Source organism: Akkermansia sp. GGCC_0220, assembly GCF_017566105.1.
GTDB lineage: Bacteria > Verrucomicrobiota > Verrucomicrobiia > Verrucomicrobiales > Akkermansiaceae > Akkermansia > Akkermansia massiliensis.
This window is the reverse complement of the sequence record NZ_JABFCI010000018.1, coordinates 1-57,066: the sequence shown is the minus strand read 5'-3', so window position 1 is coordinate 57,066 and position 57,066 is coordinate 1. Positions and strand designations below refer to the sequence as shown.

Genomic DNA, 57,066 nt, shown 5'->3' with positions numbered 1-57,066 from the left:
CGCCTCCCGGAGCCGGCGGTCTATTTTTTCCGCAATGGGTTCAAAGAGTTCCTGGCAGGTGAGCGTATCCCGCGTGCGGCGGATGGCGTTCCGCTGGAGCCGGGAGTAGGAGAGCACGTTTTCAATCAGGTGTTCCAGGCGGCGGCATTCCCGCTGCATGTTGGCGTAGTATTCCGGCTTTTTCTGCTCCGGCACCATGCCGTCCTCCAGCATTTCCGTATACAGGGAGAAGGAGGTGAGCGGCGTCCTGAGTTCATGGGTGACGGCGGAGACGAAGTCCCCGCGGCGCTGCTCCAGGCGGAAGGTGCCCAGCATGAGCCAGATGACGCCTGCCGCGCCCAGCAGCACCATGCTCCAGATGAGCGTGAGCGTCCAGGTCAGCATTTTCTTGTAGTCCTGGAGGGGGACGGCTCCTGTGTCTCCCGGCAGAAAGACCAGGGGGGCGTTGGCAAAGGGGAGCGTGCCCGTCTGCCGCGCTTCTGCGGGAGGCGGGGCGGAGGGATCGAAGGTAGCCAGGCAGCTGTGGGGAAGCAACAGCTTTACCTGGCCGGGCAGCCGCCGGTTCAGGTTGTCCATGTTCATCAGGGCCCCCTGCAAATAGACGCCGCGGCTGGTGTGCACCTGGCGCAGGATATAGAGGTTCCCCCCGTCTTCCACTGGGACGAAGGAGGTGACGGTTTCCACCTGGGCCGGCGTGCCGGATGCCGTCGGCTCAGGTTCCGGGGCTTCATGCAGGATTTCATTCCGGATGTCCGTCCAGAGGTTGCCGCTGGACGGCACGGAGGTGAGGGCGGAGACCTTGCCGTTCAGCCGCTGGTAGAGGTCCTTCTGCTCATTCAGATGTTCGGCAAGCTGCGGGTCCAGCGCGGGTCCGGTTACATGGCCGGAGGGGGAAATCTGGATATAGGCCGTGACGTAGTCCGGCAGGTAGGAGGAGAGGTTGGAGCCGCGGGCGGCCTCTCCGGGTTCCGGGGAGCCCATGCGCTGGTCATAAGGGCGCTTGTAGGCGTAAAAGGGCTGATATTCAAAGTAGCCGCGGGCCTGTTCAAAGGTGATGAAGGAGGTCAGGAGGCGGTCCATTTCCAGCTTGGCTTCATGAGCCAGGGCCTCCACCCTGATGCGCTGTTCGGAGCGGCCCGTTTCCTCCGCCTGCACCAGCAGAACGTGGGTGAGCCATCCGAGCGTGCCGATGACCAGCAGCAGGCTGATTGCCAGCAGAGTGATGCGTATGCGCCGGTTCACGGGTCAGGAGACGAAGGATGAGTTCCAGCGGTAGCCCTGGCTTCTGAGCGTTTCCAGCGGGGCGGCCGCGACGGTCCCCAGCTTGTCCCGGAGGCGCATGACGGTCATTTCCACGGAGCGCGTATCCGTCAGGCGCGGGTCCACGTCCCACACGCGCCGGAGCAGTTCGTCCCGCGTGATGACGCGGTTGGGGTGGGTGGCCATGTACGTGAGGAATTCGAATTCCCGTGCGGTCAGGGAGGTTTCCTTTCCGTCCTCAAAGGTGAGCAGGCGGTTGGCGCTGTCCAGGGATGCGCCGGGGATCCGGATTTCCCGGAGCTGGCGCGGCCGTTCCGGGGATCTGCGCAGCACGGCCTCGATGCGGGCGAGCAGCTCCCGGATGCTGAACGGCTTGACGATGTAGTCGTCCGCCCCCAGCTTGAGCCCTTGCACGCGGTCCTCCTCCTCCCCGCGCGCCGTGAGCATGATGACGGGCGTGCCGGGGCGCTCCGCAGACATGACCTGGAGCACCTGGAAGCCGTCAGCTCCCGGCATGGCTACGTCCAGCAGGGCCAGGTCAAAGTTGCGTTCACGCACGGCGCGGATGGCGGCCAGGCCCTCTTCCAGCGCCAGCACCTCGTAGCCGGATGCGGTCAGCACGTCCGTCAGGGCGTGCCTGATGCTGTCGTCATCCTCCGCAATCAGAATGGTATAGGCTGAATCACTCATCGTTTGATTCTATAAAACCACAATGTTTCCCCGTTTGTATAGAGAAACCTGCGCCCTTTCAGTAACAATGCCATAACAGGGCGGTTCCCGGTCCGGAGGTTTTCTTTTCCGGAGCAGCCCAGGTCAGTTCTGCTGGAGCGCCTGGAACTGGGGCGGAAGGTTCCCGGAGGGAATTTCTATGGCCTCCATGGGGCCGGGGACGATGCCTTCAAAGAACGGCGTGCCCTTGTAGGAAAGGATGATTTTGGAATGGACCATGTTCCCCGTGGTCTGGCGCAGGAAGTCCGTATCCCGGAAGACCAGGAGCGTCTTCCCGTTTTCCGCGGCCACCGGGCGGCACTGGAAGTTGCCCAGCGGGGCGCCGTCCGCCGTCGTCATCTGTACGGGCAGTACGTAGGCTTCCGAGAAGGTGGGGGCATAGACGCCCCAGAGGGAGGTGAGCGCCATGACGACGACGATCACGATGCCGACAAATATTTTTGTGGAGGTAGACATGCGGAGAGCGGTATTCTGGACCGTACGTCCACCTCCTGTGCGGAGGCCGTGCGGCGTCAGCGTTGTTTAAGCCATTCGGCAGCCTGGGGGGCGTAATACGTGAGGATCATGTCCGCCCCGGCGCGCCGGATGGAGGTTAGAGTCTCCAGAACGGTTTCCCGTTCATCCAGCCAGCCGGAAGCCACGGCGGATTTGATCATCAGGTATTCCCCGCTGACGTGGTAGGCGGCTATCGGCAGCGTCACGTGCTTCCGCATGGCGGCCATCACGTCCAGATACAGCGTGGCGGGTTTCACCATCAGGATGTCCGCGCCTTCCGCTTCATCCAGCTGCGCTTCCCTCAGGGCTTCACGGATGTTGCCGGGGTCCATCTGGTATGTTTTCTTGTCCCCCTCCTTCGGCGCGCTTTCCAGCGCGCCGCGGAACGGCCCGTACAGGGCGCTGGCGTACTTGGCGGTATAGGCCATGATGGAGACGTCGTCCAGGGCCTCGGAATCCAGGGTGGCGCGGATGGCGGCCACGCGGCCGTCCATCATGTCGCTGGGGGAGACGATGTCCGCCCCGGCGTCCGCGTGGCACAGAGCCTGGCGGCAGAGAACCTCCACGGAGTCGTCATTGAGGATTTCCATCGTGCCGTCGGAGCGGAATTCCACCAGGCCGTCGTGACCGTCTGAATTGTAGGGGTCCAGTGCCACGTCCGTCATGACGGTGATGCCGGGCACCTCGCTCTTGAGCGCGTAAATGGTGCGCGGAATGAGGCCGTCAGGGTTGCAGGCCTCACAGGCGTCCGGGGTTTTCTTTCCGTCCGGGATGGCCGGGAAAAGGTCCAGCGTGCGGATGCCCAGGTCCATCAGGCGCTTGGCTTCCTCCACCAGGCCCTTGACGCTCCAGCGCGTGCAGCCGGGCAGGGAGGAAATGGGCTGGTTCCCGGTTCCTTCATGGACGAAGACCGGATAAATGAGGTGTTCCGGGGAGAGGGAGGTTTCCCGGATGAGGCCCCGGATGTTGGCGGATTTTCTGTTGCGGCGCGGCCGTATCGGTAGATTCATCATGGTGTGATAATGGAAAAGGTTGTGTGATAGAGGGGCGGGCGTTCCCCGGGCGGTTTTCAGGGTTTTTTTTGTTCGTCCAGCGCCAGCGGGTTCTCCACATCAGCTCCGGTGATCATCCAGCCGCTGTCTGTTTTGGTAAGGTACAGGTTGTTGACGGAGAATCCGTTTCTGGAAGCGGGCCGCACGCCGATGGTGGCCTTGATGCCGGGGGCGCCGTCCCTGGTGACGGGAACGTAGGCAGCCTTGACGACGGGAGCGCCTTTTTCCTTCACCTCGGTCCGGGGGGCGGGGATCCTGCCCATGACCGTTTTCAACTGGGAGAGCGCGTCTTCAAATTCCTTCACGGAGGCGAATTTGGCCGGAGCCAGCATGCGTATCATGGCCAGGCTGTCCCGGTTCGCCAGGGCGCGCCCGGCGGCGGTCACGGCCTCTTCCGGCGTGGGAAAGGCCAGGGGGGGGTAGGTCCGGTGGAAATCCGCCATGATGCGGGCGGTGGTGGATTCGTCCGCTTTCAGGTTCCATGAAGTGAAGGCGTCCGTCAGATACATTTTGAAGACGGGGAAGCCATCCGTGGGGTCCTTGATTTTCTCCAGCGCATAGCGGTAAATGAGAGCGGGCTTGTCCGTGTCCGGCATGCTCATGCGCGGGGGCAGGATGGTCATGGCCGCAATGCTGTGAATGTCCTTGCCGCTCTTCTTCGCATTGTTCTTATTGGCGGCTTCCTGCTGGTCCTCATCCGTTTTGTTCGGGTCTGTCTGGTCATCCGGATGGGGGCGCAGGGGAACCAGGATGGTGTTCGGAAAGGTCATGAAGCTGAGGTTGGTGGGCTGGATGTAGCGGCTTTCCTCCCTCCTGTCCTGAAGGCGCATGGCCTTGACCACGGGGGTGAGCCGGGCGCTCTGGGTGATGGCGGATTCCATGTAGTACGGGGAAACGAGCAGGGCGGCAATGCGTGCCGGGTCATCCCCTTTCACGGTGCGGATGAGCAGGGTCTTGAGTTCGTCGTCCGATTTCCCCTTTACGGCTTCCACACGGAACCGCTTGATGTGCTCCAGGGCGGCTTTGACGGCGGCCACGGAGTACTGGTGGGCGAGGCCGAAGATTTTCTTCTTGGCTTCCGCTGATATTTTTTTCGCTTCCTCCCGGATTTGGTCGTCAAAGGGAAGGAACGTATTGTCAAAGCTCCCTGGGGTCAGGGAGGCCTTCCACTGGCCGCCCTTTTTCACCAGGGCCACCGCAGTGGCTGCATAGACGTACGGGTTTGTCTTGTCCGGCAACAGGATGTAGGCCATCGCCAGGTCTCCCTGGGTGATGATGGAGGCTTCATCCACAAAAGGGGGACGTTCCGGGGCCGCTCCGGTTACATACGCCTGGACCGCCTCCATGCGGGAAAGGATGCTTTTCAGCTTGAGCTGGCCTACAAAGGGGGAGGTGGCGGGCAGGGATTTGTACGGTTCGTTTTTCCAGTCAGTTTTTTCCTGAAGGGCGCGGAGCAGCAGCCTGGCCGCATTGAACGGCGTGCTCTGGTCCGGAACAGGGTCCGGTTCCGGAGCCTTGTGTTCCGCGGCCTGGTCCATGCTGATCTGGAAGCGGACGGGGGAGCCGTCCGGCGGCTGGTCGCCCCGGGAGAGGCCGCAGGGCAGGCAGAGGCAGAGAAGGGAGAGGGGGAGGATTTTCATAACCGCTGGCCGCCACTATGGCATAAACGGCCGCAGGTGTAAATCACTCGTTGAGGGAGGGATAGCGGATGGAAGGTAAATGGTTGCATTCCGTTTTTTCCAGTTCTCCCCGCGATGGTGCAAAATGAGAAAATGCTTATGGGGAACGACGAAAAAGAAACTTGAAGAATTGTTTAACCAGATGGACGCTGTACAGGATGACACCGGAATCCGGAAGGATGGGAAGCCATCGGATGCCCATTTCTCGGGTAGGAGGAAGAAGCCGGAGAGCGGCGCAACTGAGGATTCCTCCTGCGAATGGTGTGAAGGAAAAGCTGTTCCATCGTTCAGACTTGGTGAAATGAAGGGAGATGAAAACGTACCAGTCCTGCAGAATGATCCATATGCCAAGCAGAAGAAGAGCGGCTCCCAAGGTATGGCAGATGACATTCAGCATGAATTTCTTGTTATACCGGATTTTCCAGTGCGGCAACCGTAAAGAAGAAAAAGGGGAGAGTGTTCGTTCTCTTCCGGAAAGTCTCCGCGGCGTTCATGCCTTGAATTTTTGGAGAGGAGGGTTTTTTGCATTTGCCAACAGTGCCTGGGGGAGGTTAACTAATGCGCGTATGTCCGAACACAAGGAAAGAAAGACTCTTGAAGAACGCCATCAGATGTCTGATCTGGAACGGCTGCGCCACTCCTGCGCACACGTTCTGGCTACGGCCATTTGCCGCCTCTGGCCGGACGCCCAGCTGGCCGGCGGCCCCGCCGTGGATAACGGTTTTTATTACGACGTGGAGCTGGACCACCGCATCAGCACAGAGGATTTTGAGCGCATTGAGGAGGAGATGAAGAAGGTGGTGAAGGAAAACCAGCCTTTCCAGAAGGAAGTTATTTCCCGCGCGGAGGCCATGAAGATGGCGGAATCCGGGGAATTGGGCGCCCTGGGGCCCCGCAGCGAGCCTTCCCGCTTCAAGATCGACCTGCTGAACGACATTCCGGAAGACGAGGAGATTTCCCTGTTCCGCAACGGTGATTTTACGGACCTGTGCGCCGGCCCGCACGTGGGCCGCACGGGGAACTGCAAGGCGTTCAAGGTCATGAGCGTGGCGAGCGCCTTTTACAAGGGGGACAAGAACCGCCCCATGCTCCAGCGCATTTACGGCACCTGCTTCCCGAACCGCACCCAGCTTGACGAGCACCTGGAACGGCTGGAGGAAGCGCGCCGCCGCGACCACCGCAAGCTGGGCCGTGAACTGGGGCTCTTCTGCATTGACGAGGCCGTGGGCCAGGGCCTGATCCTCTGGAAGCCCAAAGGGGCTCTCATCCGCCGCTCCCTTCAGGATTTCATCACGCAGGAGCTGGACAAGCTGGGCTATTCCCAGGTGTACACCCCCAACATCGGCAAGCTGGACCTGTACCGCACGTCCGGCCACTTCCCGTATTACCAGGAAAGCCAGTACGCGCCCATCCCGGAACGGGACGCCATGGAAAAGCTGAGCCAGGAAGGGGCTTCCTGCGCGGAACTGTTCAACGGGCTGGCTGACGGCACCATTGAGGGCTACATGCTCAAGCCGATGAACTGCCCGCACCACATCAAGATTTACGCGAATGACGCCCATTCCTACCGGGACCTTCCCGTTCGGCTGGCGGAGTTCGGAACCGTGTACCGCTGGGAACAGAGCGGTGAGCTGGGCGGCATGACCCGCGTGCGCGGCTTTACGCAGGACGACGCCCACATTTTCTGCACGCCTGACCAGCTTGCCGGGGAAATCCGCCAGTGCCTGGGTATTGTGAAAACCATCTTCGGCACCCTGGGCATGACGGACTACCGCGTGCGCCTTTCCATGCGCGACCCGGAAAGCGACAAATACGTGGGCTCTCCGGAAAACTGGGACAAGGCGGAACAGGCCCTGCGGGAAGCCGCGGAATGGCTGGGCGCGGATTACAGCGAGGAAGCCGGGGAAGCCGCCTTTTACGGCCCCAAGATCGACTTCATCGTGCGCGACGCCATCGGGCGCGAATGGCAGCTAGGCACCGTGCAGGTGGACTACAACCTGCCGGAACGCTTTGACTTACATTACACCGGAGCGGACAACAAGCCGCACCGCCCCGTGATGGTGCACCGCGCGCCCTTCGGCTCCATGGAGCGCTTCACGGGCCTGCTGATTGAGCACTTTGAAGGGAAATTCCCCACCTGGCTTTCACCGGAACAGGTGCGCGTGCTCCCCATCTCCGACAAGGTGATGGACGTGGCCGCCGCGCACCGCGCCGCCCTGGCCGCCAGGGGAGTGCGCGTGACGGTGGATGAAACTCCGGACAAGATCGGCGCGAAGATCCGCAACGCCCGCCTGGACCGCGTTCCCTACATGCTGGTGCTCGGCCAGCGTGAGGCGGAGGAAGGCACCGTTTCCGTCCGCCACCGGGACAAGGGAGACCTGGGGGCGATGCCCTTTGAACAGTTTGCGGACGTTGTGGTCAGGGAAATTGCGGAGCGTCATATTTCCCCCATGATTTGAGTTGCCAAGTTATTTTATTTAGTTTAGTAGTATCCGGACGTGCCAATCAAGCCAACGAAGAATAATGATGGTAATCGCCGCCGTGAGCGCGGTGATCAAACCCGTGTGAATGAACGCATCCGTGCCCCCCGCGTGCGCGTGGTGACCGCCAACGGCGACCAGCTCGGCGTCATGAATACGCGCGACGCGCTGGAAAAGGCGAAGGCCCTGGGCCTGGACCTGGTGGAAGTGGCGGGCAATGCCGATCCGCCCGTGTGCCGCGTGGTGGACTATGGACGGTACAAGTACCAGCAGTCCAAGCTCCAGAAAAACAACAAGAGCCGCACGATCAAGCTTAAGGAAGTCAAACTCCGCATCGGGACGGACACGAACGACTACAACGTGAAGCTGGCCCGTGCGGAAAGCTTCCTGGACCATGGCCACAAGGTCCGTTTCCAGCTCCGCTTCCGCGGCCGTGAGAACGCCCACCAGGAACTTGGCTATGACATGTTCAACAAGGTCATTGCGGACTTGAAGACCATGGCGCAGGTGGACCAGGCTCCGCGCCTGGCCGGCAACACCATGCACATGGTGCTCTCCCCGCTTCCCGTCCAGCAGCGCGTGAAGAAATTCACCGCCCACCTGGATGAGGACTTTGATTCGGAAGATTCCGCCTTTGACGCGGAAGACGACGAGTGAAGCGCTTTTCCCTCTTTTTTCAGGCTTTCCGCCCTGCAGGGCGGAAAGCCTTTTTTACGGACAAATGCTTTTTCCATGGTTCTTTCCTATAGTGACACCAAAGAATTCTCTCCGGCGGCGCTGGAGGAATTGTTCCTTTCCGTCCAATGGGAATCCGGACGGCATCCGGAACGCCTGGCGAGGGCATTGCTCCATTACGGGGCCGTGTTTTCCGCCTGGGACGGCGGCAGGCTGGCGGGACTGATCGCCGCCATGGATGACGGAACCATGACGGCGTATGTCCATTACCTGCTGGTGCATCCGCTGTACCAGGGGTGCGGCGTCGGCTCCCGCCTGCTGGAGCTGTGCAAAAGGCGCTATGCCGGGTATTTGAACGTGGTGCTCACCTCCTACCGCGAAGGAGTGCCTTTTTACGAAAGGAACGGCTTTATCGCGGACCGGACGCAGGAGGCCATGCGCTTTATTCCCCCTTCTTCCGGGGAAACCGGGCTTTAACAGACGCAGGGAGGAAGAAGGGGCGCCCTTCCTATGGCATGCGCTTGCGGAACGGCTGCATGCGGCACATGGTGGCGGTGCGCCAGAGCCATTCCAGGGGGCCGTACAGGAAGCGCGTTAGCCAGAGGCGGCACGCCCAGGCTTGAAGCAGGAAGACGGCAACGGCGGCGCACAGGCAAGCCCACGGTCCCATGCCCTGCGCCAGTCCCAGCCCCCACCCGAAGAACAGGAACGTGAATACCAGCGTTTGGGAGACGTAGCACGTCAGCGTGCATTTTCCGGCGCTGCTGAGCAGCCTGGATGGCAGGGGCAGGCCGGGATGGGTGAACAGCAGGACGGCGGCGGAGACGAAGGCCGCGGTATAGGCGAGGTTTTCCCATTGGTGCAGAAGGTGTCCAGCGTCCGCTCCCAGCGCGGAGTCCAGCCGGGAGGTGAGGAGCAGGCGCGCCGCCAGCAGAGCCAGAAACAGGGCTCCGGAGATTCCAAGCATCCGCAGAAACAGGCGGCGCTTGTTCGGAGCGTCCACAAAGACCTGCCATCTCCCCGCCAGCATGCCCAGGATGAAGAGGCCCAGCGTCTGCCAGATGCGGCCGCTGAGCAGGAAGAACTGCCATTTGCCCGCCTGGCCCTGCGTCAGGTTCCACAGGGCCGCTTCCCCCCAGCTGCCGTGGGCGTACAGGAATTCACGCGAAGGGCCTGCCGCCGGGGAGGCCGGGTGGAACCAGCCGGAGGAATGCGGCCACAGGTCCGCCAGTCCGGCGCGGGACAGCGTGTCCATGAAGGCGACGGGCTGCATCAGGCACAGCAGGCAGAGGATGACGAGAAGAGGCGTGCCGCGTTTGTACAGGGCCACCAGGGCAAAGCCCAGCACGCCGAAGATGGTGAGGATGTCCCCGTCATAAAAAAGGGTGTGCGCCAGCCCAAGCAGGAACAGGAGCGCCAGCCGCCACATGAAGCGCTTCCGGAAGTCGACGCCTTTCTGTTCCTGCCTGTCCAGCTGGATGAAGAAGCTGAGGCCAAACAGGAAGGAGAAGAGAAGGAAGGATTTGCTGACGAAAAGGTGTTCGTAGGCCCAGTCCGCCGCGCTGTTGGCCGCGGCCTGCCATCCCTCCGCCGGGGGCATGGGGAGGTACAGGTTGAAGTGGTCGTGCGCGTGGACGATGACGATGCCCAGCAGGGCCAGCGCCCGGAGGATGTCCAGGATGGTGATGCGCGCCGCCCGGGGGGGCGCTCCGGCGGGAATCCGGGCGGTCATGGCGTCAGGAAGGGCGGGAAAGGGAAGGAATCAGTTCCGCCGCGCGCCGCCTGGCCCACTGGTCCGCTTCCAGGATGGGGGCCAGCTCTCCGCGGGGATCTGCCGGGGAATGGTCGTTCATGACGGCTTCCACCAGTCTCCAGATGCCGGGGAAGGTGAGTTTTCCCTGAATGAAGGCGTCCACCGCCACTTCATTGGCGGCGTTGTAGACGGCGGCCAGGGTGCTGCTGCTGGCGCCGGCCCTGCGCGCCAGGTCCAGGGCGGGGAAGGCGTCCGGACGGGGCGCCTCGAACACCAGCTGGCCTATCTCCGCAAAGTTGAGCTGCCTGAGGGAGTTGGGAACGCGGTCCGGCCACGTGACGGCGTACTGGATGGGGAAGCACATGTCCGAGCTGCTCATCTGGGCCAGCACCGTGCCGTCCCGGTATTCCACCATGGAATGCACGATGCTCTGCGGGTGAACGATGACGTCCACCTTTTCCATGGGAACATCAAACAGCCAGCGGGCCTCAATCATTTCCAGCCCCTTGTTGAACAGGGTGGCGGAGTCTATGGTGATTTTCCGGCCCATGCTCCAGGTGGGGTGCTTGAGGGCCTGTTCCAGCGTGACGTGCTCCAGGTCTTCCTTCTTCCAGGTGCGGAAGGGGCCGCCGGACGCCGTCAGAATCAGGCGGGAAACGGCATCCGGTCCGCCGTGGCTGCCGTTCAGGCACTGGAAGATGGCGTTATGTTCGCTGTCCACCGGAAGCACCTGCACACCTGCTTGGCGCGCCTTTTCCATGACAATCTGGCCGGCCATGACCAGAATTTCCTTGCTGGCGATGGCGAGGTCCTTGCCTGCTTCAATGGCGGCCAGTGCGGGCTTGAGGCCGGCAGTCCCCACGATGGAGATCAGCACCATGTCCGCCTCCGGAAGCTGCGCCAGGCGGCACAGGCCTTCCTCTCCCGTTTCCACCTGGGCGCCGGGAAGGGCGCGCGCCAGCTTGTCCGCCCCGGACGGGTCAAAAATGCATACGTTGCGGACATTGAATTCCCGTGCCTGGCGGGCCAGCGCCTCCACGCTGGTTCCGGCGGCCAGCCCCACGATTTCCATTCTGTCCGGAATGTCCCGGGCGACTTTCAGGGCGCTGGTTCCGATGGAACCGGTGGAACCCAGGATGACGACGCGTCGTTTCTGCATAACGGAGAAGCATGATGCAAAAAATACGGCTCCTTGACAAGCCGGGGAGATGAAAATCTTCCCCGCGCCGCAGGAACCGGCCCCTCCGTCAGTTCGGCCTCATTCCGGTGGGCCGGGAGGAAGGACGCCACGCATCCGTGCCGTAGGTGGCTTGTGCCGTGGGTTCGGGAAGCTGCCGGAACTGCATCCTCTGCCGGTCCCGTCTCCATTTCCGCAGGTTGCGGGAACGCCAGTTCCAAATGCGGCTTTCGGCATGGAGGGCTTCCCGGGTCATGGCGTAAACGTTGGCTCCGGCTTCCGTATCCCCTCCCAGCCGGCGGTAGACGGCCATGGCGAAGGGGATGTTGTCCCGGAGTTCAAAGCGCGGCAGGTCTCCATCGCTGAAATACCAGTCCGGCTGTCTGTCCATCGTCATCAGGTTCAGGTCGCCGCTCAGTTGGGACGGACTGCGGAGCCCGGTCAGGGCCAGGAAAACAAGGGCTGTGGCGCCGCAGAGTTTTCCATAACGCAGCCAGTTTCCATGACCGGCCATGTAGCGGAAGAGAAGGTACAGGAAGCAGGCTCCCATCAGCAAATAGATGCCGGCCGTGACGCGGTTGGGAGAGAAGCCGAAATCTTTTATCTGGAAATACAGCCTCATGCCCACGCTGGCGGCGAGCAGCCCCGTCTGCGCCGCCAGGATGAAGCCCAGGACGATTCCCGTTTTTGACGCCCGCACGGAGCCTTCCGGACGGAACAGGACCAGCAGCACCAGGGCGGAAAGAAAGGCCGCCAGCATGATGGAGTCCGCCCCGTCGTGCAGATAGGCGGTCTGGGAGATGCCGTCAGGAACGCTTCCCCGCCATAAAAACGCCACGTCCGTGCCGTTGTTGACCAGAAAAGCCAGGTTGATGAACAGCAGGGAAACGGCGGGGAGGTGCGGGAGCCAGGGGCTGCCCGGACGCACGGGGTGTTGTTCCGGGAAGGAAGAGCGGGAGCGCGGCATGGCTGCAATGCCGAATGCCAGGGCTCCCAGGCACCACAGGAGGATGTCCGCTACCGTTCCCATATCCGGAACCAGCCAGGAGCAATAGCTCCAGAACCATTTGTTCATGGCTGTTCTGACGGCGGCGACCACAGGGTTCCCGTCCGCAAAGATGGACAGGAAGACCAGGAACAGAATGACTCCGATGGCGACGCTGCCTGCAAGCGGAATTTTCCCCAGGACGTTTGCGGCCGCCTCTTTTGCCTGGGTCACCCGGAAAAATTTATAGCCCCACCAGGTGACGTACCGTTTGGCAGGGTCAAAGCTGTTGCCCTCTTTCCGCGGCAGGAACGTTATCACCACGGGCAGCCCCAGGCCGATGAGCAGATTGAACTGGGTAAAGGAAGTCAGGTTGGCGCCTGCCGCAGCAGCGTTCAGCACGGCCATGAAAACAAGGAACACCTGCTCCTTCCGGCTGAGGTCCGTTCTCAGTGCCAGAAAGGCCGCCGTGTACAGCAGAAGGCCCAGCGCAGTACCGATGCCCAGGCCCTCCAATGTACCGAACATGAAATCCGCGGCAAAGCCGCTGGCAATCAGGACAAGCAGCGGGATGTGCCCATGCCTCCACCAGGAAGGGGAAAGCAGGGACTGCGGATCTCTGCGGACGGAGGTGGGGCAGGAAGGCGGAAGGGATGGACGCTCCGGAAAGGAAGAGGAAGGTTCTGTCATGGGAGAAAGGTCGGATAGTTGCGGAACAGCCGCCCGCACGCGGGAAGTGAGGCGCTGTCCGTTAATGTTTAGCCGTTATTGCAGGAGTGTCAAGCAGGGATGTCCGGAAAAGAGCGGGCCTGAATGGAGAGGGCGGGTCCGCCGCATGGAAAAGGATTGTATTTTCCGCAGGAGGGCGTATAGCATGGCACGAATGAAGCGCATCGCCGTGTATGCCGGTAGTTTTGACCCTCTGACCAATGGTCACTTATGGATGATCAAGCAGGGGGCGAGGATGTTTGATGAGCTGATTGTGGCCATAGGCGACAATCCGGACAAGCACTACACGTTTTCCCATGAGGAACGCATGACCATGCTGCGGGTGGCGCTTTCCGACATGCCGGACGTGCGCATTGCCGAGTTCCACAACCGCTTTCTGGTGGATTTTGCCAACGAACACGGGGCCACGTTCATGCTGCGCGGCATCCGTTCCACGCAGGATTATGAATATGAACGCGTGATGCGCCATATTAATGCGGACATGGCTCCCAAGGTCTGCACGGTGTTCCTGATGCCTCCGCGGGATACGGCGGAACTGTCCTCCAGCATGATCAAGGGGCTGATTGGCCCGGAAGGCTGGGAAAGCCAGGTGAGCCGCTATGTCCCCCACAATGTATTCGCCATGCTGAAGGAGAAGTACCGGGAGGTTTTCCCGCGTTCCTAGCGGCTTTTGGAGCCGTTATTCGTTGTCCGGAGAGGGAGCCGGAGGACTGGAACGCCTGCGTCTTCTACGGTCCCTCTGCCGGCGCATGCGCTGGATGACGCGGGCTCTCGCGGCGCATCGGCCCGTTTGCATTTGTTCCACCGCGTCGCACAGTTCCCTGCGCGCCAGAAAGCGGTTGAGCTCGCGGGACCTGTCCACGTGGCATTTGACGGCGATTCCCGTGGGGATATGTTTGAGATAAACGCAGTTGTTGGTTTTATTCACCTTCTGGCCGCCGCGCCCGCTTCCGCGGACAAAGCTTTCCTCCAGATCCTGTTCACGGATGCCCAGGGCTTCCATCCGCTCCTGGAGAGCGGCCAGTTTTTCAGGCCTTACCATAACCGGAGCATTGCAGGGTGTTGACGCGCTGCCGGACCGCATGGACCAGCATTTCCCGGCTGGCGGCTGTCATGGAGCGCAGGCTGACCGCGACGGTTGAGCCGTCCGTCAGGCGGAGGTTCAGGCGTCCGCCTTTCCGGTCCGCAGAACGTATCTGCTGCCAGAAGCACCATTGCATGGCGCGGCGCGCCCGCAGGAAGGGCAGGATTTCCACGCCTACCGGGGTGACGATGACGGCCGCGTGCTTCAGGCAGCGGCTCCCCGCAATCAGGCAGAGGACGGCGGGAACAAGCGCCGCAGCCTGCATGGCCCACAGGGGGGCGGGCAGGTACGGGGTGATCGTATCGTAACCCGTGAGCTGGAGGAAGGCGGCGGTGGCGATCAGCAGGAATCCCGCCGCCAGCAGGACGGAGCCCGCGCGGTTGCGGGTGAAGCGCAGCTCCCTTTCCCGGGCGGGAATGTGCCGGATGTCCTCCACGCCCAGCCCGGCTTTGACCGGGCGGGGGGCGGAGGCGGAAGAATGGAGTTCAGGCTCCGGCATAAACGCCCGGGAGGATTTCCTTCGTTTCTTCGGAATCGTTTTCCATCAGCAGCGTGCCCTGGAGAACGGCTCCGTCCTGGAAGTGGAAGCGGCCGCGCAGGGTCAGCTTGTCCAGCCCGATCAGGGAAGGCAGGCCCAGGCTGTCCAGGGAGTCCACCAGCTTGTACAGCTTGGAGTCCAGGTCCACAACGGGAGTTTTTCCTTCCCGTTCCGGAGCCAGGGCCACCTTGCCGTCTTCATCCACGGCGATGGCGTCCGAACGCAGCAGGAGCAGGTCGGACGTGGTCTTGACGGGGAAGAACCGGGAACGCGGAACGTTGACGGCCCTTGCGCCGGGGAAGCACTCGATGCCCGCGCCCATGGCCGTTTCCAGCTGGTACACCGGGGCGGATTCCGGGTCGCGGGGGTTGAGCGTCTTGCTGTTCCGGATCATGGGCAGAGGGAGCACGCCGCCGTTGGCGTCCAGGATTTCCTTGAGGGCGTCCAGGCGTATCCAGAGCGTGTTGGTATTGAAATAGCGGTGCTTGGAGATGTTCTGGAATTCGGGAATGTCCGCATCCGGGCACTGGGCAACTTCCCGCAGGATCAAGTGGCCGTCCGCCTTCCTGACGGCCAGGTGGCCGCCTTTCTTGTCCGCCTCCGTGCGGCGGGTGACTTCCATGACGAAGGGGGCGCCGCTCTCCGCAAACCAGCGCAGGAAGTTCATGTCAAGCTGTGCGCCCAGATTGTCGGAGTTGGAGACGAAGGCGTATTTGACGCCGTCCGCCAGCAGGCGGTCCAGCCAGCCGGAGCCCAGCAGCGCCGGGTACAGGTCACCGTGGCCGGGCGGGCACCATTCCAGTTCCGGCTGTTCCGGGCAACTGGCCGGGGCGAGCCCGTCCGCCAGGATTTTGGGAACGCGGTTCTGCATCAGCTCCACCTGGGCGGGGTCCGCAAAGCCGTCAGACGCGTATTTCTCCAGGTAGGCCAGCGTATCCGCGCTGGTGGAGAAGGAGTTCATCAGCAGAAGGCGCACGGGCGTGCCGGAGATGGAGCGCAGGTGCTTCACCTGCCGGACGATCAAGTCCAGGAACGTATCCTCACCCTTTACCTTCAGCAGGCTTTTCGCCTTCTGGAGGCCCATGCTCGTGCCGAGGCCGCCGTTGAGCTTGATGCACACGCACTGGGAGATCAGGTCCTTGTCCGCCGCGGGGGTGGAGGCCGTGATGTCCTGCCAGTCCTCCACCTGGTCGGCGGGCTGGATGTCCATTTCCGGAATCATGCCGGAGTGGTTGGAGACGAGAGCTTCGTAACAGCGGGAGAAAGCTTTGACGGCTGCGGCCGGAACGCCGGCGGACTCCATCTTTTCTTCAAAAGGAGTGAACGTACTCATTGGCGGCTTTTGTACAAAATGCCCGTTGGAGGCTCAAGCATTATCAGCGTATCCGGCACGCCCGCGCGCCTTTTCCCCTGTGGGGGCCTTCGGCTTATTTGGAAGCGATCACCCGGATGCGCCGGTAGTCCGCCACCCATTGGGTGCCGTCCCACAGCTCGTCCCGCAGGGCCTTTTCCATTTCCTCGAAAATCCGGACGCGCCGTTTTTCGTGGAGGCACTTCAGGTCCGCCCAGAAGAACTGGCGCGCCCAGTTGCGCAAGCCGTCCGGCCCGTCCTTCAGCGGCGTGGGGCGGTCAAAGTCCATCACCACTTCCGGGCGCAGTCCTGCCTGTTCCAGCATGCTGCGGTATTCTTCCACGGTGGGGAAGTAAAAACGTGTCTTGTACGGGAGGTTCATCCGCTCCAGGCTGGGCCGGAAGGCCTCCCTGATGCGGAGGATGTTGCGGTGGCCCCCAAATTCGCAGATCAGTTTTCCCTGCGGTTTCAGGACGCGGGAGACGGCTTTCAAAAGAGCCCCGTGGTCCGGTATCCAATGGAAGGCGGCATTGGAAAAAATGACGTCAAACCAGTTGTTCCAGGGCATGAGGCAGGCGTCCAGCACGCGGAAGTCCATGCCGGGATAAAGCTGCCGTGCCTTTCCAATCATTTCCGGGGAGGCGTCCAGCCCGACGACGGAGGTCGATTTTTCCAGCAGGGCGTGCGTCAGCGTGCCGGTTCCGCAGCCCAGGTCCAGAATGGCCTGGCCGGGGTTTTCCGGCACGTGGGAGAGCAGGTCCCTGCCATATTCCGCGACAAAATCATGCTTGTTTTCGTACAAATCAGCGTTCCAGTCCATCACTGCCCCATCATAGGAGGAAAGGGATTCTTTACAAGAAAGACCCTGTCTTTTTTCAAGGGATTTTCCCGCTGCTGCCGCCAAGGTCCGTTTCTCCGTGCCGTTCCGGGATTCTGCTTGCGTTGGCGGGGTTGAAATGATTAAGATAAGCTTACTATGAAAGCAACAGCCCTGTTCATGGCGGCCTCAGCCCTGGCCGCGGTTTCCGCCGGCGCCTATGACGGATACGGTTATGACCCCCGTCCCGCAAGTTCCTACAATGATACGGTCAGCGGCGCGGCCCACATCGGTTATGATTCCCGGTATGCCTACAAGGACGTGGTGGCATCCTCCCTGCTGAACCGCAGCGGCGTGTTCAACATCGGCGGTGAGCTGAATCTCAACCTGGCCCGGGACTGGAAGCAGGAAATCGGCGCGGAATACATGGCCTTCTGCGACGGCCTGCTGAGCGACAAGGATGCCTTTGACGCCAACTGGAAGGCCGTCAAGGAGCTGTTCCCCAACCTGTCTTTCCGGGGGGGGTACGAATTCAATTACGGCGGCCTGCCGGGCTATTTGAGCAAGTACATGGGGAAGGCCCCCCATTCCGTGGCTCAGTCCGTGACGGCAGGCCTGGCGTATGACGATCCGGGCCACGGCTATTTTGGCTCCCTGGACGTGCAGTACGGCTTTTACGGCATGATTGGCTGGCGTATCGACCTGAACGCGGGCAAGCGCTGGAGCGGCCTGATTCATGAGAAGGTGGACCTGGAATTGAGCGCCGGAACCGGCTATTCTTCCAGCTACTGGGGCTCCGGCGTGGCCGGATTTGACCAGGTGAACATCAAGCTGGCGGCTCCCGTGCGCGTAACGGGCGTGGATGCCAGCCGCGGGTTCCGCGTCATTCCCTTCATCCAGCTGGACTGGGCCGGAAACACCCGTTCCGAAATCCGCCGCTACACCGGCATGAGCACGATTGAGGACTTCCGCATCCGCGTGGGCGTGGAAGCCGTTTACCGCTTTTAAACGGAAGCCTCCGCGGCCCTTTCCTCCGGGCGGGGCCGCGGAGGCGTTCCTTTTTCTCCGGAGCCGCCCGGACGGCCTCTAACTCCCTTGAACAATCCCGTCATGTTGAAAATGATTCTGCTGCTGGCCCGGCGCACGTTTATACGGCTGCTGCTGGTGCTGCTTCCCCTGGGCCTCTTTGCGTTCCTGGCGCAGGCTATTCCCCTTTCCCCGCTGCAATCCCTGGTCGTCCTGATTCCGGTGATTGCCTTTGAAGTGTGGCTCGTGGTCAAGTACCTGCTGCCCGTGATGGGCGATCTGGTGACCAAGACGCTGTATTCCTCCAACATCACCACGGATGAGGAAGTGCTGGTGGACGCCGCCCGGCGCATGCTGAATTCCGGGGATCCGCAGGGAGCCCTGGAACTGCTGGAACGCTACCGGAAGGAAAATTCGGGGCTGGTGCGTTCCTGGCTCATGGAATCCAGCCTGCTGAACGATATGCGCCGGTATGCGGATTCCGTTGAAGTCCTTCAGGAAGGCCTGGAATCCAGAAGATGGCGCAAGGAGGACCGGGCCCTGTTCCTGTACAAGATAGGAGTGATTTACGATTCCCAGCTCAACAATCCGGACAAGGCCCGGAAATACTGGGAGGAAGCCGCGGACAGGTATCCCAACACGGCTTACGGCCGTTCCGCCCTGGACAAGCTGTAAATAACCCCGTGCTGAAGTAGCGGCATTTGCTATGGAAAGTTTGCCTGGTTAGGGCTGTGTAGCTGACCGGCAGCGCATGGTTTTTCCCGGCTGGCGGAGTGTCTTTGTTCATGCGGCCTGTTATTTTTCACGGAGCGGTTGCTCCAGTATTTTTTAATGCGTTCCAGAAAAAGGAAAAAAGAATTTCAGGAAAGCTTCCCTCTTTTTTTCTTTTCAGGTAAAAGTTGTATTTTCAAGCTTCTAGCCAGAGTGAAAGAAGCTTTTTATTGATGAAAATCAATATAATAAACGTTGCATAGCTGAAAGGTTGCATTATACTGATTCCTCTTCAATGATTAAAGGCCGTTCGATTTCGGCGGATGGTTTGAATTTTTTAAAACTGATTGAATATGATGGAATTAAACCATATAAAATATATGGTTCTCTGTAAGCTCCCTTATTATGGGCGGAAAATCATCAATCGGTTTATGAATGGTTTCAGGAGAAGAAGAAACGAATCTTTGGCGTCAAAGCTGGAAGATATCCGCAATCTTCTCATTTACAACCATCCCGTTTCCCAGGTTCCTCCGGCTACGGGCAAACTGAGGCTGCTTCAGGAAGGCAATACCGTTTTGCTGGCTCTTTTTGCGCGGAAGTGCCGGGAAAACGGCCTCCGGTACTGGCTGGATTACGGAACGTTGCTGGGCGCGGTGCGGCACAGGGGCTTTATTCCGTGGGACGATGATCTGGACGCAAGCATGATGAGGCCGGAGTACGACCGCCTTCTGGAACTGCTGCCCTCCCTCTTTCCGCGGGAGGAAGGTTTTACCTGGAAAAGGCATGCCTTCCTGCAAATAGGGTATGAGGGCACTCCTCTCAACATTGACGTATACCCTTATCATTTTTATTCGGAAAGCCTCGTGTCCCCGGAACAGCACGGCAGCCTGGACAGGCGGCTTACTGCGTTTAAAAAAGACGTGGTTCTGGTGGATGGCCGGATGAACATGACCGATGACCAGATCCAGCAGAAAATCCGCCGGGAGATTCTGGAAGGCAAGGACCCGGCGGCGGAGGAGGACACCCCCGGAATTTTCCTTTCCCCAGCCATCACATTTACGAAAAACACTCATCTGCCCTATGAGACGTTCTTTCCCCTGGGGTCCATGGAGTTTGAGGGGATGAAATTCTCCGTGCCCAACCATGCGCGCCAGTACCTGCAATTTTTTTATGGCGATTACCTGTCCTATCCAGACCGCATCCAGTTCAAGCACCCTTCCGTAAAGCACATGATGGAACATGTCCCCTTTGAGACGGCGGTGAACCGTTTCATTGACGTCTACGGAAAGCAGATTGACATGTCCCAGTCATGAAAACGGTTATCACCTACGGCACTTTCGACCTGCTTCATACGGGGCACGTCAATCTTCTGAAAAGAGCCCGGGCGCTGGGGGACCGCCTCATCGTCGGCGTGACCACAGACAGCTACGACCAGAGCCGGGGCAAGCTGAATGTGCTGGAAAGCCTGGAGGAACGCGTGGAAAATGTCCGGAAAACCGGATTGGCGGACCTTATTATCACGGAGGAGCTGGAAGGGCAGAAGCTGCACGACATCCAGAAGTATGGGGCGGATATTTTCGTGATCGGTTCCGACTGGACGGGCAAGTTCGATTATCTGCGCGAACATTGCGAGGTGGTTTACCTGGAGCGCACGAAGGGCGTTTCTTCAACCGACCTCCGTTCCGCCCGGAATTTCATTGTCCACATGGGAATTGCCGGCCACGGGCGCATAGCGGGCCGTTTTCTCCAGGAGTCCAAGTACGTCAGCGGCATTGAAATAACGGCCGTTTACGGACGCGACGAGGAGAAGGTGCGCCGGTTTGCGGAATCGTATGAACTGCTGGAATATTACACGGAGTATGAACGGTTCCTGGACAAGGTCCATGCCGTTTACGTGGCCGTTCCGCATCATCTGCATTATGAACTGGTCAAAAGAGCCCTCCTGAAAGGAAAGCATGTGCTGTGCGAAAAGCCGCTTGCCCTTTCCCGGGAAGAGGTGGAAGAGCTGTTCCTGCTGGCCGCGGAGAGGGGATGCGTTTTACTGGAAGCGCTGAAAACGGCTTTTTTCCCGGCTTTCCAGCAGTTGATAGGCGTGGCGGAAAGCGGAGTTATCGGTTCCATCAAGGCGGTGGACGCCGCGTTCACCAAATTGATTGAGGATGATTCAAGCAGGGAGTTCGATCCCATGCAGGCCGGGGGGGCGTGGACGGAGCTGGGGGCTTATCCCGTTTTCGTCATCGGAAAGCTGCTGGGGACGGAAAGCCGCCGCATCCGCTTCACGACTTGCAGGAAGCCGGAAACGGGCGTGGACCTTTTTACGCGGGCGGATTTCCTTTATCCCAATGCGGCAGCCTCCGCCACGGTCGCCATCGGAGCCAAGCGGGAGGGGGACCTGTGCGTCACGGGAACGCGCGGCTATATTTACGTGCCCTCCCCGTGGTGGAAGACGGAGATGTTTGAGGTGCGTTTTGAAGACCCCCGGCAGAACAGGAAATATTTTATCAGGTTTGAGGGCGACGGCCTTCGCTATGAGCTGGCCGCGTTTTTGCGCCTGATTCACGGCTGTCTTCATGACAACCGTCTTTTGACCCGTGGGGATTCCATCTTCATGGCTGACGTTACCTCCCGCTTCAGGCGAGGGGAATATGTTGATGAAATCAGCTGATCAGGGCAGGCATGCCGTTTGCCGGAAGTGAAAGGAGGGGGATTTTTCCTTCTGCTCCTCAATATTGATCAGGCGGTCATAAATGTGCTTGGCGAAGACGATATCGTGGAGTCCCAGCCCGATATTATAGCTGAGGATGCGTTCTTCCGGGGAAGTTCTTCCCGCTGCTTTTCCGGCCAGCACCGGAGCTATTTCCCCAAATTGACGAAAGCACTCAAAGTGCCGGAAATTCTTAACATGGTCACGATCATCGGCAAATACCTTGTCGAAAAACAAATCACAATTCTGGAACCCCTTTGTATGTACGGGGATAACAGTAATGCCTGGTTTGAAACAGCTATTTTCGGCAAGGAGGCCCTCCGCATTAGTAATGCAGGAAATAACGGCGTCTGTTCCATCAATGAGACTATTGATGTTTTCCACTTCTTCAAAACGGACGTTGCTATGGCATTGGAATTCTTCAATGAATTGGGAAACATGCGTTTTGTAGGAAAGAAGACGCACCGTAAAGTTTTTCTCAGGATATAATGCCAGAATACATGCCATGGTGGCGCGGGCCGTATTTCCCAACCCCATCAGGGAAATTGTCTGGAAATCCTGTCTGGCGAATGTTTGAAGGGCGAGGGCGGCCACTGCTCCGGTACGGGCGTTCGTGACCCAAAAGGCGTCCATAAGAGCCAGAAGCTCTCCGGTATGATAATCATAAAGGAGTATTTCCCCATTAATGGTTTTGGTACGTTCCGGATAACGTGTTACAATTTTTACCCCCATGGCGTTCAGGCCGGGGACGATGCAGGGCATCGTATTCATGAATTTTCCTTCTTCAAAGGCGATGCTTATTTTATGGGGAAGGAAGACAGTTTCTTCATCCTTGATACGGAAGGACTCTTTTACCCATTGGAGTGCCTGCCGAGGAGAAATATTGAGGGAGGAAATAATTTCGTGAGGAATTGTCAGCATAGTAGGAGGAGTAAGGTAAAAGCGGCGTTTGGGAAAAGGGTGTTAATGACTAGTTTGAACGCATTGAACATATCTCGTGCATGGCGCGTACCAGGGCGTCGTTATCTGCCTTGTTCCTGACGGCGATGCGGATGAATTCCCTACCCTCAAAGCCCTTTTTCCGGCTGCAATCCTTGATCAGGATGGAGTGGTTTTTCAACAGGAGGCCCGTGAGGGTACGGGCTTTCATGGGCGGCATTACCTCGCACATGAAGTAGTTGGCCTGGGAGGGGAGGACGTTCAGGAAGGGAACGCGGGAGAGTTCCTGCATGAAGCGGTCTCTTTCCTCCATGAACCGGCGGCATGCGCGCACGTAGGATTGTTCATATTTCCCGAAGATCTGCATGTAAAATTCGGCAATGGAATTAATGTTCCAGATGGAAACGTCCTTTTTTATCCATGCAATCAGCTTTTTGTCTGCAGAGGCCAGAACCCCCAGGCGGAGGCCTGGAACGCCGTAGGACTTTGAAATGCTTTTAACCACCGCCAAATGGGGGTACTCCTCAAGGAGGGTGTCCCGGAGCAACGTGTTGTCCGGCATGCCTTCAGAGAAATCCACAAAGGATTCATCCACGATCAGGCGAATGCCGCGCTCCTTCGTCCACAGGCAGAGGCGCAGCACGTCGGCCTTCGGGAGGAAGAAGCCGGAAGGATTGCCCGGATTGACAAGGAGCAGGGTGCTGATGTCCTTGCCGGAAAAGAATTCCATCAGGTCGTCCGCCGTGTAGCTGAAATTCCAGGAAGCGGGATGGAAGGGCACCACCATATCCGGGGCCGCCCGGTTGGGATATTCCTCAAAGGTGGGGTAGACGACGCCCATTTTCCCTTCCATGCGGGACATGAGCGCCTTGATGAGTTCCGCCGCGCCATTGCCGATGCAGATGTATTCCTGGCTGACGCCGAAGTATTTTGCGGCCAGCAGGCTGTTGACCCTCATGCCGGACGGGTATTCCCGCACCAGGTGCTCAAAGTTCGCCTTGAGTTCGGACATGAGGCGCTTGTTGGGGAAGTATGGATTGACCAGGTAGCAGAAATCCCTGATGCGTGGGTAGCGCCAGTAGCCGCCGTACCGGGACTCCATCAGGCGCAGGTGTTCCTCCCGGTCTGGTGTGAACATGGAAGCCGCTATGTCCAGATCCTGGATGTCGTCTATTTCATACCATGCTTCGCTGCCGAGACGCAGGGCCTTGATTTCCGGTTTGTCCAGCAGGGCGATGACCCGCAGCACCTGCTCGTAATATTCGTTGTTGCCCAGGGCTTTGCTGTAAGCGGTGAGGAAGGGGACGTAGTGGGTACGGGAGAAATCCCTGTTGAATTTGTAAATGTTGACGGTCTTGAAGTATTCCGTTTTTTTCTTATAGGAGAATTTGCTGCCGGGAATGAATTGCTTGATGTTGTCGTCTTCATCCAGCGTGACGACAGTGCCGTCCATCCAGCTTTCAAATTTGGCGACGAGGGCCAGGCTGGGGTAGGGATGGTGGAGCAGGGCGTCAATGACGGAGTCTTCAAAAATCAGGTCGGATTCAAAGAGCAGCGTATCGTCCTGAAGCAGGTGCTCCTTGGCCAGGTAAAGGGAATAAATGTTATTGGTGGCGGCATAAAGGGGATTGTCCACGTATTCCACGGGCGTGGAAATGTCCAGAAGAGAGATGAAGGATTTAAGTTTTGCTCCCTTGTATCCCGTGACGACGACGATTTTTTCCAGGGAAGGGGAAAGGTTGTCCAGTTGCCTCAGCATTCGCTCAATCAGCGTTACCCCGTTCACTTGAATCATGCATTTGGTGTTGTCCTGGGTGAGATGCCCCAGTCTTTTTCCCATTCCGGCCGCTAAAATGATCGCCTGCATAAATACTCTAATTTGTCTTCAGAACTTAAAAAGAACCAAGAACAATGTTTAACGGATTGATCATCCGCCGTCAAAGTAAAAATTTCTGCAAAAACATGTTAATGGAAAGTACATTGGTGAAAAAGGAAAAGTACGTAATTCATTTTCCTTCCCTATTTTCCCGCTTTTCATTGATTTAACTTCAAATGGAGATGGCGATCCGTTTAACGGATGATCAATCCGCATGCTATGGAAGTTGGGGAAAAGAGAATTGAGGATTTTTTTCAAAAGCTGCATCTTGGAGAAAATGGTTTTAATATACGGAAATGGTTGTTTTTCATTAAAAAGCCGCATTGTTTTTCATTGACTTATGGTATCCGGTGGATAAGGTCCGTTTCAGGAACTCCGCCGTTGTTCGCTTACGGAAAGATTGATATTTTCCCGTATTCACTGCCTAGATTTGCCCACCATGAGATTGCCTTCGTTCATCACTGCCGGAAGAACCGGAAAGCTAATGAAAAATAAACATCTGTGGGTGACGGAAGTACGCTGCTGCGGCCTGACGGTGCTTTCTTCAATCACGGATAGAAAGAAGCGTACCATCAGGTTGTTCGGCATTCCCTGCGCCCGGTTCAGGGTGGGGAAGGAAAATGAGCATGCACAGATGAGAAAGCTGGTGAAGTCCACCGTCCGGGCGGAGGAAGTTCCGGCGGCGTCCGGCGTGCTGAGGGTTGTGCAGCAGGCCATGGCATTTTTTTTGAAGGAGGTGGGCAGTATTCTTGAAGAAAACGGCTACCAGTACTGGCTGGATTTCGGGACCCTTCTGGGGGCGGTCAGGCATAAGGGGTTTATTCCCTGGGATGATGATCTGGATATTTCCATGCTGCGAAGCGACTATGAACGACTGAGGGCGGGCGCTGCCGAGTTGTTTGGTTCCCGCGGCTTTTCCGTCAGCCTGGAGCCGTTTATCCAGATTGGGCTGCCGGGCACCTTGTGCAATGTGGACATTTTCCCGTACGATGTTGCTCCCGGCTCCTGGTCTCCGGATGATCCGGAGGAGCGGGAATGGCTGCTGCGTAATTACAAGGCTTCTAAGCTGATTGATTATGAAGCTAACACGTCGCGCCGTTACCAAACGCTGTGTTCTTATGAGGATAAAATGAAGATCAGGGATGAGTTGGTGATGGAAGGGAAGGAGCCTGTGGAGGATGGAAACGTCTGCCTGGGTTTTGAAATTCCCTTTGCCGGACCGTGCCGCCATTCCTTCCGTCATGAATGGATGTTTCCCCTGTCCAGCGTCCTGTTTGAAGGAAAGACTTTTCCCGGGCCCCGGGTGCCTGAAATGGTTTTATACGGGCAATATGGAGACTGGGGTGTCCTTCCTGATTCTCCGCCTGTGCATTTTGACCTGAACCGGATTTCCAAGGAAGTGCTGCTCAGGATGCTGTACATGCGGGATACCGGGCGTTTGCCGGAATGTGACTAGGGGCGCATGGGAGGAGGTGCGTGGTTCCGGCGTTCCGCCGCGCCGTATTCTCCGGAAAGGAGGTGTTCCTGACGCTGCGGACGCAGGCCATGCGCGGGGAGGGCCGGAAGAACGTCTTTCTCCTTGACCCTGCTGATTGGGGCGGAGTATCATCGGATAATGAGAAGACCCCCGATTCCCGGTTTGGTGATGGCGGACGGCTGGCTCCAGCCGTATTCCCGCCAGATACGCGACCGCCAGCGTTTGTTTGACCTGAAAATGAAAAGGATCAGCCAGCGTTCCGGCTCTCTAGAGGGGTATGCGCAGGGGTACCGCTATTACGGCTTCAACCGTGATCCGGAGACGGGGGCATGGACGTACCGGGAATGGGCGCCCGCCGCCCGCGGACTGTTCCTGGCGGGGGATTTCAACGGCTGGGACCGGGAGAGCCACCCGCTGGTGCGGAATGAGCGCGGCGTGTGGGAGATAACGCTGCCGCCTGACGCGCTGGCCCACGGGCAGAAGGTGAAGGTGCACGTGATCGGCGCGGACGGCACGGGGAAGGACCGTATTCCCGCGTGGATCACCAGGGCCGTGCAGGACCCCGCCACTTATGATTTTGCCGGGGAGATATGGATGCCGGAGCACCCCTATGAATGGAGGAACAACGGCTTTGACCCTTCCCGGATAGAGGTGCCGTTCGTTTACGAGGCGCATGTGGGCATGGGCGGGGAAGAGCAGCGCGTGCATACGTACCGGGAGTTTGCGGATGAAGTTCTCCCCCGCATTTCCAAACTGGGCTACAATACCGTCCAGTTGATGGCCGTCCAGGAGCATCCCTATTATGGCTCCTTCGGCTATCACGTTTCCTCCTTTTTCGCTCCTTCCTCCCGTTTCGGCACGCCGGAGGATCTGAAGTACCTGATTGACCAGGCGCACGGCCTGAACATCGCCGTGCTGCTGGATGTGGTGCATTCCCATGCCGTGAAGAATGAGGCGGAAGGTCTGAATAATTTTGACGGTTCCGGAGGCATGTATTTCCTGCCCGGGGAGCGCGGCCATCATCCGGACTGGGATTCCTGCTGCTTTGACTATGGGCGGGACGAGGTGATTGAGTTCCTGCTGTCCAATGTCCGCTGGTGGCTGGAGGAGTTCCGCTTTGACGGGTTCCGCTTTGACGGCGTGACGTCCATGCTGTATTTCCACCGGGGCCACGAGCCGTTCGGGGATTTGGGCGCGTACTTCGGGCCGTCCGTGGACCTGGACGCCGTGGCTTATTTGCAGCTGGCCTCCACGCTGATCCAGCGGGTAAGACCGGGCGCCGTCGCGATTGCGGAGGACATGTCCGGCATGCCGGGGCTGTGCCGCCCGGTGGATGAAGGGGGCCTGGGCTTTTCCCATCGGCTGGCCATGGGCATTCCCGATTACTGGATCAAGCTGCTCAAGGAGAAGAAGGACGAGGAATGGAGCATGGGCGACATGTGGCATACGCTGACCAACAGGCGTTACGGCGAGCCGCACGTGGCTTACTGCGAGAGCCATGACCAGGCCCTGGTGGGGGACAAGACCCTGGCGTTCCGCCTGATGGATGCGGAGATGTACTGGAAGATGGCCGTGGACCAGCAGAGCCTTGTTGTTGACCGCGGCATGGCGCTGCACAAGATGATCCGCCTGGTGACGCTGGCTACCGGGGGGGAAGGCTGGCTGAATTTCATGGGCAACGAGTTCGGGCATCCGGAATGGATTGATTTTCCGCGTGAAGGCAACGGCTGGTCTTACGAGCACTGCCGCCGCCAGTGGTCCCTGGTGGATAATCCGTCCCTCAGGTTCAAGTTCCTGAATGCCTTTGACCAGGCCATGGTCCGCCTGGCCCTGGACGCACGGCTGCTGAACAATCCGCCGCCGTTCCCGCTGAATATTGACGAAAACAACCAGGTCATGGCGTTCCACCGCGGCGGCCTGCTGTTTGTGTTCAACTGGTCCGGAGACAGGGCGATCATGGATTACGTGCTGCCCGCTCCCCAGAAGGGGGAATGGAGGGTCGTGCTGGATACGGACGGCGCCCGCTTCGGCGGCTTTGGAAGGCAGGACGATTCCATGCCGCATTTTACGGATGAAGACGGGAATCTTTCCCTGTACCTGCTGCCGCGTACGGCCCTGGTCCTGAAAAGGGTGGGTTCCGCCGTCATGGCCCGGCACCTGGGGCAGGAGGAAGGATAGCCATTACCGCGAAAAACCGGCGTATCAAGGCCGGACGCGGAGAGGACCCAAAGGGGGCGCGCGGCACGTGCCGCGCGCGTCAGGGAAGGAATGGAGCCGTGCCCGGGGAGAGGCATGGCCGGGAGGCCGTTACCACTGTGCGGGCAGTTCCCTCAGGGGCGGCGCTCCGGAGTCCGCCTTTTTCAGGCGAATGGTCAGGGTGTCCGTCTTGAAGTCTTTTGACTTTTCGTTGTTGCGGCCCCACAGGATGGCCCCCTGCGTGGTCATCTCCGGATAAAAGGTTTTTTCCGTGGAAAGGAAGCCGGGCTTGTCCGCCGCCACGTGCACGGGCTTGTGCCTGTTCAGGGAGAGCGTGACGGGTGCCTGCCCCGCATAGTCTCCGTTCACGCGCAGGCTGGCCCCGGAAGGGACGCTGCGGATAGTGATGTCCCTGGAAGAGCTGCTGCATGAGAGGCACGCGCAGCAGGCTGCGGAGAGAAGGAAGAGATGCGGGAGAAGGCCGTGGGTCATCGTACCGGAAAAATCAATGGTGTTCCACCATGTTCATGGCGGCCTGCTTGATCTGGGCGGCCATGGAGTTGAGGGCGTTCGCCCTGGTGGGCGCCAGATGGTCCTTCAGGCCGGTCCTGTCCAGCTTGGACATGTCCGCTTTCAGGATTTCTTCCGGGGGGAGGCCGGAGAGCAGCCGGATGAAGACGGCAATGAGGCCCTTGGTGATGAGGGAGTCGCTGTCCGCGTAGAGCTTCAGCACGCCCTTGTCCGGCTCCGTGTACAGCCACACGCGGGACTGGCAGCCCTTGATGAGGGAGTCCTCCGTCTTGTGGGCTTCGTCCAGCTTTGGAAGCTTCTTGCCCAGGCTGATGATGTATTCGTAGCGTTCCGTCCAGTCCTGGAACAGGTCCAGTTCATCCAGCAGGTCTTGCAGGCGTTCTTCGTAGTTCATGGCTCGGATTTGGTGGGAAAGGCCGGTTATGCCCGGTTGGCGTCCGCCAGCGTGGCGAGAACGGCTTTCTGGGCGTGGACCCTGTTTTCCGCTTCACGGAAGATGACGGGGGCGAAGTGTTCCAGCACGTCTTCCGTGATTTCCTTGCCGCGGTAGGCGGGCAGGCAGTGGAAGGCGGAGTGGTTGGGGGCGGCGTGTTCCAGCAGCTCCCTGTTCACCTGGTAGGGGTAGAAGTGTTTTTCCTTGGACAGGCCTTCCGCTTCCTGGCCCATGGAGAGCCAGACGTCCGTGTTGATGACGGAGGCTCCCTTCACGGCTTCCACGGGGTCCGTGGTGAAGATGACGTTCTCGCAGTCCAGGTGCCTGCGGAAGTCCTCCAGGGGCAGGTAGTTGGTCGGGGCGCCGATGGCGAGGGTGAAGCCCAACCTCTTGGCCGCCCACATCCAGGAGCGGGACATGTTGTTGTCCCCATCCCCCACGAAGGCGATCTTCATGTCCTTCCAGGAGCCGGGGCCGTAGATTTCCTCAATGGTGAGCAGGTCCGCCAGGATCTGGCAGGGGTGTTCCTCGTCCGTCAGGGCATTGATGGTGGGAATGCCGGAGAAGCCGGCGAATTCCTCCACTTCCTGCTGGCCGTAAGTCCGGATGGCGGCCCCGTGGATCATGCGGCCCAGCACGCGGGCCGTGTCCTTGATGGGTTCTCCGCGCCCGAGCTGGATGTCATGGACGGAAAGGAACATGGGGCGTCCGCCCAGTTCGCTGATGCCCACTTCAAAGGAAACGCGGGTGCGGGTGGAGGATTTGGAGAAAATAAGCGCCCAGGTCTGGCCTTTCAGGGGCAGGCGTTCGTGATGGCCGCGTTCCGCCTTGAGCTTGTGGCCCAGCGCGAGCAGGTCCTTGATTTCGTCTCCGGTAAGCTGTTCGATGGAAAGAAGGTTTTTCATGATATTGTAAAGAGAATGGAGAAAGGGAATAAAAACAGGAAAGCCGCACCATACTCCCTGTTTCCTTAAAAGAAAAGGGAATAATGCGGCTTTCCGGGGAGGGGTGGAGATGCCTTTACAGCCTGGCCGCCGCCTGGTCCGGCCACGGCACGGGGGAGCCTTCCCGGGCTCCGGCGGGGTTGTCTTTCTTGTAGGTGGGCATCTGGGCCTTGCGGTCCTTGAGCAGGGCGGTCATGGTTTTTGCCATGGCTTTCACGCGGTCCGGATGCCGTTCCGCCAGGTTGTGCTCCTCGCTGATGTCTTCCTTGATGTTGAAGAGTTCGAACTTCTGGGTGGGGTGCCAGTAAATCAGCTTCCAGTCCCCCTGGCGCATGGCCGTGCTGGGGGAATAAAGCGAGTTGTTGCCGTTCCCCTCCCCCCAGACGTTGGGCGTATGGAAGAGCAGGGGGCGGTTGGGGTTCATTTTGCCGCCCTTCAGCAGGGTGACGAAGCTTTTGCCATCCACGACCTGCGGAGCCTGGATTTTTTTGGCTCCCGCCATTTCCAGAATGGTCGGGAAGAAGTCTTCAATGATGACGGGAGTGGTGCAGACGCTTTCCGGCTTGGTGACTCCGGGCCAGTAAACGATCATCGGCTCCCGGATGCCGCCTTCCCGGTTGGAGCCCTTGCCGAAGCTCAGCGGGTAGTTGGATTCCTTGTTGCCCATGCGCCCGCTGATGGCGAGGCCGCCGTTGTCCGCCATGAAGATGATGACGGTGTTTTTATCCAGATTGTTCTTTTCCAGGTACTGCCGGATGTCGCCCAGGCTCTTGTCCATCCCCTGGATCAGGGCGGAGTAGCGTTTTTCGTTATCGGACCAGTTGTGGCCGTCGTTCGGGTTGGAGTAGTCTTCCGCAAAGCGCTTGTCATAGCCGCGCATGTCGAAGGGGGCGTGGATGGCGTAATGGGACATGTACAGGTAGAAGGGCTTGTCCGCCTCCTTGGGGTTGTTCCTGATGGCGTCCAGGCGTTTCAGCACCTCCTGCGTCAGGGCCTCTGTCAGGAAGACGTCGTTTTCATAATAGTTGTTCTCATCCAGGCCGCGGACGTGGAAGTTACCCGTGCCGTATTTCTGGGAGCCCCGGTAGTCCGCCGGGCCGCCGATTTCCGTGCCGGCGATGTTGTAGTCAAAGCCGAAGAGTTTGGGATTGGCCCCCGGGGTATTTTTGGAGCCAAAGTGGGCCTTCCCGCAGTGGATGGTGGTATAGCCCTGTTTTTTGAGCAGGGCGGGCAGCCCCAGCACCGGGGTAAAGGGCTTTTCCATCTTGTACTGGATTTTCTCTTCCGTCAGGGGGAGAAGGGTGGTGCCGGAAGATTTGGTGCCCAGCGGCTGCACGCCGTTGATGCTCCAGTCCGCAGGAGCTTTGAGCGCCTTGTGGCCGGCATCCGTGGTCTGGTCCCGCAGGAGCGTCCAGTTGGTGACGCGGTGCCGGGCGGAGTTCATGCCGGAGATGAGGCTGCACCGGCTGGGGGAACAGATGGGCTGCGCATAGGCGTTCGTGAAGACCATGCCCTGCTTGCCCAGGGCCTCCATGTTGGGCGTGCGGTAGCGCTTGTTCAGGAAGGTGGGCTTGGGCGTGCCGTCCGCTTCCCTCCAGAAGGGCAGGGATGTATCCTGCCAGCCCATGTCGTCCACCAGGAAAAGGATGATGTTGGGGCGCTTCTGGGCTTCCGCGCGGGGCGCGTTTGAGGGTGCTGCGGAAGCGGACAGGGCGCTTCCCAGCAGGAACGGGATGAGAGAAAATGCAATGCGGAAAGTTTTCATGATAAAAAGACCAGTACTCATATAACGCATGAAACGGGCTATTCTGTCAAGGATTCGTGTTCCCGCGGCAGTTTGCCGGGGATAAGAGCCGTTTTTTCCGGTACGGCATGCGCCGGAAGGGAAGGCCTTATTCAAACAGGGCCGGATAGGATTTCCGTGCCAGAGCCGTGCTCAGGTCCACGATGGTCCTGCTGTTGGGCGCCTGAAGCGCCTTCTGCGCCATGTCCCGGCACTGGCCGTAGTCCAGGTTGCGGATGGCGTACCGGATGATGGGGACCAGATGCACGCCCACGGACATGGAGGTGGCGCCCAACCCGATCAGCAGGGGAAGCAGGGTGATGTCCCCCGCCATTTCCCCGCAGATGGCCGTGGGGACGTTTTCCCGTTCTCCGGCGGTGATCGTCATGCCGATGATGCGCACCACGGCGGGGTGCGTGGGGCGGAACATGTTGGCGACGCGGTTGTTGACCCTGTCCACGGCGATGGTGTACTGCGTGAGGTCGTTCGTGCCTACGGAGAAGAAGTCCACCTCCCGGGCGAGCACGTCCGTCATGATGGCGGCGCTGGGCACTTCAATCATGATGCCCACCTTCAGGTCCCGCGCGTAGGGAACGTTTTTCTTTTCCAGTTCCTCCCGGCATTCCTGAAGGATGTGCTTGGCGGTGACCACCTCCGTATAGCCGGAGATCATCGGGAACATGATGCCGCAGCCGGGCGTGTCCGCGCAGGCGCGGAGAATGGCGCGGAGCTGCTGCTTGAAAAGCTCCGGACGGCTGAGGGAGACGCGGATGCCGCGCCAGCCCAGGAAGGGATTAGGTTCCGGCGTACAGAGCCGTTCGCACGGCAGCTTGTCGCCGCCGGAGTCCAGCGTGCGGAAGATGACGCCGTGGGGCGCGCAGCCTTCCGCCAGCTTCTTGTAGTAGCGTGTCTGTTCCTCCTCGTCCGGCATGCCGGCTGGATTGCCCAGCAGGAAGAATTCCGTGCGGAAGAGTCCCACGCCTTCCGCCCCCACCTCCTTGATGCCGGAGTATTCATGGGGGAATTCCACGTTGACGGAAAGGCGGATGTTGCGGCCGTCCCTGGTGATGGTAGGCAGGTCCCGCAGCGCTTCCAGCGCCTTGTAGGCCTTTTCCTTTTCCACCTGGAGGCGGTTGTAGTACTCCACCGTCTCCTGCGTGGGCTTCAGGATGAGCACTCCCTTGTAGCCGTCCAGGATGGCGGGGGCGTGGCTTTCCACCCGCAGGAGGGCCTGGTCCAGTCCAACGACGGCGGGAATGCCCATGGAGCGGGCGAGGATGGCGGTGTGGGAAACGGAGGAGCCTATTTCCGTGGCAAAGCCGTGAATCAGGCTGGCGTCCATGGCCGCCGTGTCGGAAGGGGTCAGGTCATAGGCCACCAGCACCTGGGCTTCCTCCGCCTCTTCCTCGTCTTCCAGGGGTTCCGTGCTGCGGAGGTTGTTGATGACCCGCTGCATGACGTCCTCCATGTCCGCGGTCTTGGCGCGCAGGTAGGGGTCGTCCACGCGGCGCAGGACTTCCATGTAGTTCTGCATGACCACATAAAAGATGTGCTCCACGTTCTGGAGGCGCTTGAGCAGCTCCGTCTGAACCTGCTGGAGGATGACCTTGTCCTGAAGAAGAAGGATGTGGGCGTCAAAGATGGAGGCGTCCTTTTCCCCGGATATCTGGATCATGCGCTCACGCAGCGTCCGGATCTGATCCGCGGTGGTTTGCAGCGCCTGGTGGAAGCGCACCAATTCGGCATCCACCTCCTCCGGGGAAATTTCATACGCCACGGGTTCCTTGGAACCGCTGATCTGAATTTTGATCTTGCCCAGGGCGATGCCGGGGGAAACGGGAATGCCCTGAAGCCAGGTTTCTTCCGTGGAAATGGGTTCCTGAATCATCTGCGGGCTTGATGGCCCGGTCTCATATGGCCGTGAGCCGGAGTGTTCAATCTTCTTCAAACTTGCGGGAAATCAGGTCTTCCAGCGCGTTCAACGCTTCCTGCTCATCCTTTCCTTCCGCCGTGATGGTGATCTTGGAGCCGTGGCCTACCGCCAGCATCATCAAGCCCAGAATACTCTTTCCATCAACTTCCTCGCCATCCTTCTCCACGACAATGTCTGCATCAAATTTACTGGCCAGTTTGACGAATTGAGCAGCCGGACGCGCGTGAATGCCGAGTTTGTTGATGATGGTGAGTTCCTTGGTAACCATGGAATTTGAAGTAAGGGGTGATAACGGTTGCTAGAACGGTAAGTACACTAATTGAAGTTTTTTTCCAAGAGTTTTTTGTCAGTCCTGGTTTTCAGGGGGCTGGAAGTTTGACATGAGGCGGCGGTTGAACTCCCCGGCCATGTCGATGCCCATGTCCTTGAGATGGTAGTCCATGGCGGCCACTTCCACCAGGCGGGCGATGTCCCTGCCGGGGGCTACGGAGAGCTGCACGTGGAGCACTTTTTCCCCGAGAACGTCCAGGCCCTCCCTTTCCAGCCCCAGCCTGTCCAGCGCTTCCTGGTCCTTGGCGGGAATGAGGGTGACGATGAGGTCCAGCCGCTTGTTGTGGCGGATGGATTTGAGGCCGAAGAGGGTGGTGATGTTGACGATGCCCAGCCCGCGCACTTCCATGAAGCCGCGGCTCATCTCCGGCGCGCTGGCCACCAGTTCTCCGCCCACGTTGCGCACGTACACCATGTCGTCCGCCACTAGGGCCGCCCCGCGTTCAATCAGGCCCAGGGCCGTTTCACTCTTGCCCACGCCGCTCTTGCCGCGGATGAGGACGCCCACGCCGCGCACGTCCACCATGCAGCCGTGCAGGGTGAGGCTTTCCGCGAATTCGTTTTCCAGAATGATGGTGGCGGAGTTGACGAATTTCATGGTCACCAGGCTCGTGCGGAAGACGCAGACGCCGGCCTCATCCGCCAGCTCCACGATTTCCTGGGGCGGGTCCTGGTCACGGGAGAAGACGATGCCCGGGACCTCGCACCGGAACATGCGCTGGATGCGGGATTTGCGCATGCCCTCCGGCAGTTTTTGAAGGTAGGCCAGCTCCGCGGAGCCGAAGACCTGGATACGCTTGTTGGCAAAGTAGGAGTAAAAGCCGGCGATCGCCAGCCCGGGGCGGTTGAGGGCGGGTTCGCAAATGTGGCGGCTGAGGCCGGCGGGGCTGTTGATGAGCTCCAGTTGGAGGGCTTCCTTGTATTTGCCGTAAAATTTGGACAGGGTGACGAAATCCACTTTCTTCACTTTGGATTTGCTGAACATAATCCTATATAAAGGAACAAATCTCGCGCGAGGGCAATCAAATATTGTTCCCAGACCCGCGGGCAAGCCTCATTTTTTTGAAAAAAGGCCCGTTCCGGCGCGGAATGCCACACTTTACCGGTTGATTTGAAGCCTCAGGCGTGGTCTGATGGTGCCATGAACAGACTGGATCAATTGGCAACCTTGTTGAGATTCCCCAGCATTTCCGCCCAGAAGGAGCACGCCCAGGACGTGAGCGACTGCGCGGACTGGCTGGTGGACAAGCTGTCCGGCATGGGGCTGGAAGCCGCGGCCCACAAGACGCGCCTCCATCCCATTGTGATGGCCCGCAGCCCGCGGGAGGAAGGCAAGCCAACCGTGCTGATTTACGGCCATTATGATGTGCAGCCCGTGGACCCGGTTGAGCTGTGGGAGTCCGACCCGTTTGAACCGGAAGTGCGGGACGGGAAGATTTACGCCCGCGGCGCCACGGATAACAAGGGGCAGTTGTTCGCCCATATTCTGGGCGTGGAGGAATTGCTCCGCCAGAACGGCGGCCACCTTCCGGTGAACGTGATCTTCCTGCTGGAAGGGGAGGAGGAAGTGGGCAGCGGCAGTCTTTCCCAATTCATCAAGGACCACAGGGACGAACTGGCCTGCGACGTGATTGTGGTTTCCGATACCGGGATGGCCGCTCCGGACACACCGACGTTTTCCTATGGCCTGCGCGGCCTGGCCGGGGCGGAAATTATCGTGAAGGGCCCTTCCGCGGACCTTCATTCCGGCGTGTTCGGCGGCGCGGTAGCCAACCCCATTGCGGCCCTGGCGGAAATAATCACTTCCTTCCATGACGAGGACGGCCGCGTGGCCGTGAGAGGTTTTTACGATGGCGTGGAACCCATCGCCACGTGGGAGCGCAGCATGTGGGCCACCGTGCCCGGCATGAGCAATGAAGAGCTGGCGAAGCTGACGGGCGTGGAAACCGTGGTGACGGAATCGGGCTTCACCGGGGCGGAATGCATTTTCGCCCGTCCTACGCTGGAAATCAACGGCATCGGAGGCGGCTACCAGGGAGAGGGAAGCAAGACGATCATTCCCAGCCATGCCTTTGCCAAGATTTCCTGCCGCCTGGTTCCCGGCCAGCAGCCGGAAAAGATTGAAACGCTGCTGGAAGAACATGTGAAGAGCCATGTCCCCAGGGGCGTCACGGTGGAATTTAAGCGGGGCCACGGCGGAAACGCCTACGTGTGCGACCCGAATTCCGAGTTCGGCCTGGCTGCCCAGCAGGCGCTGGAAGAGGCCTTTGGCCGCAAGCCCGTGCTGGTGAGGGAGGGCGGCAGCATCCCGATCATTGAGGAAATGAAGCGCGTGCTGGGAGCGGACGCCCTGATGCTGGGCATGTGCCTGCCGGATGCGCGCATCCACTCCCCCAATGAAAACTTCCCGGTGGACTTGTTCTCCAAGGGAATAGACATGAGCCAGATTCTTCTGCGCCGCCTGGGGCAGATCAAGCATTGACCGAGTTCTTATGGACCAGCCTGCCGCCGCTGAAATCGTCAACCTGCACAAGACCTTCAAGACAGGTCTTGGCAAGCCCGTGGTGCATGCCGTGCGGGGGATAGACATGAGCATCCGGCAGGGAGAGGTATACGGCCTCATTGGCCCGAACGGCTCCGGCAAGTCCACCCTGATGAAGGCCCTGCTGGGGCTGGTGAGGCCCACGGAGGGTTCATGCGCCATCTTCGGCAAATCCAGCCTGTCCCCGGACAGCAAGGAGGAGGTGGGCTTCCTGCCGGAAAACCCCTACTTCTACAAATTCCTGACGGGGGCGGAAACCGTCTCCTTTTACGGCAAGCTGTGCGGCCTGAGCGGCAAATCCCTGAAAGAGAAAGTCCGTGAACTGCTGGACCTGGTGGGGCTGGCCGACGCGGCGGACAGGCGGCTGGGCGGTTATTCCAAGGGAATGCTCCAGCGCGTCGGCATGGCGCAGGCCTTGGTTCAGTCCCCCCGCCTGCTGGTGCTGGACGAACCGACCGCCGGCGTAGACCCCCTCGGTTCCCGCGACATCCGGAACATTATTGAGAACCTGAAGGCGCGCGGCCTAACCGTTTTCCTGTGCTCCCACCTGCTGGAACAGGTTCAGGAGGTTTGCGACCGGGTGGGCGTCATCTTTAAAGGGCTGCTCATTGCGGAGGGTTCCGTGAACGAGCTGACACGGGATTCCGACAAGCAGGAAATCCTGCTGGAGCACGCCTCCCCGGAGCTGCTGGAACAGTTGAAGGAGCTGGTGCGGGAAGACGGCCGCGCCGCATGGCTGGAAGCCGGACACCCGCGCAACTCATTGGAAAGCGTATTTTTAAAGAGCCTGTTGGAATGGAAGGAAAAGCACCCCAATCCGGAACCGTGAGCGGTCCGGCGGCTTCCAAGCGGGAAGTGCGCCGCATGATACGTGAAAGGATAGGCGGATTGGACGCCGCCTCCCGGGAAGCCATGTCCCGTTCCATCTGCCGCCGTGTGGCGGCGCTGGTACGGGAAAAGAATTTCTGGCGCGTGGCTGTTTTTGCCGCCAGGCCGGGGGAAGTGGATTTGCTGCCCCTGCTGGACATGCTGCCGGACCGGGAATGGTACTTCCCGCTGGTGCATGAGGGAAGGACGCTGAGCTTCCACCGTGTATGCCATCACGGGGAGTTTGTGACGGGCTGCTGGGACATTCGCGAACCCGGCCCGGGTTGCCCGGAACTGCATGCGGGAGAAATGGAATTGATTGTTCTGCCGGGAGCCGCGTTTACGCGGGACGGCAAGCGGCTGGGGTACGGCGGCGGATTTTATGATACCCTGCTGGCCGGTCCGGCTGCGGGAGTTTCCCTGGCGGGAGTCTGCTTCCCCTGCCAGCTTCTGGACGACCTGCCCATGGAAGCCCATGACAGGCATGTGGACATGGTGATTACGCCGGACGCGGAGTGATGCTTGATGGAAAGCGGGTGCGTTTCCGCGGCAGGGAACAGGAAGCCGCGTCTCCGGCCGAAAAGGAAGGGGGCTAGATGCGGAACCGGTGTTTCTGCACGGTCAGTTTATAGAACAGGTCGTAGCGGGCATTCAGCAGGGGCTGGAGATGTTCCACGCCGCCGGCCACCTGGCCGCGGATGTCCGCGTACAGTTTGCGGTAATCGGAAAGGCCGCTGACCATGGCTTCATACAGGGGCGTGCGCAGGCCGCATTCCACGGCAATGTGCATTTCCGCCGCCGCGGCTACAATCTGGCGCGACAGCCGGAACTGCATCCAGGCCAGTCCCAGGTTGCCGCCCACCCAGACGGCCAGGGCCGCGGCTACGCAGGCAAACCCCGCCGCATGTTCTCCGAAGCATCCCAGCAGGGCTCCCAGAATCACCAGGATGAGCATCAGCTTGATTTCCGTTCTCATCACGTCCTCCTGGTCCAGAAACAGCTTGCTGAGGCACGGCTTGATGCCGAAATCCTTCAGGGGCATGTAAATGGAACGGCCCAGGCGCTCCTTGTACACCTCCAGGTCCGCCTGGAGCCGCGCGGCGGGAAAATCGCCTATGTCGCAGTCCCACTGTTCCTTCACGCGGGGGCGCACATGGTTCCAGTGCGTCTGGCAGATGTTCAGGAATTCCTTGTTGTAATACGCGTGCCGTTCCTCAATGCCGGACTTGACCAGCTCATAAAACCATTCGTCAATGACGGGAGGAAGCTTGTGCAGGATCATCGTGCGCCGGATGGAAAGGAAGCGCCCCATCTGCCGGGCCGATTTTTTCCCCAGCCGCGGCACGCAGTCCTGCACGTACTGGGCGTACGCCTTGAGCCGTGCGGGCATTTCATCCTCCATCTGGAGCTGGATGCGGTCTATCTCCCGGTCAATGGAGGTCAGGAAGCCGGAATCCATCTTGGAAAGGCGGTGCAGTTCATTGAGCACCTTTCCCTGTTCTTCCAGCAGGCGGTCCGTAGCCAGCAGCAGGCGTTCCACGCGCTTGTCCGTCAGCGGGCTGCGTTTCAGCACCTCCTGCACGCATGTTCTCAGCGCTTCCACGCCTTCCCCAGCCTGCTCCCCGGCGGTCGTGACGGGGTACAGGGGAAGCTGCACGCCCAGGCGTTCGCGGGAGGTGGAGCGCAATTCCTCTTTCAGGGACTGGAGCTGGTCAAAGGATAGCAGCTCCGCGTGGGTGATGACGAGCACCATGCGGGAATGGAGCCGTTCCTCCAGCGTCCGGAGGTAGTCCCATAAAGGGAGCTGGTTGCCGTCCCTGGCGGAAATGACCACAAGAATGGCGTCCGATTTGGGGACGATGTGCTTCAGCTTCCGGGGGGCGTCCTCCTGTTCCAGGCCGATGGTGTCCCAGAACTCAAGGTTCAGCAGGGCGTCCGACGGGTAAAAAAGGTCCAGCACCCATTCATGGGTGTGGGGCGCGGGGTGGGGCCTGTACTGCCAGCGGACCAGTGTGGCTTCGCTGGAAACGCGGGAACAGAACCGTTCTCCGGCCAGGGCATCCAGCGTGGAAGACTTGCCGGAACCCGTCATGCCGATCACGGTGACGTTCTGCGGAGAGCAGCATTCCGCCAGGGCTTCCTCCACGTTTTCCTGGGAGTCAAAATGACGGTCCGGACCAATGCGGGCGGAAAATGCCGCGGCGGCATCCGCTACGTCCCGCACCGCATGCGGAATCACGTTTTTTCCTCCTGTCAGCATGGGGTGTTGAAATCAAGGCTCCGTCCGGGCCGTTCCGTTATTCCGGAACAAACGTACACGCCGCTTTTCCTTCTGTCCAACTAAAATCACGGGGCCGGAGCATAGGAGCGGCCGCCGAAAATGGCGGTGCCCACGCGGACGAGGGTGGCGCCCTCCTCCACAGCCGTTTCAAAGTCATGGCTCATGCCCATGGAAAGCTCCCTCAGCGGGGCTCCCCCCTTGCCGGACAGGGTTTCCTTCAGCTCCCGGAGGCGGCGGAAATAAGGGCGCGCTTCGTCCGGATTTTCCACCGGGGGAGGGATGCACATGAGGCCGGCTATTTCAAGGTGGTCCAGCGCGGCCAGCTCCGGCCATTCCCGTTCCAGAGTCTCCGGGGAAAAGCCGAATTTGCTGTCTTCATCCCCTACGTTCACTTCCAGCAGGATGCGGGGGCGTTTGCCCGTCTCCTGCGCTACGGCGTCCATGAACTGCGCCAGGCGCAGGGAGTCCACAGCGTGGATCAGCGTGAAATGTTCCAGGGCCTTGCGCACCTTGTTGCGCTGCAGGGGGCCGATGAGGTGCCATTCCGTATCCGGAGGAAGTGCGGGGATTTTTCCCAGGGCCTCCTGAACCCTGTTTTCTCCGAAAATGCGCTGGCCCGCATCGTAGCACGCCTTCACGTCATCCGCAGGAAAGGTTTTGCTGACGGCGACGAGGCGGGCGGACCCCGCCGGACGCCCGGCACGGAGTTCCGCGGAGCGGATGCGGGAGAGAATGTGTTCCAGATTCTGTTGGATGCTCATGATGGATGGTTCAATTCAGGGAAGGCTGTGCGGGCGCGTGGCTCATGATGTGGTGCAGGGGGGAGAGGCGCCGCATGGCCATGGCCCATACCTTGGAGGAGTCCGGCTCCAGGCAGATGTCCGGCACGGTGGGGGAGACGTACCAGGCGCGGTCGTTCAGCTCCCGGCGCAACTGGGAGGGCGTCCAGGCGCTGTGGCCCACGTAGGCGCGCAGGATGGCGTGGGGATCCTCAATGTATTCCAGGGCCTGTTCCTCCTGTAGATGGAACTGGACGCGCAATTTGTCCTCCGTCCGGACGAAGGCGGCGAAAATGAGCTGGTTGCGCTCCACGGGGCCTCCCTTGAAGATGGGAACGGGGTAAAGGGATTCCGGAATGTCCGTATGGCGCGCCACTTCTCCCACGTTCATGCCGGCCGGATGGTTCAGGATGTGGCCTATGACGAATTCCTCCTCCACCCGGCTCAGAAAAATCACGGAGTGGTAAAAGCCGCCGCCGTCCAGATAGGGGGCGGAAACCAGAAGGTGGCCCGCCAGGTTTTCATTGCTGATATCTTCATGTTCCATCATGGCCATAAGTCTACGTTAACAAATGTGACGGACGCAGGCAACCATGCGTTCAAACAGCCATGTCAGGAGGCGGAGGAACGGGAATGCCGGAAGAATGGCGGCGAAGGTCGGTTCAGCCGAGGGTGTAACGGGTCCCCCTGGCGGAACGGGCGGAGGCTTTGGAGCTCTTCACTGTCTTGCGGACTGCCGTCTGCTTGTGGGGAGAGGCTTTCTTCCCGGCGGCCGCGGTCTGCTTGCGGGAAAGGGCTACGGCGGGAGGACGGGATGCCCGGCGGCGGTGGGAAATGATGGAAGCCGTGTTGGCATTCTCCATGAGAGACGGTGCGGAAGCCATGACCAGCAGGGAGGAATCCTGCGTTTTTTCCGCCTGGGCCAGAGCTTTCAGGGAAGCGTCTATGGAGCAGCGTTCGATCACGACGGGATCCCCGGTCCGGAGCAGGTTGAAGGCCTCATACACGTCATTGCTTTTCATCCGCACGCAGCCGTAGGAGGCGGGCGTGCCGATGGTGCGTTCCTCTGCCGTTCCGTGGATGTAAATCAGGCGGGAGTGGGCGTTCCGGTTGCGGCCTTCCAGCCCTTCCAGCCACATGATGCGGGTGACGATGGGGTCGCGGCCCGGAGAATTGGGGGCCACGCATTCCCCGGTGGGCTTGCGGCTTTTAAACACCATGCCCTTGGGCTGTCCGGTGCCGATCTTGGAGGCGATGCGGTGGGCGCCCAGCGGAGTGCGGCAGCTCCCCTTCCTGTCGCCCAGACCGAATTTGGAAGTGCTGATGGGGTAGGTTTTTACGACGTGTCCGTTGCGCATGACGGCCATTTTCTGGTCCCTGACGCTAACGACGGCGCCATCCTTGACGATGGCGGTGGGCTGGTAGTCCGGACGGGAGCAGGATACCAAGGCGCCGAACACCGCGAAGGCGGCGCCGGCGAGTTGAATCAGGCGTACTGCTTGCGAGAGAGGCGCAGGCATGGGAAAGTTGTCAGTTCTTGGCTTTGGCAGTTTGCTTGGCGGGCAGCAGGTTGGAGATCATGCGGCCCAGGGAGCAGAACCCCGTGTAGTAGAATCCCAGGAAGGGAATCATCAGGATGGGGGAAAGGTAATGGCCCTGGCGGATCATGATGATGATCAGGTTCAGGAAGAAGGTGCCGCAGGCGATTTCCAGGACGGGGATGACGACGGACTTGATGGCCCTGTATCCGTTGCGCTTGAGCTGGGAGACATGCTGCCTGTTTTCCTTCTGGTCCACCCCGTACTTGGGCGTGCGGACGAAGGCGGACTGATGGCCGAAGATGGCTTCCAGAACGGCCTTGGCGTTGTTGACCGCCATGCCCACGCTCAGCGTGAGGAGAAGCGGCAGGTAGGGCAGCTCCTTCCACCAGGATTTGGGGCGCACCACGATCTGGGCGCTCATGTAGAAGATGCAGACGGCCACGCTGGTCATGAAGAACAGGGCCACGTTCACGAACCACATGAAGACCGTTTCATTTTCCGGAATGCGCTGGGTGCAGATGGGGTACACCAGGAAGCAGAGCAGGGCGAGAAGGAGGTAGGAGTAATTGCAGGTAAGGTGCGTGGTGGCCTCCACCTTGGCCTTGAGGGGAGCCTTGGAACGCCAGATGTCCAGCAGGATTTTCTGGCAGACCTGGATGGAGCCCTTGGTCCAGCGGTGCTGCTGGGACTTGAACCCGTCCATGTCCACGGGGAGTTCCGCCGGGGTGACGACATCGTTCAGGTAAATGAAGCGCCAGCCCTTGAGCTGGACGCGGTAGGAAAGGTCCATGTCTTCCGTCAGGGTGTCATGGGACCAGCCGCCCGCATCCCCGATCACGCACTTGCGCCACATGCCGGCGGTGCCGTTGAAGGTGAAGAAACGCCCGGAACGGTTGCGCGCCGTCTGCTCCATGGCGAAGTGGCCGTCCAGGTACATGCCCTGCACGCGGGTGAGAAGGTTGTATTCCCGGTTGATATGGCCCCAGCGGGTCTGGACGAGGCCCACGCCTTCATCCGTGAAGAAATGGATGGTTTTTTGCAGAAGGTCCGGTTCCGGAACGAAGTCGGCGTCCAGAATCAGCAGGAATTCGCCCTTGGCCACCTTGGTGGCCGCTTCCAGCGCGCCGGCCTTGAAGCCCGTGCGGTCCGTGCGGTGGATGCAGACGGCGTCAAAGCCGCGGGCCTTCAGTTCCTCCACCTTGCGGTAGCACTGTTCCGTGGTGTCGTCTGTGGAATCGTCCAGAATCTGGATTTCCAGCTTGTCCTGAGGATAATCCAGAGCGGCTACGGATTCCAGAAGGCGGTCCACGACGAACTTCTCATTGAACATGGGGAGCTGAACCGTAACGACGGGCAGTTCCTGGAAGCGGGACTTGGGCTGGGGCTTGTTGTTGCGGTTCTTCCAGTACAGGTAAACGATGCTCAGGCGGTGAAAGCCGTATCCGGCCAGGCCGACGAGAACCAGAAGATAGCACAGGAGCCAGATAAAATTGTAATTTAAAGACATGCGGGGCTTGCAAAGGGTGTTTGGTATCTTTTTGCGTCAGGCGCGGGGGATTTCCTTGACGTGACGCCCGTATAAGACACCATAGGGCGAGAGTCAAGACATATTCCGTTTTGCTTAACCTTTTTGAGTGTTGTTATGAAGAGATTGTATGTGCTGGCAGCGGCTGTATCCGTCACGGGGGGAATGGCGTTTGCCGCCCCGAAGGAAAATGCCCCGGAGAAGGAGGAAGCCGTTCTGGATGTGCAGACGCCGCCGCCCGGCAAGCAGGACAGGCAGGGCCAGCCGGCCATTCCGGAACGCCTGCTGGACGACTCCCACATGAATGAGGAGCTGGGCATCAACGAATTTACCGCGCCGTCCATCCGCAAGATTTTTGAAGACCTGGAAGGGCTGCCGGAAATTCCGGAGAACGTGGCGTTGCGCGCGCGTCCCGAACGCCCCCCCATGGACCGCTGCTCCCTGGCTCTCCAGCTTGGCGGCATGATGGCGGACGGCTTTGTGATCGTGCAGTGCGGCAAGATGAACGAAGTGAAGCCCATTGCGCTGGACCTCTCCAGCTATGCGAAGGCCATCGGAGCCGGGGAACGGGTGAACCGCCATGCTGCCAGCCTGCTGAAAAATGCGGAAGACGGGGATTTGAGCAGTTTCAAGAATAATCTGGCCCTGATTCAGTCCGACGTGGAACAGGAGCTTGCCTCCCTGCGGGATTCCGACATGGCGAACCTGATTGGCCTGGGAGGATGGATACGCGCCCTGGATGCCGCTACCGCGGCGCTGGATAACAAGTTTGCGGAGGACAAGGCGAAGGTCATCTTCCAGCCGGACGTGCCGGAATACTTCCATTACATCCTGGACGGGGTGGAGCCGGAAATGAAGGAACGCCGGGACATTGCAAAAATCATGAACCTTCTGACGACCTTGCAGGAGCAGATGACGCTGGCTCCGGACGCCAAGCCCACCAAGGCGGGCGTGGAAGCCATCCGCAAGACGACGCTGGAGCTGATGAAGGCGGCCCTGGCTCCCGTGGAATCATAATTCCTCTCCGGTTCCCGTATGGTTCTCCCCCTCCTGACCAGCCTGGAAGTGCGGCTCACGCCGCGCAGCCTGTATTCACGGGATGAAAAGCTGGAGCGGATGGTCCGTGACGACGGGCGCATTCCCGTGCCCTACAATGTGAGCATCCGCAATACGGGGGAAGGCGCCGTGCGCATCATCGGTAAAAAGTGGACCGTCCGTTCCCATGAAGACGGCACGCAGGTGATTGAAGGGGATGAACTGTTCGGTTCCCGCCCCCTGTTGTGCCAGGGGCAGATATTTGCGTTCAACGGCCTCCAGATGCTGCGCCTTCCTGCGCGCATCCAGTTAACTCTTCTTGTGCGTGACGAGGCCGGGATTCTTTATCATACGGACCCTGTCAGCCTTAAATGGTGAAATAAAAAAGCCCTGCATGAAATTGCAGGGCTTTTTTATAGCGATTAATGATGAGAGATCAGAGAGTAGGGAAAGAATGAGCGGACCAATGTCCGGAAGTTGAAATAATTAATCTCTACTCACTACTCTCTACTCACCGCCATCGGCTTAGCCTTCTTCGTCATCCCCGTGGTTGAGGATGAAGTTCAGGTCGTCAATGCCCAGGCTGGAGGTGAAGCCCTCGTCACCCAGCACGTTGGCGACGAGCTGGTTCTTCTGATGCTGGAGGATGCGGATTTTTTCTTCCACGGAGTCCTTCGTCAGCAGGCGGTAGGCGATCACCTTGTTCTTCTGGCCGATGCGGTGCGTACGGTCAATGGCCTGGCTTTCCACAGCCGGGTTCCACCACGGATCATACAGGACCACGTAGGAGGCGGAAGTAAGGTTGAGGCCGGCGCCCCCGGCTTTCAGGGAAAGCAGGAAGACGGACGGGTCCTTGGTAGTCTGGAATTTTTCAATTTCCCCGCGGCGGTCCTTGGTCTGGCCGGTAAGGTAGTTAAGCGGCCTGTTTTCCGCTTCCAGCCGGTTCTTGATAATTTCCAGCATGGAGACGAACTGGGAGAAGACGAGCACCTTGTGCCCTTCCTCCCGGAGCTGGTCCAGCAGGTAGAACAGGGCGGTCATCTTGGCGCTGTCTTCCTTGGCGTACTTGGGGTCCACCAGGCCGGGGTGGCAGCAGATCTGGCGCAGGCGCATGAGGCCCTGCAGGATGGCGAAGCTGTTTTTCTTGACGGATTCGTCTGAATCCAGGCCGAGCAGGGCCTGCTGGATGCGGCGGAGTTCCGCCTTGTACAGCTGGCTCTGGATGCCTTCCATCTTGGCGTACACTTCTTCTTCCGTCCTGGGGGGCAGGTCCTTCGCCACCTGTGATTTGGTGCGGCGCAGCAGGAAGGGTTTCAGGCGCGCGGCCAGGCGGTTCTGGCTCTGCGGGTCCTTGCGCTTGTCAAAGCGCTTCTTGAAGTAGGAACGGGAACCGAGAACGCCGGGCATGGAGAAGGCCATGAGGGACCACATGTCCAGCAGGCGGTTTTCAATGGGCGTGCCGGAAAGGACCAGGCGGTTGTAGGAGACGATTTCACGGGCGGCCTTGGCGGCCTTGGAATCCGGGTTCTTGATCTGCTGGCCTTCGTCCAGGATGACCGTGAGCCACTTGATCTGGTTCAGGGTTTCTCCGCAGACGCGGAGCTGGGCGTAGTTGACCACGACCATATCGTAATTCTTCCGGATGTCGTCCAGATTGGCCTGATCCTTGCTGCGGATGACGAGTACGCGCACGCCGGGAGCGAATTTCTCCGTTTCCCCGGCCCAGACATCCAGCACGGACTTGGGGCAGACGATGAGTACCGGAGGAACGGCGATTTTCTTCTTGGATTTGTTTTTGCGCGCGAATTCCTCACGCAGCCAGAGCACGTAAGTGATGGATTGGATGGTTTTGCCCAAACCCATGTCGTCCGCCAGAATGCCGCCGAAGCCGTTCGTGGCCAGATAGGCCAGGAAGTGGAAGCCGTCCACCTGGTACGGGCGCAGGGTGGCCTGGAGCTGGGAGGGGACGTCCGGCTTGACGTCGATCTTGATTTCCGCGGTGCGGTCCTTGATGCGTTTCCAGGCCTTCGGGTCGAACACTTCCGCGGCCTTCGGGTCCGCAAGCTGCATGGCGTGCATGCGGTGGGTTTCCCCGGAGAGGTCGAAGGGGTCCAGGCCCAGGCGGGTGACGGCGTCGCGCTGGTCGTTGTCCAGCTTGATTTCCAGGCGCATCCAGCCTCCGTCGTCCATGCGGACGTAGCCGCCTCTGGCGGCGACCAGGGCGCGGATTTGTTCCTTGGAAAGCTGGACGCCTTCCACGTCAATGACGATGCGGAGGTCAAACCAGTCAATCTCCTGGTTAACTACTTCAAACCGCACGGCGGCGGCCACCGGGTCCGCCAGCAGCGTCTTGAGCTTGTCATCCATGTTGACGGTCAGCTCTTCCGGGAGCTGCTTGGCCCACTCCGCAAATTTTTCAGGGAACTGCCGGGTAACGCGGGCCTTGAAAGCGCCCACCTGGGGATCATAGGAGAAGCCCATTTCTTCCAGCAGGCCGGGAATGGGATAGAGGTGCTCCCGGATGAAGCGCAGCAGGGCCTTGTTTTTCATGGGCTCCTGGTGAGCGACGTCCCAGCCGTCCTTGCCGAGTTTTTCCGTGCGGTAGCCGGAAGCGTCCCTGGCGCTTACTTCACAGAGCACGTGCTCCGTTTCCGCGGAGGTGAGGCCGCGGACAATCTTCATGTCAAAGGTGCCGCGGAGGTCAATGTCCACCACGCGGTCCTCCATGCTGGGGGGAAGGGAAGCGCCGATCTTGCGCAGGAATTCCACCCCTTCAAGGCTGTCGATGACCTGCTTGGGAATGGAATAGCGGGGTTCCACTTCCGTGCTCTCCAGCCAGCGGGGGGGGCCCGGGAACACGGTTTCGTCAGACTGGTACAGCTCCTGCTGGCCGGGAAGCTGGCGGACGGAGTGGGAGACGTTGATGCCGGTGGACGTGGCGAGCTGGAGGGCGTAGCAGTCCGGCTCAATGGGGTCGTCCTGGCAAATCCACTTGAGCGGTTCGTCCACTACCTTGAAATAATTTTCATCCAGGTTCACCAGGTAGCCTTTCAGGGCGGGCTGGTGGAAAAGCTTGTTCATCAGGGCGCACGCGGCTTCCTGGTCCAGGTCCAGCGTCAGGGCGTCTTCCGCACGGGCGTAATCGGACAGGGACACAAGGAGGATTTCCGTCTGGGCATCCATGCGCACGGCAGCGCGTTCATGCAGGTTTTCCAGATGTTCCAAATCCTGCTTTTCCCGGACGGGAATCCAGTCCTGCTTCAGGGAATGGCGGTATTCGAAATGGCCCTCGTTGATGGTGGAAACGAGCCTCATGAACAGCTCTCCGCGGGGCGGCTGCGGGGGCCGTTCATTCACGGACTGGATGCGGTCATACCAAGTGCCTACTTCACGGGAACGCTCCCATTCGTGAATCTTGCGCTGAACTTTTTCCAGGTCCGTGATGGATTCCATGAATTCCGGGTAGGGCAGGCGCCTCTTGTTGAAGGCGTAGGCGATGTAATTCCAGAATTCAAGGATGTTCGTGGGAGGCACGGGCCACAGCTCCAGCGGGTCATAGCTGACGATTTCCCAGCGGGGATTCAGGCGCACCATGTCATGGTCATGGATTTCCTGCTCAATGGCGAAACGGCGGTAGCGCTTCTCAAGCTTGCTGACGTAATCCGCTTCCTTGTCGTCCAGTTCGCGGCCCAGCTTCTCTTCCAGAATATCCAGCAGGGGAACGTCGTTAAGTTCGTTCGGGGACTCCGGAAGATCCTGGCCGCGGTACATGCGTTCCAGCATGGCGGCGTACATGGCCGCTCCGGCCAGATCCTCGTCTTCCGTGGAGCATGCCCCGAACCACCTGTTGCCCTGGAGGCGGAGGTTCACGCGGTGTACGCCGTGCGCATCTTCCACACGGCCCTGAATATACAAATGATTGCCAAAGATTTGCGTAACCGCTCCGTCTTTCTGGAGCTTCTCGCCGCGCAGACGGATTTCTTCCGGAAAGGCATTGAGAAAGTTCAGGGTAGCCCTATCCGGGTTAAGTGCCATGCTCATAATATCAGACTGTCATATAAAAATTGGAAACAAGCGTTCCTTGTAAAGGGACGCTACAGGTCTATGCACTTTACTATGGCACAAAAGGCGGATTAGAGCAACTATTCTCTGAAAATAATTCCAACGGATGTTTGAAATAATGGTTATCTTATTGAAGGCAATAGCATTATATTCTCGGAACGGCGGCTGTTTTTTGAAGAAAAAGAACGTATTTTATTATGTTGGAAAGAACGGATGTCAGCCTTGCGTAACATGTGTTCTTGACACGTTCGCTATAAAAGGGTCTTTTATGCCTGAAATTTTATGTCCACTGCATCACTTCTACAGTTACTGGCGACTCAAGCCCGCTTGAGCGATGGCGAATTGGCCGAACGTCTTGACATGACTGAAGAAGCCGTTCGAGCCCAGCGGGAGCAGTGGGAAAAGGAAGGCGTGATTCTGGGCTACCAGGCGGTGGTAAATGAGGAATACGAACACGACAGCAGGGTAGCGGCCTTCATTGAAGTAAAAATGACGCCCGAACGCGATGGCGGCTTTGACCGCCTGGCGATGCGCATCTCCCGTTTTGACGAAGTCTCCTCCTGCTATCTGGCGAGCGGCGGCTTTGACCTGCTGGTGCTGGTGGAAGGAAAAAGCATGCGTGACATTGCCCGGTTTGTGGCGGAAAAACTGTCTACGCTGGAAGGGGTGCTGTCCACTTCCACGCACTTCCATCTGAAAACCTACAAGAAAAACGGCTGTGTGTTCGAGGCCCCCGCGCAGAATGAACGCCTGGCTGTTGCTCCGTAAGTCCCTGCCGACACGAAAGAAATCATCATGAACTGGCAGAACAAAATTGCGGAGCAGGTAAGCTCCATCCCCCGTTCCGGCATCCGGGAATTCTTTGACCTAGTCACGGGACGGACGGACATCATCTCCCTGGGCGTAGGGGAACCGGACTTCGTCACCCCCTGGAACATCCGGGAAGCGGCCATTTACTCCCTGGAAAAGGGGCACACCTCCTATACCTCCAACTATGGACTGGAATCCCTGCGCCGTTCCATCGTCAAATACGTGGACGGCTTCTTCCATGTGAAATACGATCCCCTGCATGAAGTGCTGGTGACCGTGGGCGTGAGCGAAGCCATTGATCTGGCGCTCCGTGCCATTCTGAACCCGGGGGACGAAGTTCTTTACCATGAACCCTGCTATGTCTCCTATGCTCCCAGCGTGAACATGGCCTATGGCGTGGCTACTGCCGTGCCCACAAGCAAGCAGGACCTTTTCGCCCTTAACCCGGCGGTGCTGGAAGCCGCCATTACACCGCGGACCAAGGTGCTGATGCTCAATTTCCCCACAAATCCGACCGGGGCCGTGGCCCCTGTGGAAACCCTTCAGGAAATTGCCCGCATCTGCATCAAGCACGATCTCGTCGTGCTGACGGATGAAATCTACAGCGAGCTGCGCTACGACGGCAAGCCGCACGTTTCGATAGCCTCACTGCCTGGGATGAGGGAACGCACCCTGCTGCTGCACGGCTTTTCCAAGGCGTTTGCCATGACGGGCTTCCGCCTGGGCTATGCCTGCGGACCGGAGCCGCTCATCTCCGCCATGATGAAAATTCATCAGTACTCCATGCTCTGCGCTCCTATCACCTCCCAGGAAGCGGCCATTGAAGCATTGCAAAACGGAACCTCCGCCATGATGAAAATGAGGGAAAGCTACCGCCAGCGGCGCGATTTCCTGGTGAAGCGCTTCAACGAAATAGGCTTGGACTGCCATTTGCCCGGCGGCGCATTCTATGTCTTCCCGGACGTCTCCAAATTCGGACTCACCAGCAAGGAATTCGCTACGCGCCTGCTGATGGAAGAGCAGGTGGCCGCCGTGCCCGGTACCGCTTTTGGTGCAAGCGGGGAAGGCTTCCTGCGCTGCTGCTATGCGACTGCCTTTGACCAGATCAAGGAAGCCTGCAACCGCATGGAGCGTTTCGTGAAAACTCTTTCCTGACCCCTCCGCGTCCATGAACTCCGTCCCGGAGGCCCTGAAAACAAGGGCGTACGTAGCGCCGTTTGCGGTGTTCATGGGCTTTACCCTGCTGTGGCAGCTTGGCGGGTCGTTCCTGGAATGGAACCACCCCGCCGCCGCCTGGTGGAGAAGGGCGCCGGAGCAATGGCTGTACCCTGTGCAGGCCATCGTCTGCTTTGTCCTGGTCCTGTGGTGGAGAAAAGCCATTGACTGGGACTGGAAATGGAAACCCGCCGCATGGGGAATCCTCTTCGGCGTGCTGGGCATCCTGTGCTGGCTGGCCCCTACGATGGCGGCGGACCGTCTGCCGGGCGGTCCGGATGCATGGTTTGGCCACCCCTCCTGGCCATGGTACCGGTACCTGCTGGGAATTGACATGCGCCCGGAAGGCTTTGATCCCGGCGTCGTCTTTGCCCCGGATTCCTGGAGCTGGCTGGCGGCGCTGGTCCTGCGCTTCTTCCGTGCCGTGGTGGTGGTGGCGCTGGTGGAGGAACTCTTCTGGCGCGGTTATCTGATGCGCCTGATGGTGAACCTGGACCATCCCTGGAAAATCCCCTTCGGCACGCATAGCTGGAAAGCGTACTGGGTGACCACTCTCTGTTTCATGGCCGTGCACCAGCCTGTGGACTACTGCGGCGCCTTCATTTACGGTTCCCTAGTGTACCTGCTTGCCGTCTGGCAGAAAAACCTGTGCTCTGTCATCGTCATGCATGCGGTGGCGAATGCGCTGCTGGGATGGGCCGCGTTGGAATGGGGCAAATACGGACTGTGGTGAATCCGGCGTTTACAGAAAGGAACTTCTTGGGTACATAGGGCCGATGACTCCGGAAGAAGCGATAGAAATTTTGTGGGAATACCATCATGTGAAGCAGGAGCTGCGCCCGGCGGACCTCATCTTCATCCTTGGTAGCAATGACGTGCGGGTGGCGGAATATGCGGCGGAACTCTATGCTCGGAAGCTGGCTCCCCTCTTGCTCTTTTCCGGCGGGATGGGGCGTTTTACAGGGGAATGGGCCGTGCCGGAAGCGGAACTCTTTGCTGAGGCGGCCATGAAAAAGGGAGTGCCGGAAGACCGTATCCTCATTGAAAATAAATCTACCAACACCGGGGAAAACGTCCGCTTTTCCCGTACAATCCTGAAAAAGGCCGGCATCCCGGACCCTGCCAGCCTCATTGCCCTGCAAAAACCGTACATGGAGCGGCGTACGCTGGCTACGCTCCAGGCCCAGTGGCCGGAACCCGGGGTGGCAGTCAGTTCCCCTCCCGTAAGCTTCCGGGAATACTTGACCCCGGAACTGCCTCGGGAGCTGGTTGTCTCCGCCATGGTGGGGGACTTTCAACGGATACTGGAATACCCCCGGCAGGGATTTTCCACGGAACAGCCCGTAACTCCGGAGGCGATGCAAGCCTTCCGCACGCTGGTGGAAGCCGGATATGACTCCCAGCTGCTCAAGGGGGTTCCCCTCCCCTGGAATTCTCGAGAAGACACGCTTTTTGCTTTCACTGGCCGCTGATTGCGGTCATCAATACAACCCGCATAGCCAACCCAATCTATATATCTTATCATGGCAGACAGAACCAATACAGATCCCGCCCGAATGGAGAAAATCGTGAGCCTCTGCAAAAGGCGGGGCTTCATCTTCCAGGCAGCTGAAATCTATGGCGGGCTGAATGGTTGCTGGGACTACGGTCCCATGGGCGTGGAACTCAAGCGCAACCTCAAGGAATACTGGTGGCGTAAAAACGTGCAGGAACGCGACGACATGGTGGGGATGGACGGCTCCATTCTGACGCATAACTCCGTGCTGGTCGCCTCCGGCCACGTGGGCGGCTTCTCCGACCCGATGTGCGACTGCCTGCTGACCAAGGAACGCCTGCGCGCGGACCAGATCCCGGCACAGAGCGGCACGGGCTTCTTCTACACCGGAGCCTCCAGAAAAGATGGCTCCTGGAGCGTGGAAAAGGAATACTCCGTGCTGGTGGACTCTGAAAAACAGGCGGACAGGGCCCGCAAGACTGCGGCCCAGTACTATGCCCAGCTGGCTGGCAAGGACGTCTCCCACAAGGAAATGGAACTTAAAGGAGAACGCATGGAACCCATTACGGACTCCACCATGTACAACCCCGCCAACGGTTCCCTGGTGACGGAAGCCCGCGAATTCAACCTCATGTTCAAAACGACCATCGGGGCCACCTCCGATGAAAATGATCCCAATGCTACCGGCTGGCTGCGCCCGGAAACGGCCCAGTCCATCTTCTGCCAGTACAAGAACATTCTGGACAGCTCCCGCGTGAAGCTCCCCTTCGGGATTGCACAGATAGGCAAATCCTTCCGCAACGAAATCAACCCGCGCAACTTCACCTTCCGTTCCCGCGAATTCGAACAAATGGAAATCGAATACTTCTGCCGTCCGGAAGACGGCCTGCGCCTGGTGGATGAATGGCTGGAACACCGCCTCAGCTTCTATGATGAAGTAGGCGTGCCGCGTGAACACATTCATCTGCTGGATGTTCCGGACGGTGAGCGCGCCTTCTACTCCAAGAAAACCTACGACCTGGAATATGAATTCCCGTTCGGCATTCAGGAACTGGAAGGCATTGCCTACCGCACGGACTATGACCTGAGCTGCCACCAGAAAGGCTCCGGCCGTCCGCTGGAATACTTTGACGAAGAAACTCGGGAAAAATTCATTCCCCATGTGGTAGAACCCTCCGCCGGGTGTGACCGCACCATTCTGGCCATCATCTGTGAAGCCTTTGATGAAGAAGAACTGGTGGATGACAAGGGCAAGAAAGACGTCCGTACCGTGCTCCGCTTTGTGCCCCGGATGGCTCCCATCAAGGCCGCCATTTTCCCGCTGCTCAAGAAAAACGAGGAACAGGTGCGCATCGCCCGAGAAATTGAAAAAACGCTCCAGCCGTGGATGCCCGTATTCTATGATGAAACGGGAGCTGTTGGCCGCCGCTACCGCCGCCAGGATGAAGTGGGCACCCCCTTCTGCATCACGGTGGACTTTGAAACCCTCGGAGAAAACGATGCCTCCCTCAAGGACACGGTAACTATTCGCCACCGCGACTCCATGGAACAGGAACGCGTCGCCATCAAGGACTTGCTGCACTGGCTCATTGCCCGTGTGCGTTAACGGCGCCTTTGGCGGCTGCTGATGCCGCAAAACACTTCAAGGCCGCTCCATATTGAATGGAGCGGCTTTTTGTTTTCGGAATGGCAGAGAAGGAAAAAGTTGCTGGACGATAGGCCGCTGACCATCTAGCATTAAAAACAGGTTGGTGAACCAGATGGGAATCAGCAATTCCAAAATGAATGCTGAACCGCTGATCTGTTTGCGCCAACCCCAAGCTCACAGGAATTCCCCGGTAGATCGGCGATTCCTGTAAGTCCTTGAAATCAGCAGATTGACATTCCCTCCAATAAAATATAAGGCGTAAGGAATATGCATCCTGAAAGAGGTTGGCGCAAAAAGCGATTTGTACCACTAACTTTCAACGCATATCCCCTTCCGCCGTCGCACCTTCACAGGTGCGTGAATTGAAACCCCCAGTCTGGTTTACGGTTGTCGATTCCAGCCGGTCGCACCTTCACAGGTGCGTGAATTGAAACCGTGAAGGGCACGCACATACCCATGTTTGCGGACGTCGCACCTTCACAGGTGCGTGAATTGAAACTTTTTGGCAGGGGCCGCAACCGGGGCGGCTTCCGGTCGCACCTTCACAGGTGCGTGAATTGAAACAAATTGAGCAGAAAATTTCACCAGCCACCCAATAGTCGCACCTTCACAGGTGCGTGAATTGAAACCGGTGCAACGTCAGATTTTCCGAAAACTGAAAAGTCGCACCTTCACAGGTGCGTGAATTGAAACCGCCGGTCCTGCTTCGCCAGGATGACCAGCTCCCGGTCGCACCTTCACAGGTGCGTGAATTGAAACTGGCAATGTCTTTGTGCTGGCAACTTCCACATCCTGTCGCACCTTCACAGGTGCGTGAATTGAAACCACGCACAGGGAGAGAAGCCGGGACCGTATGGAGTCGCACCTTCACAGGTGCGTGAATTGAAACCGGTCATGAAGCCCCAGAGGCTCGTCGGAAGCAGTCGCACCTTCACAGGTGCGTGAATTGAAACGGCGCAGACGGCGCGCAAAAAATCAATGCCTACGGTCGCACCTTCACAGGTGCGTGAATTGAAACTACCTAAGTTGCTGACGGTGTAGAGCTTTCGCAGGTCGCACCTTCACAGGTGCGTGAATTGAAACCGTTCATGCGATTATTTTCTTTACTTTTTTACCGGTCGCACCTTCACAGGTGCGTGAATTGAAACCCTTTGTCCAGCATTTCCACCCTATAGCGGGCCGTATGAGGTCGCACCTTCACAGGTGCGTGAATTGAAACCCTTTGTCACTTCCCGTCCGGCAAAAGCCGCGCTGTCGCACCTTCACAGGTGCGTGAATTGAAACGTATAATCACCGTAATGCAAAGTAGTGCGACAAGTGTCGCACCTTCACAGGTGCGTGAATTGAAACCGGCTCCCCCTGCTCTATACGTCCGCAACGTACTAGTCGCACCTTCACAGGTGCGTGAATTGAAACCAGTGCCCGCAGTCGTCGGGACGCTCGTGGGTATGTCGCACCTTCACAGGTGCGTGAATTGAAACAAGGTAGCAGTTAGTCATCCGGCAACCCGGATTTAGTCGCACCTTCACAGGTGCGTGAATTGAAACCTTCAATATGCGACGGAAGTCAACATTGGACTTGTCGCACCTTCACAGGTGCGTGAATTGAAACTTCATCCACCGCTACTATCTGACGCCGGCGGAATGTCGCACCTTCACAGGTGCGTGAATTGAAACTGTGCAAAGAGAAGAGCACCATAGGCGGCACCCGGTCGCACCTTCACAGGTGCGTGAATTGAAACCACACGTTACGAAGGAACTCGCCAACACCAGAGTGTCGCACCTTCACAGGTGCGTGAATTGAAACTTGACAATGGCAGGAGTTCTGCTATTGTCACCCTGTCGCACCTTCACAGGTGCGTGAATTGAAACCACGTTGAGCGTTTCAGAATAGCCCGGCTCACTCGTCGCACCTTCACAGGTGCGTGAATTGAAACCGGGCGATAGCCTTGGCCCCCGTATTGATGAGGCGTCGCACCTTCACAGGTGCGTGAATTGAAACGTCGCTGGTCAGATGCTGGTTGATGTAGGCCCTAGTCGCACCTTCACAGGTGCGTGAATTGAAACTAAAGTCGATTGCCATAATCTTTTGTTTTGGTTAGTCGCACCTTCACAGGTGCGTGAATTGAAACAAGCCGGGGAACTGCATGGCCCCGCCATTGTGGGTCGCACCTTCACAGGTGCGTGAATTGAAACTCCCGTATAGATAGCTTGAACGACAATCGGAACATGTCGCACCTTCACAGGTGCGTGAATTGAAACTGATAATAAAAAGTATAAATCAGGTTATGACGCGTCGCACCTTCACAGGTGCGTGAATTGAAACCAGGTCGGCGAATCCCAGCGGGCGGACCGCGTCAGTCGCACCTTCACAGGTGCGTGAATTGAAACTCCGGCTACCGACTGGGACCGGCTGCCGGAAACTGTCGCACCTTCACAGGTGCGTGAATTGAAACCCCGTCCAAACTGTACTGCGCTACTGGTCTAACTGTCGCACCTTCACAGGTGCGTGAATTGAAACTTTTGCCAAGAGGCAATCCCTGACCATGCGGGAGTCGCACCTTCACAGGTGCGTGAATTGAAACGCGTTCGCGGCTGTTGGTAGCCTGCCTGGACGTGTCGCACCTTCACAGGTGCGTGAATTGAAACTTTGCTTTTCGCCGTCGTCATCCAGTCCGTCAGCGTCGCACCTTCACAGGTGCGTGAATTGAAACGTGAGTGATCGCGTGTTTCGCTCGAATGATTCTAGTCGCACCTTCACAGGTGCGTGAATTGAAACTATTCGCTTTTGATTTTCATTTATGTATTTCCCGTCGCACCTTCACAGGTGCGTGAATTGAAACGCCCTGGTGGCATGAATAGCTTAAACACTATACAGTCGCACCTTCACAGGTGCGTGAATTGAAACCCTGCCCCCACAATCTGCATAACTTCCTCATGTTGTCGCACCTTCACAGGTGCGTGAATTGAAACGTTCTTCGCTCATAGCAAAAGTCTGATTTTTAATGTCGCACCTTCACAGGTGCGTGAATTGAAACCGGATGAAGCGTTTGATGCAATCGGGGATGATGCGTCGCACCTTCACAGGTGCGTGAATTGAAACTATAATCATTAGCAATTAATCAAAAAAACAAAAGGTCGCACCTTCACAGGTGCGTGAATTGAAACTATGAGAAACGTTGAATTATGCGTGGTTGCATGGTCGCACCTTCACAGGTGCGTGAATTGAAACTGTTCGCACTAGCTGCGTGTGCCTCCTACATTAGTCGCACCTTCACAGGTGCGTGAATTGAAACCATGCAGTCCAGCACTCCCGGCAAGCCCTCTTCGGTCGCACCTTCACAGGTGCGTGAATTGAAACTATTCTTGGTGCGATGGACCTGTAGCTTTCAACCTGTCGCACCTTCACAGGTGCGTGAATTGAAACTCGCAGTATGCTATGACATTAGGCCTGAAAAACTGTCGCACCTTCACAGGTGCGTGAATTGAAACTCCGTGTAATATCCCACAAAAGAGAGACAAAGATGTCGCACCTTCACAGGTGCGTGAATTGAAACTCCGTGTAATATCCCACAAAAGA

49 protein-coding genes and 1 CRISPR repeat array (1 of these 50 only partly in view) are annotated in these 57,066 nt (G+C 58.9%); of the genes, 21 read left to right on the top strand and 28 right to left on the bottom strand.

The window, feature by feature from the left end; translation table 11 throughout:
- The 5 genes from HJW02_RS14165 to HJW02_RS11555 all read right to left on the bottom strand — a co-directional run.
- Positions 1–1,242, bottom strand: partial view of a HAMP domain-containing sensor histidine kinase gene (locus HJW02_RS14165; protein WP_102721742.1) — the 5' portion only. It extends 396 nt beyond the left edge of the window; only the first 1,242 of its 1,638 coding nucleotides appear in the window; its start codon is at positions 1,240–1,242; its stop codon lies beyond the left edge, outside the window.
- A gap of 3 nt (positions 1,243–1,245) precedes the next feature.
- Positions 1,246–1,950 carry a response regulator transcription factor gene (locus tag HJW02_RS11570; RefSeq protein ID WP_022398097.1) on the bottom strand — a complete coding sequence of 235 codons (705 nt, stop codon included), beginning with the start codon at positions 1,948–1,950 and terminating at the stop codon, positions 1,246–1,248.
- A 123-nt stretch (positions 1,951–2,073) separates the two neighbouring features.
- Positions 2,074–2,445, bottom strand: a complete 372-nt coding sequence (locus HJW02_RS11565; RefSeq protein WP_022398096.1) for a hypothetical protein — start codon at positions 2,443–2,445, stop codon at positions 2,074–2,076.
- Positions 2,446–2,501: 56 nt separating this feature from the next.
- Positions 2,502–3,494: a porphobilinogen synthase gene (hemB, locus tag HJW02_RS11560; protein WP_180971058.1), complete on the bottom strand. Its 993-nt coding sequence runs from the start codon at positions 3,492–3,494 to the stop codon at positions 2,502–2,504.
- A gap of 59 nt (positions 3,495–3,553) precedes the next feature.
- Positions 3,554–5,176 (bottom strand): hypothetical protein, encoded by a 1,623-nt coding sequence (locus HJW02_RS11555; protein WP_102721741.1) that lies wholly within the window; start codon positions 5,174–5,176, stop codon positions 3,554–3,556.
- Between the two features lie 124 nt (positions 5,177–5,300).
- Between HJW02_RS11555 and HJW02_RS11550 the strand changes: the two genes are divergently transcribed.
- The 4 genes from HJW02_RS11550 (at position 5,301) to HJW02_RS13925 (ending at position 8,847) form a co-directional block, all read left to right on the top strand.
- Positions 5,301–5,654, top strand: coding sequence for a hypothetical protein (locus HJW02_RS11550; protein ID WP_102733176.1), 354 nt, complete (start codon positions 5,301–5,303; stop codon positions 5,652–5,654).
- Positions 5,655–5,781: 127 nt separating this feature from the next.
- Entirely contained in the window at positions 5,782–7,674 is a 1,893-nt protein-coding gene (gene thrS / locus HJW02_RS11545; RefSeq protein WP_102721739.1) for a threonine--tRNA ligase, read from the top strand.
- A 105-nt stretch (positions 7,675–7,779) separates the two neighbouring features.
- Positions 7,780–8,352, top strand: a complete 573-nt coding sequence (gene infC / locus HJW02_RS11540; protein WP_240454308.1) for a translation initiation factor IF-3 — start codon at positions 7,780–7,782, stop codon at positions 8,350–8,352.
- Between the two features lie 75 nt (positions 8,353–8,427).
- Entirely contained in the window at positions 8,428–8,847 is a 420-nt protein-coding gene (locus HJW02_RS13925; protein ID WP_102721738.1) for a GNAT family N-acetyltransferase, read from the top strand.
- Positions 8,848–8,878: 31 nt separating this feature from the next.
- Here the strand turns inward: HJW02_RS13925 and HJW02_RS11530 are convergent, their stop codons facing one another.
- From HJW02_RS11530 to HJW02_RS11520, 3 genes are all read right to left on the bottom strand, one after another.
- Complete coding sequence (locus HJW02_RS11530; RefSeq protein ID WP_102721737.1) at positions 8,879–10,102, bottom strand: DUF418 domain-containing protein; 1,224 nt, start codon at positions 10,100–10,102, stop codon at positions 8,879–8,881.
- A 4-nt stretch (positions 10,103–10,106) separates the two neighbouring features.
- Positions 10,107–11,282 (bottom strand): 1-deoxy-D-xylulose-5-phosphate reductoisomerase, encoded by a 1,176-nt coding sequence (locus HJW02_RS11525; protein WP_102721736.1) that lies wholly within the window; start codon positions 11,280–11,282, stop codon positions 10,107–10,109.
- A gap of 88 nt (positions 11,283–11,370) precedes the next feature.
- Complete coding sequence (locus tag HJW02_RS11520) at positions 11,371–12,975, bottom strand: DUF4153 domain-containing protein (protein ID WP_102721735.1); 1,605 nt, start codon at positions 12,973–12,975, stop codon at positions 11,371–11,373.
- A 193-nt stretch (positions 12,976–13,168) separates the two neighbouring features.
- Between HJW02_RS11520 and coaD the strand changes: the two genes are divergently transcribed.
- Positions 13,169–13,678, top strand: coding sequence for a pantetheine-phosphate adenylyltransferase (coaD, locus tag HJW02_RS11515; RefSeq protein ID WP_102721836.1), 510 nt, complete (start codon positions 13,169–13,171; stop codon positions 13,676–13,678).
- A gap of 15 nt (positions 13,679–13,693) precedes the next feature.
- Here the strand turns inward: coaD and HJW02_RS11510 are convergent, their stop codons facing one another.
- The 4 genes from HJW02_RS11510 to HJW02_RS11495 all read right to left on the bottom strand — a co-directional run bounded on the left by HJW02_RS11510 (position 13,694) and on the right by HJW02_RS11495 (position 16,807).
- Complete coding sequence (locus HJW02_RS11510) at positions 13,694–14,056, bottom strand: peptide chain release factor-like protein (RefSeq protein WP_102721734.1); 363 nt, start codon at positions 14,054–14,056, stop codon at positions 13,694–13,696.
- Positions 14,043–14,597: a hypothetical protein gene (locus HJW02_RS11505; protein WP_102728404.1), complete on the bottom strand. Its 555-nt coding sequence runs from the start codon at positions 14,595–14,597 to the stop codon at positions 14,043–14,045. The genes HJW02_RS11510 and HJW02_RS11505 overlap by 14 nt, the downstream gene beginning before the upstream one ends.
- On the bottom strand, positions 14,584–15,969 hold the full coding sequence (locus HJW02_RS11500) for a UTP--glucose-1-phosphate uridylyltransferase (protein WP_102721732.1): 1,386 nt from the start codon (positions 15,967–15,969) through the stop codon (positions 14,584–14,586). The genes HJW02_RS11505 and HJW02_RS11500 overlap by 14 nt, the downstream gene beginning before the upstream one ends.
- Positions 15,970–16,063: 94 nt before the next feature.
- The gene (locus HJW02_RS11495) at positions 16,064–16,807 is read right to left on the bottom strand and encodes a methyltransferase domain-containing protein (protein ID WP_102721731.1); all 744 of its coding nucleotides are present in this window, start codon (positions 16,805–16,807) and stop codon (positions 16,064–16,066) included.
- 156 nt (positions 16,808–16,963) lie between these two features.
- Between HJW02_RS11495 and HJW02_RS11490 the strand changes: the two genes are divergently transcribed.
- From HJW02_RS11490 to HJW02_RS11475, 4 genes are all read left to right on the top strand, one after another.
- Positions 16,964–17,812: a hypothetical protein gene (locus tag HJW02_RS11490; protein WP_102721730.1), complete on the top strand. Its 849-nt coding sequence runs from the start codon at positions 16,964–16,966 to the stop codon at positions 17,810–17,812.
- A gap of 102 nt (positions 17,813–17,914) precedes the next feature.
- Positions 17,915–18,505, top strand: coding sequence for a tetratricopeptide repeat protein (locus HJW02_RS11485; protein WP_102721729.1), 591 nt, complete (start codon positions 17,915–17,917; stop codon positions 18,503–18,505).
- Positions 18,506–18,972: 467 nt separating this feature from the next.
- A complete protein-coding gene (locus HJW02_RS11480) occupies positions 18,973–19,854 on the top strand; it encodes a LicD family protein (RefSeq protein ID WP_180971802.1) in 882 nt (293 codons plus the stop codon).
- Positions 19,851–21,206, top strand: coding sequence for a Gfo/Idh/MocA family oxidoreductase (locus HJW02_RS11475; RefSeq protein ID WP_102721727.1), 1,356 nt, complete (start codon positions 19,851–19,853; stop codon positions 21,204–21,206). The genes HJW02_RS11480 and HJW02_RS11475 overlap by 4 nt, the downstream gene beginning before the upstream one ends.
- Here the strand turns inward: HJW02_RS11475 and HJW02_RS11470 are convergent, their stop codons facing one another.
- The gene (locus HJW02_RS11470) at positions 21,207–22,166 is read right to left on the bottom strand and encodes an ornithine cyclodeaminase (RefSeq protein ID WP_102721726.1); all 960 of its coding nucleotides are present in this window, start codon (positions 22,164–22,166) and stop codon (positions 21,207–21,209) included.
- Positions 22,167–22,215: 49 nt separating this feature from the next.
- Positions 22,216–24,051, bottom strand: coding sequence for an aminotransferase class I/II-fold pyridoxal phosphate-dependent enzyme (locus HJW02_RS11465; RefSeq protein WP_022398077.1), 1,836 nt, complete (start codon positions 24,049–24,051; stop codon positions 22,216–22,218).
- 493 nt (positions 24,052–24,544) lie between these two features.
- Here HJW02_RS11465 and HJW02_RS14065 point away from each other — a divergent pair, with 493 nt between their 5' ends.
- Together HJW02_RS14065 and HJW02_RS11455 are read left to right on the top strand one after the other, a co-directional pair.
- Positions 24,545–25,516 (top strand): LicD family protein, encoded by a 972-nt coding sequence (locus tag HJW02_RS14065; RefSeq protein ID WP_275539831.1) that lies wholly within the window; start codon positions 24,545–24,547, stop codon positions 25,514–25,516.
- Between the two features lie 159 nt (positions 25,517–25,675).
- Positions 25,676–27,715, top strand: coding sequence for an alpha amylase C-terminal domain-containing protein (locus HJW02_RS11455; RefSeq protein WP_102721725.1), 2,040 nt, complete (start codon positions 25,676–25,678; stop codon positions 27,713–27,715).
- 129 nt (positions 27,716–27,844) lie between these two features.
- Here HJW02_RS11455 and HJW02_RS11450 read toward each other — a convergent pair whose 3' ends face one another.
- The 7 genes from HJW02_RS11450 to hprK form a co-directional block, all read right to left on the bottom strand.
- Positions 27,845–28,225 (bottom strand): PEGA domain-containing protein, encoded by a 381-nt coding sequence (locus HJW02_RS11450; protein ID WP_022398073.1) that lies wholly within the window; start codon positions 28,223–28,225, stop codon positions 27,845–27,847.
- A gap of 13 nt (positions 28,226–28,238) precedes the next feature.
- Positions 28,239–28,658, bottom strand: a complete 420-nt coding sequence (locus HJW02_RS11445; protein ID WP_022398072.1) for a SufE family protein — start codon at positions 28,656–28,658, stop codon at positions 28,239–28,241.
- A gap of 26 nt (positions 28,659–28,684) precedes the next feature.
- A complete protein-coding gene (gene argF / locus HJW02_RS11440) occupies positions 28,685–29,602 on the bottom strand; it encodes an ornithine carbamoyltransferase (RefSeq protein WP_102721724.1) in 918 nt (305 codons plus the stop codon).
- A 115-nt stretch (positions 29,603–29,717) separates the two neighbouring features.
- Positions 29,718–31,406: a sulfatase gene (locus tag HJW02_RS11435; protein ID WP_102721723.1), complete on the bottom strand. Its 1,689-nt coding sequence runs from the start codon at positions 31,404–31,406 to the stop codon at positions 29,718–29,720.
- Between the two features lie 127 nt (positions 31,407–31,533).
- The gene (ptsP, locus tag HJW02_RS11430) at positions 31,534–33,312 is read right to left on the bottom strand and encodes a phosphoenolpyruvate--protein phosphotransferase (RefSeq protein ID WP_022398069.1); all 1,779 of its coding nucleotides are present in this window, start codon (positions 33,310–33,312) and stop codon (positions 31,534–31,536) included.
- 46 nt (positions 33,313–33,358) lie between these two features.
- Positions 33,359–33,625, bottom strand: a complete 267-nt coding sequence (locus HJW02_RS11425) for an HPr family phosphocarrier protein (protein ID WP_022197994.1) — start codon at positions 33,623–33,625, stop codon at positions 33,359–33,361.
- Positions 33,626–33,703: 78 nt separating this feature from the next.
- Positions 33,704–34,672, bottom strand: coding sequence for an HPr(Ser) kinase/phosphatase (gene hprK, locus HJW02_RS11420; RefSeq protein ID WP_022398068.1), 969 nt, complete (start codon positions 34,670–34,672; stop codon positions 33,704–33,706).
- Positions 34,673–34,828: 156 nt separating this feature from the next.
- On the opposite strand from hprK, the gene HJW02_RS11415 reads away from it, so the two are divergent.
- The 3 genes from HJW02_RS11415 to HJW02_RS11405 are packed head-to-tail and all read left to right on the top strand — an operon-like array spanning position 34,829 to position 37,615.
- Complete coding sequence (locus HJW02_RS11415; protein ID WP_022398067.1) at positions 34,829–36,169, top strand: dipeptidase; 1,341 nt, start codon at positions 34,829–34,831, stop codon at positions 36,167–36,169.
- 10 nt (positions 36,170–36,179) lie between these two features.
- On the top strand, positions 36,180–37,058 hold the full coding sequence (locus tag HJW02_RS11410; RefSeq protein WP_102721722.1) for an ABC transporter ATP-binding protein: 879 nt from the start codon (positions 36,180–36,182) through the stop codon (positions 37,056–37,058).
- Positions 37,055–37,615, top strand: coding sequence for a 5-formyltetrahydrofolate cyclo-ligase (locus tag HJW02_RS11405; protein ID WP_180971052.1), 561 nt, complete (start codon positions 37,055–37,057; stop codon positions 37,613–37,615). Before HJW02_RS11410 ends, HJW02_RS11405 begins: the two co-directional genes overlap by 4 nt.
- Before the next feature lie 73 nt (positions 37,616–37,688).
- Here HJW02_RS11405 and HJW02_RS11400 read toward each other — a convergent pair whose 3' ends face one another.
- The 5 genes from HJW02_RS11400 to HJW02_RS11380 form a co-directional block, all read right to left on the bottom strand.
- Positions 37,689–39,356, bottom strand: a complete 1,668-nt coding sequence (locus tag HJW02_RS11400; protein ID WP_022398064.1) for a GTPase domain-containing protein — start codon at positions 39,354–39,356, stop codon at positions 37,689–37,691.
- Positions 39,357–39,442: 86 nt separating this feature from the next.
- Entirely contained in the window at positions 39,443–40,138 is a 696-nt protein-coding gene (locus tag HJW02_RS11395) for a YggS family pyridoxal phosphate-dependent enzyme (RefSeq protein WP_022398063.1), read from the bottom strand.
- A gap of 10 nt (positions 40,139–40,148) precedes the next feature.
- Positions 40,149–40,706 (bottom strand): YqgE/AlgH family protein, encoded by a 558-nt coding sequence (locus HJW02_RS11390; protein ID WP_180971053.1) that lies wholly within the window; start codon positions 40,704–40,706, stop codon positions 40,149–40,151.
- A gap of 112 nt (positions 40,707–40,818) precedes the next feature.
- Positions 40,819–41,676 (bottom strand): L,D-transpeptidase, encoded by an 858-nt coding sequence (locus HJW02_RS11385; RefSeq protein ID WP_102721720.1) that lies wholly within the window; start codon positions 41,674–41,676, stop codon positions 40,819–40,821.
- Between the two features lie 10 nt (positions 41,677–41,686).
- Positions 41,687–43,204: a cellulose synthase family protein gene (locus HJW02_RS11380; RefSeq protein ID WP_022398060.1), complete on the bottom strand. Its 1,518-nt coding sequence runs from the start codon at positions 43,202–43,204 to the stop codon at positions 41,687–41,689.
- Positions 43,205–43,339: 135 nt separating this feature from the next.
- Here HJW02_RS11380 and HJW02_RS11375 point away from each other — a divergent pair, with 135 nt between their 5' ends.
- Both HJW02_RS11375 and HJW02_RS11370 read left to right on the top strand, forming a co-directional pair.
- Positions 43,340–44,239 (top strand): hypothetical protein, encoded by a 900-nt coding sequence (locus tag HJW02_RS11375; protein WP_102736636.1) that lies wholly within the window; start codon positions 43,340–43,342, stop codon positions 44,237–44,239.
- 18 nt (positions 44,240–44,257) lie between these two features.
- Complete coding sequence (locus tag HJW02_RS11370; RefSeq protein ID WP_102721718.1) at positions 44,258–44,635, top strand: ApaG domain; 378 nt, start codon at positions 44,258–44,260, stop codon at positions 44,633–44,635.
- 147 nt (positions 44,636–44,782) lie between these two features.
- Here the strand turns inward: HJW02_RS11370 and HJW02_RS11365 are convergent, their stop codons facing one another.
- Complete coding sequence (locus tag HJW02_RS11365) at positions 44,783–48,298, bottom strand: DEAD/DEAH box helicase (RefSeq protein ID WP_022398057.1); 3,516 nt, start codon at positions 48,296–48,298, stop codon at positions 44,783–44,785.
- A gap of 303 nt (positions 48,299–48,601) precedes the next feature.
- On the opposite strand from HJW02_RS11365, the gene HJW02_RS11360 reads away from it, so the two are divergent.
- The 5 genes from HJW02_RS11360 to HJW02_RS11340 are packed head-to-tail and all read left to right on the top strand — an operon-like array spanning position 48,602 to position 53,445.
- Positions 48,602–49,087, top strand: a complete 486-nt coding sequence (locus HJW02_RS11360) for an Lrp/AsnC family transcriptional regulator (RefSeq protein ID WP_022398056.1) — start codon at positions 48,602–48,604, stop codon at positions 49,085–49,087.
- A 27-nt stretch (positions 49,088–49,114) separates the two neighbouring features.
- Complete coding sequence (locus tag HJW02_RS11355) at positions 49,115–50,284, top strand: aminotransferase class I/II-fold pyridoxal phosphate-dependent enzyme (RefSeq protein WP_102721717.1); 1,170 nt, start codon at positions 49,115–49,117, stop codon at positions 50,282–50,284.
- A gap of 13 nt (positions 50,285–50,297) precedes the next feature.
- Positions 50,298–51,077, top strand: a complete 780-nt coding sequence (locus tag HJW02_RS11350) for a CPBP family glutamic-type intramembrane protease (protein ID WP_102721716.1) — start codon at positions 50,298–50,300, stop codon at positions 51,075–51,077.
- Positions 51,078–51,120: 43 nt separating this feature from the next.
- Positions 51,121–51,816 (top strand): YdcF family protein, encoded by a 696-nt coding sequence (locus HJW02_RS11345; protein ID WP_102721715.1) that lies wholly within the window; start codon positions 51,121–51,123, stop codon positions 51,814–51,816.
- Positions 51,817–51,867: 51 nt separating this feature from the next.
- A complete protein-coding gene (locus HJW02_RS11340) occupies positions 51,868–53,445 on the top strand; it encodes a glycine--tRNA ligase (protein ID WP_102721714.1) in 1,578 nt (525 codons plus the stop codon).
- On the opposite strand, the gene HJW02_RS11335 is transcribed toward HJW02_RS11340, so the two are convergent.
- Positions 53,426–53,797: a hypothetical protein gene (locus HJW02_RS11335; RefSeq protein WP_146018213.1), complete on the bottom strand. Its 372-nt coding sequence runs from the start codon at positions 53,795–53,797 to the stop codon at positions 53,426–53,428. The two genes, HJW02_RS11340 and HJW02_RS11335, sit on opposite strands and share 20 nt — an antisense overlap.
- A 28-nt stretch (positions 53,798–53,825) precedes the next feature.
- Positions 53,826–57,043: a CRISPR direct-repeat array (repeat unit 31 nt; unit sequence GTCGCACCTTCACAGGTGCGTGAATTGAAAC).
- Positions 57,044–57,066: the final 23 nt, after the last annotated feature.

Bases quoted from the DNA above. Each gene is read 5' to 3' on its own strand.
- HJW02_RS11570 (WP_022398097.1), bottom strand. From the start codon at position 1,950: ATGAGTGATTCAGCCTATACCATTCTGATTGCGGAGGATGACGACAGC.
- HJW02_RS11565 (WP_022398096.1), bottom strand. From the start codon at position 2,445: ATGTCTACCTCCACAAAAATATTTGTCGGCATCGTGATCGTCGTCGTC.
- hemB (WP_180971058.1), bottom strand. From the start codon at position 3,494: ATGAATCTACCGATACGGCCGCGCCGCAACAGAAAATCCGCCAACATC.
- HJW02_RS11555 (WP_102721741.1), bottom strand. From the start codon at position 5,176: ATGAAAATCCTCCCCCTCTCCCTTCTCTGCCTCTGCCTGCCCTGCGGC.
- HJW02_RS11550 (WP_102733176.1), top strand. From the start codon at position 5,301: ATGAGAAAATGCTTATGGGGAACGACGAAAAAGAAACTTGAAGAATTG.
- thrS (WP_102721739.1), top strand. From the start codon at position 5,782: ATGTCCGAACACAAGGAAAGAAAGACTCTTGAAGAACGCCATCAGATG.
- HJW02_RS13925 (WP_102721738.1), top strand. From the start codon at position 8,428: ATGGTTCTTTCCTATAGTGACACCAAAGAATTCTCTCCGGCGGCGCTG.
- HJW02_RS11530 (WP_102721737.1), bottom strand. From the start codon at position 10,102: ATGACCGCCCGGATTCCCGCCGGAGCGCCCCCCCGGGCGGCGCGCATC.
- HJW02_RS11525 (WP_102721736.1), bottom strand. From the start codon at position 11,282: ATGCAGAAACGACGCGTCGTCATCCTGGGTTCCACCGGTTCCATCGGA.
- HJW02_RS11520 (WP_102721735.1), bottom strand. From the start codon at position 12,975: ATGACAGAACCTTCCTCTTCCTTTCCGGAGCGTCCATCCCTTCCGCCT.
- coaD (WP_102721836.1), top strand. From the start codon at position 13,169: ATGAAGCGCATCGCCGTGTATGCCGGTAGTTTTGACCCTCTGACCAAT.
- HJW02_RS11510 (WP_102721734.1), bottom strand. From the start codon at position 14,056: ATGGTAAGGCCTGAAAAACTGGCCGCTCTCCAGGAGCGGATGGAAGCC.
- HJW02_RS11505 (WP_102728404.1), bottom strand. From the start codon at position 14,597: ATGCCGGAGCCTGAACTCCATTCTTCCGCCTCCGCCCCCCGCCCGGTC.
- HJW02_RS11500 (WP_102721732.1), bottom strand. From the start codon at position 15,969: ATGAGTACGTTCACTCCTTTTGAAGAAAAGATGGAGTCCGCCGGCGTT.
- HJW02_RS11495 (WP_102721731.1), bottom strand. From the start codon at position 16,807: ATGGACTGGAACGCTGATTTGTACGAAAACAAGCATGATTTTGTCGCG.
- HJW02_RS11490 (WP_102721730.1), top strand. From the start codon at position 16,964: ATGAAAGCAACAGCCCTGTTCATGGCGGCCTCAGCCCTGGCCGCGGTT.
- HJW02_RS11485 (WP_102721729.1), top strand. From the start codon at position 17,915: ATGTTGAAAATGATTCTGCTGCTGGCCCGGCGCACGTTTATACGGCTG.
- HJW02_RS11480 (WP_180971802.1), top strand. From the start codon at position 18,973: ATGAATGGTTTCAGGAGAAGAAGAAACGAATCTTTGGCGTCAAAGCTG.
- HJW02_RS11475 (WP_102721727.1), top strand. From the start codon at position 19,851: ATGAAAACGGTTATCACCTACGGCACTTTCGACCTGCTTCATACGGGG.
- HJW02_RS11470 (WP_102721726.1), bottom strand. From the start codon at position 22,166: ATGCTGACAATTCCTCACGAAATTATTTCCTCCCTCAATATTTCTCCT.
- HJW02_RS11465 (WP_022398077.1), bottom strand. From the start codon at position 24,051: ATGCAGGCGATCATTTTAGCGGCCGGAATGGGAAAAAGACTGGGGCAT.
- HJW02_RS14065 (WP_275539831.1), top strand. From the start codon at position 24,545: ATGAAAAATAAACATCTGTGGGTGACGGAAGTACGCTGCTGCGGCCTG.
- HJW02_RS11455 (WP_102721725.1), top strand. From the start codon at position 25,676: ATGAGAAGACCCCCGATTCCCGGTTTGGTGATGGCGGACGGCTGGCTC.
- HJW02_RS11450 (WP_022398073.1), bottom strand. From the start codon at position 28,225: ATGACCCACGGCCTTCTCCCGCATCTCTTCCTTCTCTCCGCAGCCTGC.
- HJW02_RS11445 (WP_022398072.1), bottom strand. From the start codon at position 28,658: ATGAACTACGAAGAACGCCTGCAAGACCTGCTGGATGAACTGGACCTG.
- argF (WP_102721724.1), bottom strand. From the start codon at position 29,602: ATGAAAAACCTTCTTTCCATCGAACAGCTTACCGGAGACGAAATCAAG.
- HJW02_RS11435 (WP_102721723.1), bottom strand. From the start codon at position 31,406: ATGAAAACTTTCCGCATTGCATTTTCTCTCATCCCGTTCCTGCTGGGA.
- ptsP (WP_022398069.1), bottom strand. From the start codon at position 33,312: ATGATTCAGGAACCCATTTCCACGGAAGAAACCTGGCTTCAGGGCATT.
- HJW02_RS11425 (WP_022197994.1), bottom strand. From the start codon at position 33,625: ATGGTTACCAAGGAACTCACCATCATCAACAAACTCGGCATTCACGCG.
- hprK (WP_022398068.1), bottom strand. From the start codon at position 34,672: ATGTTCAGCAAATCCAAAGTGAAGAAAGTGGATTTCGTCACCCTGTCC.
- HJW02_RS11415 (WP_022398067.1), top strand. From the start codon at position 34,829: ATGAACAGACTGGATCAATTGGCAACCTTGTTGAGATTCCCCAGCATT.
- HJW02_RS11410 (WP_102721722.1), top strand. From the start codon at position 36,180: ATGGACCAGCCTGCCGCCGCTGAAATCGTCAACCTGCACAAGACCTTC.
- HJW02_RS11400 (WP_022398064.1), bottom strand. From the start codon at position 39,356: ATGCTGACAGGAGGAAAAAACGTGATTCCGCATGCGGTGCGGGACGTA.
- HJW02_RS11395 (WP_022398063.1), bottom strand. From the start codon at position 40,138: ATGAGCATCCAACAGAATCTGGAACACATTCTCTCCCGCATCCGCTCC.
- HJW02_RS11390 (WP_180971053.1), bottom strand. From the start codon at position 40,706: ATGATGGAACATGAAGATATCAGCAATGAAAACCTGGCGGGCCACCTT.
- HJW02_RS11385 (WP_102721720.1), bottom strand. From the start codon at position 41,676: ATGCCTGCGCCTCTCTCGCAAGCAGTACGCCTGATTCAACTCGCCGGC.
- HJW02_RS11380 (WP_022398060.1), bottom strand. From the start codon at position 43,204: ATGTCTTTAAATTACAATTTTATCTGGCTCCTGTGCTATCTTCTGGTT.
- HJW02_RS11375 (WP_102736636.1), top strand. From the start codon at position 43,340: ATGAAGAGATTGTATGTGCTGGCAGCGGCTGTATCCGTCACGGGGGGA.
- HJW02_RS11370 (WP_102721718.1), top strand. From the start codon at position 44,258: ATGGTTCTCCCCCTCCTGACCAGCCTGGAAGTGCGGCTCACGCCGCGC.
- HJW02_RS11365 (WP_022398057.1), bottom strand. From the start codon at position 48,298: ATGAGCATGGCACTTAACCCGGATAGGGCTACCCTGAACTTTCTCAAT.
- HJW02_RS11360 (WP_022398056.1), top strand. From the start codon at position 48,602: ATGTCCACTGCATCACTTCTACAGTTACTGGCGACTCAAGCCCGCTTG.
- HJW02_RS11355 (WP_102721717.1), top strand. From the start codon at position 49,115: ATGAACTGGCAGAACAAAATTGCGGAGCAGGTAAGCTCCATCCCCCGT.
- HJW02_RS11350 (WP_102721716.1), top strand. From the start codon at position 50,298: ATGAACTCCGTCCCGGAGGCCCTGAAAACAAGGGCGTACGTAGCGCCG.
- HJW02_RS11345 (WP_102721715.1), top strand. From the start codon at position 51,121: ATGACTCCGGAAGAAGCGATAGAAATTTTGTGGGAATACCATCATGTG.
- HJW02_RS11340 (WP_102721714.1), top strand. From the start codon at position 51,868: ATGGCAGACAGAACCAATACAGATCCCGCCCGAATGGAGAAAATCGTG.